Raw genomic sequence first — 55,929 nt, 5'->3', positions numbered from 1 at the left:
GGGGAGCCGCTGCACAACTTCCTGGGCGCCCTGCGGTGGGACGACCTGCTTCCGCACTACGAGGCCGCCGCCGCCCAGCCGCAGAAAGTCGGACGGGTAATCGCCGAGGGCCTGCGGGAACTGCGGGAGACCGACCGGCTGGTGCTGCTGCGGGTCGACGACTACAACGCCTCGGGCCTGACCGGTCCCGACTACGGGGACGGACGCTTCGCCGCCGTGGTCAGACGTCAACTGGACAGCCACAAGTCCAGCGGCTTCGCGGGCGGCTCCTACGGTTTGGGCAAGGCCACCCTGTGGGCGACGAGCCGGCTGGGCCTCGTCCTGATCAACAGCACGCTCTCCGCACCCCACGAAGGCCGGACCGAACGGCGGCTGATCGGCCGGCTGGACCTCCCCTGGCGGGAGGTCGGCGGCCACCACTTCGCCGGGCCCGCATGGCTGGGTGAGGAGGACAGCGAACCTGAGTACAAGGGTGTTTCGCGGTCCTGGTGGGCGGATACGGCGACCACGGACCAGTTGCATCTCACCCGTGCCAACTCCGAGCCCGGCACCTCGTTCCTGATCGTCGGAGCGCACGACGCCGCCGGGGACGCCGAGAGCGTCCAGGACATGCACGACAAACTGGTCGAGTCCCTCGCCGAGAGTTTCTGGGCGGCCATGACCCGCGGCCGGGACCGCACGGCCCTGCTGGAGGCATCGGTCACCACCCTGCGCAATGGTCAGATCGTCAAGCCGGAGGAGCCTGTCGATCCCCACACCCGCCGGCCGGCCCGGACCCGAGCCCTGCGGGCGTATCTGAACGGCGAGACCGTGGCCTCGCTGAACGAGCTGGGACAGGTGGCCATGACCCGGGTTCCGCTGCGGATTCCGGTCCTGCGCGGCCGGAAGGGACCGGACGTCGAGCACCGGGCGGTCCTGCTGATCACCTCCGCCGAGGACAACGACCCGTCGAGGCCGAATCACCTGGTGTGCATGCGCGGCAATCGCATGTCGGTCAGCGAACGGCGGGTACCGGACCTCCCGCTGGGCACGGATCCTTTCCAGGCCGTGCTGCTGGCGGGACACGCCACGGGGGAGGACTCGGAGGACGCCCGGCTGGCCGAGCTGTTCCTACGGGCCTCCGAACCCCCCGAGCACGACGACTGGACCCGTACCGACGAGTTGACCTCCCGCTACGCGCGCGGCGCCCGCCAGCGCATTCTGGACTTCCGACGCGACATGTACGCCGCCGTCCGGGACCTGGTCGGTCGGCGTGAACAGCGGACCGACGGCGGTCCCGGCGTGCTCCGCGAACTCCTACGACTCGATGCGGGCGGTGGCCCGGCGACGACCGGACGCCGAGCCGCAGGACACCCGACCGTCCACCACATGGACGGCAAACTGGACGATGGCGGGGCATGGCGGGTCAGGGTGGAGGTGAAACTGCCCCGGCGTGAGGACGCCTGGCTCATGACCCCCGTGGCGAAGTTCGACGTCCGATCGGGCAAGCGTCCGACGGTCGGCTGGGCCGAACTGATCGCCGGTGAGAACTGCCGCGTGGAGCAGGGCATGCTTCGCTTCGAGCCCGGAGCCCGGACGGCATCGTTCAGCGGGACCACCGATGTGGCGTCGCACCCGGTGCCGGCGGCCGTGTCCCGTCTCGTGGTCGAACTGCAGAAGGCGGGAGGAGCGGGCCGATGAAAACCGCGATGCCGTACCCGACGCCGGCCGGCGAGGTCACCCTCCAAGTAGTCGGGGCGAAGGTGGACGGGCGGGCACTGCCTCTCCACATGATCTCCCGAACCCACCAGGTGGTCGCTCTGCACGAGGTCGAGCGGCGCGAATGGGACGAGGTCCGGCTGGAGCTGCGGGCCGAGCTTCCCCGTGGGGAGCTGTCCGCCGGTGCCTGGCGGGATGTGGTGTGCGTGGCCGTCCTTACGGAGGGCGCCACCAACGCCCGGACAACCGCGCGACTGTCGGGTACCGCCGAGGACGGAGTCCGGACGGGGAGCATCACCCTGACCCGCGGCTCCCACCGGTCCCGGGCCGAACTCTCCCTGTACGTCGTCGCGACGGTGGAGGGCGTACCCGGGCGCATCATCGGTGGTACCGAAGAGAGCTGGATCGTTGATCTCCAAGCCCGAGAACCGGTGCGGGAGCGGGAACTGGTCATCCACAAGGTGGACTTCCGGAACACCGACGAGGAGTGGCTGCGCCCGTACCGGGACGCCCCCTGGCTGATCGAAACCACCGGCGAGATGCCCACCGTCCATCTCAACACCGGATTCGAGGGGATCGAGGACCTGCTGGAGGGCTCTGGCAACCCGGTGGAGAAAGCTGTGCGGGGCATGCTGGCCGCCCAGATCGCCACCGAGGCATGGACTGCCATGTTCCAGGCCGCGGTCGACGGCCTTGACGTGGAGGACGGCGTGCCGCAGTGGCCCACGGGATGGCGGGACCGGGTGCTGCGCGGCCTGGTCGGTGACGTATTCCCCGACCTCTCGCCCGCGGACGCGCTGCGCGAGCTCCACGCACGGCGCAGCGAGGGCGGCCGTTGGGCAGAGTTGCAGCCGCGCATACACTACGCCGCCGCCCGCCGCGCCCGGCTGGCCCGAAACCTCGGCACCACCGTGCGAACGCTGGAGCGTTCCGGAGAGGACAACCGACGATGACCCGCCACATCGACGACCTTCCCGAGCGGATCGGGCTGCTGCGCGACGCTGCGGCGGCGAGACTTGTCGCCCGGGGCGTGCTGACCGGGCAGGAGGAACCGCCCCTGGTGGCGGCTATCCGTGCCGCCGAGCCGATCGAGGACGACCGGAGCCGGTGGGACGTCCGCCCGATCAGGGAACTGCTCGACGAAGCCATGCGCCGGCACCCCCGGGAGGAACGGGCCCAGGCCGACGCCTGGCTCGCGCCTCGGCTGCACGCCACTCTGCGAATCACCCGGGCAGAAGCGGCCGACACCGGGGTGTGGAACTTCCTCGCCCTGGTGGTCGGGCCCGACTACCTCGTCTGGCGGCACCTCCCCACCCGCACGAAGGACGGCGAGACGCCGGCGGTCACCGCCGACCGTTTTCGCGGCCTGCACTACAAGCAGGGGTTTGCCCGTCTGTGGTGGGCCGCCGAGCTCTTCCGGGACGCGGACGACTACCGGCCGGCCGTCGTGGCGTGTCGCAACCAGGACGTGCTCAACACGGTGCTGCGCCTGGACATCATCGACCACCGCCCCACGGCGCGAGCCGTGACGCGCCTGCTGGAGCAGGGAACGGTGACGATCGGCAGGGAGGTCAACGCCCTCGCGACCGCAATCAACACGGCCGCCTCCACGCTGATGTACGACGTGATGGCCCCGGACGACGGCCCGGATGCCGACGGGCTGCGCCAGTGGATCGACGACTGCGACCTGGCGCCGCCGGCCTCGCTCGACACCCTTCCGGACGGACCGGACGACGGCCCGATCCCGTCGGGGTCGGTGGACACCCTGGTCAAGCAGTTCGAGAAGCTCTTCGCCGAGGCGCCGGTGCGCGGCCGGGAGGCCGCCGGAACAACGCCGTGAAACACCGACGGTTCATCCCCGGAGCGCCCGGTAGATCGCTCGTGCGATCTGCTGACCGAGCTCGACAGGAACGGCATTGCCGATCTGGCGAGCGATTTCCGTCTTCGAACCGCACCACTTGAATGTCTCGGGAAAACCCTGGAGGCGTGCCGCCTCGAAATGCGTGATGGGTCGAGGTTCCGACGGATGGAGATACCGCCCCTTCTCGGGCTTGAAGAACTCCGTCCGGATCGTGACCGCCGGCTCATTCATCCGGAGCCTGCCCATGACGTCCCCGGAACCGTTGTTGTGGTTGTCCCAACTCTCCGTCGACAGGTACCGTTCTGTACCCTTGATACTCGCGTAACCCGGCTCTCCCGACAGACGGATCACACCGAACCGGTCGACTTTGTAGGAGCGACCCACGAGGTGTTTTCTGTTGCCGCCCTCCGGGATGGCCGCATAACGGGCCAGGGACAGCTCTTCCGGATGCCGCCGTATGTGCAGTTCGGTGGTGAGGCAGCAGCCGTCCGGACCCATCTCCAAGTCGTCCTTCAACTGCATGTGCGCCGACTGCTTGAATACGTCGTCGACAGTGCGCCACGGCAGAATCCGATTCGAAGCGAAGAGGGTGTCCTCGGGCTCGGAGGCGAGCTTACGAGGATCGGCATGCGTGGGCTCCGGATATTGGAGGTCGGCGACCTCGGGAATATCCTTGTGCACACCGATCACAATTGCTCGCCTTCGCTTCTGGCGAACACCGTAGTTCGCGGCGTTCAGCAGATATCGCCGATAACGCTTCTCCCGGGGCATTTTCTCGTCCACCGAGCCTCCGGGAGGATCGATCAGTCGATACTTCTCCAACATCCCGCCCGGCTTGGTCTCCTCCACCAACTGATGGAATTCCAGGGACCGCAGAAAGCGATCGACGTTCTCGATGACAAAGACCTTGGGCTCGATGATCTTGGAGACGATTTCGACGTAGTGCCGCCACAGCTTGTTGCGGGGATCGTCGGGTTTCCCGGGCCCCAGGCCGGAGAATCCCTGACACGGCGGCCCTCCGAGCACGACATCGGCCTCGATCTCGTCGTGGGCGGGCTCCCACTTCTCGATGTCCTCGTTGTGCACGTGCGCACCGGCACCCGGTTCCGACGCGAAGTTCGCGGCGTAGGTGGCCGCCGCGCTGTGGTTGTTCTCGATGGCCAGTACCGACCTGAAGAACGGCTCCGGCCGGTCCTCCTGCCCCTCCGGACGGAACGAGTAGAAGCCCTGCGTGAAGCCCCCGCAGCCGGCGAACAGATCGGCGATCTTGATGGGTTCGCTCTGCGGCGCGGGAGTCATGTGGTCGTTCCGTGGCTGGTGATCGGGGTGAGACGGGCGGGACATCGTAACTCACCGCCCCGGGTCCGACACGAAGGAGGCCGCGATCCGGTCGCCGAGCGCCCGAGCAACCGGCGGCGGTGAGGCATGTCCCAGTTGACGGCACCGTTCTGTCTTTCGGCCGGCCAACATCCACTCCGGGGGAAAGCCCTGAAGCACCGCGATCTGCTCCACGGTGAGCTTCGGCAGCTTCTTGACGTCTCCGTCCGGCTCCCAGCAGTAACCCGCGTCGGGCACCTCGTCCCCGACGCCGCCGCCGTTGATCCCCATCCGCGCCCATGCCTGCTTGGTGCCGCTCGGCCCGAGGTCCGCGCCGCCCCGTTTCTTCGAGCCGCCCACGATCGCGGGGGCGAGCCTGTTCGCCCTGGCGGCCCACGCTTCGGCATCGCACCATCCTCGCGCGGCCATCGAGGGCCCCAGTGCCTCCCCCACCGTGGGTGGCGGCCCGGGCACCGGCTCGGGCCACCGGAAGCGACCGGCCGCATCCGCCCGCATCGCAACCAACAGACCCATCCGCCGGTTCTGTGCCAGGCCGAAGTCACTGGCGTTGAGCGTGTTCCAACTCAGCACGTAACCGAGGTGCTCAAGTTCTCGATGGGCAAACTCCCGCAGCTCGGTGAACGCCGAATCCCGGACCAGCCCCGGCACGTTCTCGATCAGCAGCGAACGGGGTCGAACCTCGGTGGTCAACCAGACCGCGGCCTCCAGCAGTTCCCTCGCGTAGCCATCCTCGGCGCGCCTGACCGCAGCCGGCGATTTGACCCGGGGGAGGCCGGCGGCCAACAGATCGACGTCGTACACATAGGGATGGTCCCGGGCGGTGAACTCCCACACATCCATCTCCAGCACCCGCCAACCGGGACGGTTGGCACGGAGAGTGGCACACGCGTGCGGGTCGCTCTCCACCAGCGCGACCGGGTCGAAGCCGGCGGCTTCCAGGCCCATGGCAAGGCCACCCGCCCCGGCGCAGATCTCCAACGAAGAATGGTGCGCTGACGTCAAGTGACAGTCTCCCCCGGCCTGTGGATGACGTGACTCAATGGTGGGGACCGGCGGGATCCCCGACAAGCACGGGCTCATCACGGCCGGGTCGATCGGCCGGAACGCTTGTCCGCGACCGCCTTCGCCACCAGCTCGGCCACCGTCCCCGGTGCCTCGTGCTCCCAGAAGCGCAGCACCGTCCAGCCCTCCGAGGCGAGACGCTCAGTCGTCTCCCGGTCACGGCTCATGTTCTTGTCGAGCTTCTGTCGCCACCACTCGCTGTTGGCCTTGGGTTGGGTGGCGTGCTCAGGGCAGCCGTGCCAGAAGCAGCCGTCCAGGAAGACCGCAACCTTGGGACCGGGGAACGCGATGTCGATCGTCCGACGGCGCATACCCGGCACCGGCCGGTGCAATCGGTAGCGAAAACCGGCCGCGTACAGCAGACGACGCACCGCGACCTCGGGAGACGTGTTGCGGTTCGCCTGGCGGCTCATCCGGGCGGAAACGCCGGGGGACGAAGGGACGGGCATGATCCCATCCTGCCCGAGAAGGAAGGACCACGAGGCCAAGATCCGGATCCCGGCCCTCTGGACGCGCGTCTGCCGTCAGGCACGCATACGCCTGGTACTTCCGCACTCACACACCGTGCGCCGGGCCGGGCACCGGCGCCTGCTCCAATCGGGCCTGGGCGGCGTCGAGGGTGGTGTCGGGGTCGTAGCCATGGGTGATGAGCCAGTGGCAGATGTCGGCGATGAGCGTGACGGCCGCGGCATGGGCGAGGGGGCCCTGCAGTGACGGGGTGCCCGGCTCGCCGGTGTAGGAGGCGAGCAAGGTCTCGGTGCGGGTGACGCGCGGGCCGCCGAGGTGGCCGGTGGGGGTGGGCAGGCCGGTGGCGAGTTCGCACCAGGTGCGCTTGCCGGTGGGGGTGAGGGTGACGCCCCAGTCCTCGGTGAAGGCCGACAGGAGCATCAGGCCGCGGCCGGACTCGGCGTCGGGGTCCGGTGCACGGGGGGCGGGGAGGGCCTCGGTGCCCTCGTCCTCCATCTCGATGCGGAGGCGGGTGCCGTTCATGGAGACGGCGAGCAGGGCCTGGGTCCCGGTGCCGACATGGGTGATGACGTTGGCGGCGAGTTCGCTGACGCAGAGCTGGGCAGCGGGGATCAGGTCGTGCAGGCCCCAGAGCGCCAGGTTGAGGTGGACGACCCGGCGCAGACCGGCGACCTCGCCCGGGTCGGCGACGAACGGCAGCTCCCACGCTTTTCGGCGGACCGGGCATTGGCAGTGATCAGGCGACACATCATCCTCCGGTGACAACGGTGCGGAAGGTGAAGCAAGCCAGGGTCCTCGGCCTCGCGGTTGTGGTCGGTGCGACCCTGACCCGAATCGGTCGCCATGGGGGGCCTTCCGGCAGGCCCGGTTGCGAAGCCGTGACTCCGGCTACTGGGGAGGCCGGCCAGAGGCCGGGGTGAAGTCCAGGGCCGTGTGGATCTCGTGGACGCGAGCGAGACGCAGCCCCATCAGGCCGGCGTTCCACTCGTCCGCACCGGAAAGGGACCGGAGACGTACCCGGCCGCGCTCGTGCGCCAGGACCTCCCCGACCCGGCTGTTGTTCCACACCGCCACCCCGACGGGCGGCACTCCACGCAATCCCATGCATCCCCTGGCCAGGGTGTGAGCGAGGGTGCAGGCGGTGGAAGGGCTGACGGGGTCGAGACGGATGAGCCGTGTGGCGGGCTGCCGCAAGTCGACTTGGACGGCGGACCGGGGGATACCGAGCAACTCCAGCATGTCGGCCAGCCGTTCCCGCGCAGCGCGAGCGTGCTCGTCAGGCTGCTCGCTCGCCCCGAGGGCATTCATCATCGCCGCTCCCTTCCATCCTCGGCGGATCAGCCGCCTTCGCTACGCAGAGGTTGTTGTCGAGAGCTTGGAGTCACATGAAGAAGGATGGCAAGTCGATTCACTCCTTCGGGGAAATTTGCCAACAGACACGTGGGCTGGCCGTTACTTCCGTGCGAGCATCAGCGCCGTCATCTCGCTCTGCGCACGGCAATTCACGGAGGGAACACGAGACATGGCCGAGCCAACCGTCCGCCGTCGTCGCCTCGGCGCCGCTCTGCGGCGGCTGAGGGAAGAAGCAGGGCTGACGCTTGAGGAAGTGGAAGCACGTGCTGGGCACAGCCCGTCAAAGCTCTCCCGCATCGAGAGCGCCATCAGGGGCATCAAGGCTGCGGACCTGGAGGAGCTGCTCGACCTGTACGGCGCCAAGGAGGCACAGCTCAGGGCGTTTCTGTCCATGCTGGCCCGGGACGGCAACAAGCGGGGCTGGTGGCAGACCTACGACCTCGACCCCGTCTATGCCGATCTGATCAGCCTGGAGACGGACGCCTGCGCCATGTCCACCTACGAGGTACTGGTCATCCCTGGCCTGCTGCAGACCGCGGCCTATGCCCGCGCCGCGATCATGGCCAACAACATGACATCGACGCCGGAGGAGGTCTCGTCGCTGGTGGACGTCCGGATGGCGCGGCAATCAGCCCTGACGCGAGCCAAGCCGCTGAAGCTCCGCGCCATCGTTCACGAGGCCGCTCTGTGGGCCGGAGTCCCCGAGCCGGGCGTCATGCGGGACCAGTTGCAGCGGCTCATCGATGTCACCCACAATCCGCACGTCACAGTCCAGATCATGCCGAAGACAGCCGAGCTGCACCCGGGACTGATCGGCGGTTTCACCATGCTGAGCTTCATCCAGCCGGGCCTGGATGTCGTGCTGCTGGAGCATATGGACAGCAGCCTGTACATCGAGGAAGCTGCTGATGTCGCACGCTACGCCGAGGCGTTCGAGCGGCTGTCCGCCTCGGCGCTTCCGTTCGGCAAGTCCATGGCACTGATCCGCGAGATCAAGGATGCGTTGTGATCCCAAAGAGGGCCGAAGCAGTGGACGGTGACGGCATACGCTGGACGAGGTCCAGCCACAGCGGCGGAAACAGCAACTGCGTCGAGGTCGCGCGGCGCGGCGATGCGGTCGCCGCCCGGGACAGCAAGGCTCCCGGTGCCGGCCGCCTCACCGTCCCGGCGGACGGATGGCGATCGTTCGTCGGCGCCATACGGAGCGGTGAGCTCTCCGCTTGAGCTGCGCGGCAGCCGCCCGTTCAGCGGCGGCGGCAAGGCCGACGGCCGGCCGAAACCTCTGGGCTTCAGCGGGTGGCGGCCGGTGCCTGGCAGGTGCACCCGCCTTCTTGAGCGCCCGATGAGGCGTCGCCGCACGAGCATGACCGGCGGCGGTGGGAGAGCCACCAGGCCCCGGCGGCGAGGACGCCGAGTGTGAGGGCGAGGGCGGGAAGCCAGTCCAGCAGGGCGGAGGCGCCCGTGCCGATGACGCCCGCGGCGATCAGGACGGGGAGCGCGCAGCAGGCGATGCAGGCGAGGGCGGCCAGGCCCGCGAGTGCCTTCGGGGTGTGCGGGGTCCGCGGGGTGGGCGGGTCAGCGGCGGGGGCCGGCATGGCGGTACTCCTCGGCGAGGCCGGTGAAGGGGATCGGGCAGCAGGCGCTGGACGCACAAGCGGCCAGGTCGTCGCAGCCTGCCTCGACGGCCGCGAGCAGCGTTGTGCGGATCGTCGTCAGATCCGCGATCTTCGCCTCCACCTCGGCGAGCTTCTCGGCCGCGCGCTGCCGCAGCCCGGGAACCGGGCGGCCGTGCCGGTGACGGCGGCCGGCCTCCAGAAGTTCGGCGACCTCGTCCAGGGTGAAGCCCAGGCGCTGGGCGGCCTTGATCACGCGGAGCGTAGTGACCGCCTCGTCCCCGTACAGGCGGTGACCGCCCAGGCTGCGTTCCGGCTCGGGAAGCAGGCCGCGCCGCTCGTAGTAGCGGAGAGTCTGGACGTTGACCCCGGCCGCCTCGGCCACCTGGCCGGTGCGCAGGGTACCGGCGTTCGTGGCGTTCACGAGGTGCTCCGTACGGCCTCGGCCCGGTCGGCCATGGCTTCGACCACGGCCGCGTGCTCGTCCGGCACGGTCACCTCCATCACCACGGTGTCCTCGCCCTCGCGGGCGGAGGTGAAGGCGAAGGTGAAGAACGAGCAGCAGCGGGTCTCCCGCTCGGCCAGTTCCCGTGCCCGCTCCTCCGCCGCGCCGTCCAGCACCAGCCGCAGCCGCCCGTCCCCGGGCCGCTCCACACGCTGTACGGCATCCGCGAACAACGCGTCGAACTCCGCCACCCGCAGCGGCTGCTCCGCCGTGGGCAACGTGCACGCGTCCGGTGTCCATGAGGTCATCGCGCATCCCTCGCTTTCCCTGATCACCGCCCCGTGCGCTGAAGCGGCCCTGCCCCCGACGGTAAGCCTGTACCCGGGTACCGGATGCAACCTCCTCCATCGGGCGGGCGCCGCGACGGAAGGAGGCCCGGGGCTGCCCCTTCTGTCACGGCCTCTCGGCGGGGTCAGCGGGTACCGCGGCCGACGAGGGGTGCCGAAGTGTCCGGCTCGGGAGCCCTGAACCCCCCGACGTCGGTGCCCTGGGTCTCTGCCGTCGTCACCAGAGTCTGTGACAGCCCTGAGCGAATACTTGCTGCTCACCACGCTCAGGCGTTGCCGCCGGGACGGAACGCTCAGAGGTCAGGCGTTTGCGCGGGGTCCGACAGCGCGCCGAAGCGTTGTTCCATATCCGTGACGCGCTCGGCTCGGCGGCCCATGAGGTAGACCGCGGTGCGCGTGCGCTGCACTTCGTGCACCAGCTTGAACCCTTGGGCCTCGTAGTACCTCACCAGTCCGGGGAAGTGGCAGCCACGGCGAACCCAGGTGTGACCTCGCTGCGCTGCCCGGTCCACCGCCCACAGCGCCATCACGGTTCCCGGCTTCATGTCGCGGTAGGCGGGGTCGGTGACTGTCGAGTACAGGTAGTGAGCGGGCTCATTCAGTTCCTCCTCCGTCCAGCCCCACGGGGGCGTCTGCTCCTGAACGGTGGTGCACCCGATGATGCGCCCGTCATCCTCGGCCAGGACCCACACGTCACCATCGGGATTCTCCGCCTGCCGCGCAAGTTCGGCCGCGTTCTCCCGCCAACTCGGGAGCCCGCGCTTCTCCAGCCAACCGGAGCGGGCGAGGATCACCTTCTCAACGGCGGGGATGTCATCGGCTGTGGCCGGGCGCATGGCGAACACGCTGCCTCCTCAGAGGTGGAAGGGGCTATAGGAACGATCGGGCGGCGAAGTGTAGGTCCAGGACTTCGAGCAACTGCGCGTCTCCGTCCTCACGGTACGGCCCTTCGGCCAGCCGGCGGACGGCCGCCCGGAGGCGGTCAGGGTCCACCAGCTCCTCGTCGAAGAGCGGCGAACCCTCGTGAAGCATCTCGGCGAACAGGGGGCGCGCAATCGTGGTGAGCGTGTGTTCAACAACTTCCGCGAACGACTCCCGCTCACGAGATTCGGTGACGTCCGTGCTCAGCCCGAGGGCGGCAAGCCTGCGTCGCTGGAGCTGCTTGAGTTCACGCCAGTGCATGGGCAGCCATTCACCGAGTTGGACCATGCCCGGATCGGCGAAGGGATGCACGGGCCAGATACCCGCGCGCAGGAGTACCGGGGCGGTGGTTTCCAGCGACAGCAAGGTCATCGAGTTGACGGCGGCGGGCGGGGCGATGCCTTCGTCGGCGAACTCCAGCGCGGCGCGTGCTCGGTCTCCGATCCAGGGCAGGCCGTCGCCGATCTCGCCCATGGACTTGTGCGGGTACTCGGCCTGCGACAGAGCGACCATCTCGTCTCCGCCGAGCCCGGTCACCACCACGCGGGCACCATGGTGCACCAGGGCTTCGGTCAGCACGGTGAACGGCCGGTGCAGAGGTTCTTCGTAGGGGCTGATCTTCTCGCCCCTGACCCGGGCGCACTCCCGCGACAGCGGCGCGTGTTCCAGGGCGTCGATCAGGTGATCCGGCTCCGCGAACGGCAGCGTATTGAGAATCTGCGAGCGTCGGCGGATCTGGTGGGCCCGCCCCGGGCCGGCAATCAAGAGAGCGGCGGTGGCGAAGCGGTCCGGGTAGGCGTCCCCTGACGTGTACCGAGCTCATTCTGCGCGCCCGGATTCCGCAGGTGGTCTTCGCCTGGCGGGAGCCGCTGCTGTTCGTGGATTGCGAGGGGGCCGAGAGGCTTCGGGCCGCTGGTGTGTCCGTGACGGAACTCGACAAGCTGGCGCACGAGGCGCGCGCTGTCAACGCGCATCTGCTCGGTTCGGCGGCGAGCGACAGCAGCGGGGAGTGAGAGGGAGGCAGCGCCGGGGGCCGGGCCGGGGAGCGAGTCGCGGATCCCATGGCGGGAAGCCATGGCCATAGCACTGTTGAGTGGTCAACTGCAAGAGGCAGCCGATTACTTACCACTGTTGTGGGACAGAAGGATCGGTAGCGGCCCTTCACGGGGCAGACTGCCTCCCGAGTACCTCGGGAGGTCCGCCATGCCCGCAGAACAAGGATCATCCGGCCGGCGCTACCGCCTCGGAGCAGAGTTGCGGAAGCTGCGCGAGCAGGCCGGCCTGAGCGCCGACCAGGTCGGGGAGCATCTGCTCTGCGCCGCCTGGCAGGTCAGACGCTTCGAGAGCGGCTACCCCGGATTGCGGCCGATGGACCTGGAGGCGCTGCTCGACCTGTACGGGGTGAGCGATGTCTTCATCCGGGCCAGCCTGCTGGAGCTTGCCGAAGGCCAGTTCGGCTGGGGCGATGTCGACGGTGACGGCGGCGTCGGGGTGGGCGGGGACGGGGGCGGGGACGACGACGATTACGGGGGCGGCGATGACGTGGCGGGCGGCGGGCTGGAGCCGGAGTTCGTGAGCGTGGAGGCACACGCGAGCGAGATCCGTGAGTTCCAGCCCTTGATCATTCCCGGACAGTTGCAGACCGAGGCGTATGCCAAGGCCCTGGTGGAAGGCCGCTGCACGGACGCCACCCCGGAGGACGTGGCTCGAGGGCTGGACGCATATCTCGAACGCCTCGGCATCTTCGCCCGGGACGAACCGCCCAAGGTCTGGGCCGTGATCGGCGAGGCGGCGCTCCGGCAGGAGATCGGGGGGCGGGAGGTGATGGCGGAGCAGATGGCACACCTGCTCGACGTCTCGGAGGACAGCCAGGTGGTCTTGCAGGTGCTGCCGTACTCGGCGGGCGCCCACCCGGGCGTGGACGGGGCCTTCTCCATCCTGTCCTTCCCGAACCCGGAGGAGAAGGACGTCATCCTCGCCAACTCCATCGCCAGCCAGTTCTGCCTGGAGACCGAGCCGGAGGTGGGCAACTACATCCTGGCCTTCGTGCACATCCGCGCCACGGCGATGGGGATCCCGGAGTCCCGCGAGTTTCTGCGCCGGATGATGGACGAGTACCAGGGTGGCGACGTTACCGAAGCGTGAGAGTGACGGTTCTGCATCACCCTCCACGGTGACAATATGTCTGCGACTAGTAACGGGGCGCATCCGGAGGGAAGTTGGCGCGTTCCCAGGGCGTAGTTGATCACTCGTCCTGGAGGTAACTCCCATGCCATTCAAGCTCCGCAGCCTGCTGACGGCTGCCGCGGCCTGCGCGCTCGTCATCGGCACGACGACGTCGGCGGAAGCGAGCGCTGTCGGATACGAGAAGGTGTCGGGCTTCTGCTTCACCATGAGCGGGCAGACCGTGTGCGCGCCGACTGCAACTCTTGGCCACTACATCAAGGGCGACGGGCGCAAGATCGAACGGCAGGAGGCCTCGATCCAGGACGTTTTTGGCGCAGACACCGCCGGCCGGGAGTGGTGCAACTGGCGCTTTGATTGGCGTTACGCCGACACCAACGGCAAGACGTACCTGATCAGGAAGGGCAAGACGCACAACGGCTGTTCCTTTTGGAGCTCCATTGGCCGTGTCGACAACACCACCCACACGTTGAAGCACTACGGCAAGGCATGCGCTGCCTTCTACGCGTCGGGCAAGGAACGAGCCGTGCAGTGCCACAACATCACTAAGTAACGAGGTCACGCGTGCCTGGAGAGCTTCTCAACGCAAAACAGTCCCATGTACTTCGGTGGCTGCTACTCATCCCGCTGAGCGTCATCGCCGCTTCCTGGGTGGTCACGGCATTGCTCACGATCGTCCTTCCCGACGACCTGCGCCAGCGGCTGCCCGAGAACGCTCTCTTCCTCATCGTGATCGCTGTCGCCGGCGTGGGGTGTGGGGTTGTGGAGTGGGTGGGGAGGAGGGGGCGTCGGGGGGGCGCCCCCTCCGGGGGGTCGTCAGGGGGTTGAGGCTTCGGTGAGAGCGGCGAGGTCGGCCGGGGTCAGGTCGAGGGTGAGGGAGGCCAGGAGCGGCTGGAGCTGCTCCGTGGTGCGGGCGCTGGCGATGGGTGCGGCGACGGTCGGCTGCGCTGCGAGCCAGGCGAGGGCGACGGTGGCCACCTCGGCCGAGCGGGCTTCGGCGACCTCGTCGAGGGCGGCGAGCACTCGCAGGCCCTGCGGGGTGTCGAGGTAGGACGAGGCCGAGGCCGCGCGCGGGCTGTCGACGGCCGGGCCGTCCGGGCGGTACTTGCCGGTGAGGAAGCCCCGGGCCAGCGCGAAGTAGGGGACGCAGGCCAGGTTGTGCCGGGCGGCGACCTCGGCGAGGGGGCCCTCGTAGGTGTTGCGCGAGACCAGGTTGTAGTGCGGCTGGAGGGCCACGTAGCGGGCCTTGTGCTCGGCGGCGGAGAAGGTGAGGGACGCTTCCAGGCGCTCGGGCGAGATATTGGAGGCGGCGATCTCGCGGACCTTGCCCTCGCGGACGAGCGCGTCCAGTTCGGTGATGATGTCGGAGACCGGCACCGACTCGTCGTCGAAGTGGGTGTAGAGCAGGTCGATGCGGTCGGTGCCGAGGCGGCGCAGGGAGGCTTCGGCGGCGGCGCGGATGGTGGCCGGGGCCAGTCCCTTGTACTGCGGGTGGGCGCCGAGTTTGGTGGCAACCACGACGTCGTCGCGCCGGCCGCGTTTGGCGAGCCAGCGGCCGATCAGGGTTTCCGACTCGCCGCCCGAGTGCCCCGCCACCCACGCGCTGTACGAGTCGGCGGTGTCGATGAAGTTTCCGCCGCCCGCGGTGAAGGCGTCCAGGATGTCGAAGGTGGTGGTCTCGTCGGCGGTCCAGCCGAAGACGTTGCCGCCCAGGCAGACAGGGGCGACGGTCAGGCTGCCGAAGGTACGGGTACCGGTACGGGTTTCCATGGCAGGGACGGTAACCCGGGGTGGGTGGCGGGGCCACGTGGTATTCCGCGTGGCCCCGTCGTCAGCCGGTCGTCAGCCGGGTCGTCAGCGGTCGTCTGGGCGGTGGGGCGGTGGGGTCAGATGGCGACGCCGTTTTCGCGGAGCCAGGGGAGCGGGTCGATGGTGTCGCCGCCGCCGGGGCGGACTTCCAGGTGGAGGTGCGGGCCGGTGGAGTTGCCGGTGGAGCCCACGTTGCCGATCACATCGCCCGTGATGACCTCCTGCCCCGCGACCACGGCCATCGAGGACAGGTGGCTGTAGGAGATCTCGGTGCCGTCGGCGAGTTCGATGACGACCTGGTAGCCGTAGCTGCCGTTCCAGGCGGCCTCCAGGACGACGCCGGTGTGCACGTTCTTCACGGGGGTGCCCGCCGGGGCGGAGAAGTCGGTGCCGGTGTGGTAGCCGGAGGCCCACATCGAGCCGGCCTGCCCGTACTGGGCGGAGATGGTGTAGCTGCTGAGCGGGGCGGTGTAGCTCTCCCGGAGCCGGCGGAGGCGTTCCTCCTCCTCCCGCCTGAGCCGCTCTTCCTCCTCCTTGCGGCGGCGCTCCTCCTCCAGGCGCTGCCGCTCCTCTTCCTCAAGGCGGCGCTGCTCCGCCAGGGCGGCGGCCTCTGCCTCGGCCTCGGTGAGCGCGGCGTCGGCCGCCGCGTCCCGCTCCTCGGCCTCGGCCGCGGCCTCCTGCTGCTCGGCCTGCTGGAGCAGGCGGGCCCGGAGCGCTTCGCCGGTGCCCGAGGAGGCGGCGGAGGCGGTGTCGGCGCTGGTCTGCAGGGCCGTTCCCTCGGCGGTCAGCGGCGCGGCGGTGATCACCGGGAAGCCGGCGTCCGCGCCGCCCGGGCCGCGGTCGTCGTTGCCGAACAGCGCGCCGAGGCCGGGTATGTTGCCGGGTATCTGCTTGACCTTCTCGGCGGCGGCGCCCATGCCGGGCGCGCCGTCCTCCTGGGCGGAGGCCATGCCGCCGGCGCCGACCGCGGCGATCACGCCGACGCCGAGCACGGCGCGGCTGCGGGCGATGGTGCCGCCGCGCTGGCGGGCCACGCGGTGCCGGCCGCGGTTGGCGGCGGCCAGGGTCTCGGCGTTGGGGTTCCACTCCTCGCGGGTCTCCTGCCCGTCGGGCGCGGGGCCGTAGTAGTCGGGGAGCGGGGACGACGAGGGCTCGGGGGCGGCCGGCTCCGGCAGCACGGGCTCGTGGGCGACGGGCGGCTCGGGCGCGTGGTGCTCGGGGTGGTGCGGGAAGTCCTGGGCCGGGCCGGGGTACGGGGCGGCCTGCTGGAGGTGGCCGGGGTAGTCGCCGAAACCGCCGCCGGAGCCCGGGTGGCAGATGCTCTCGTCGTAGCCGGTGCCGGTGCCGGTGCTGTAGCCGGTGCCGTAGGCGTAGCCGGGGGCGGTGGCGACGGCGGTGTCGGTCTGGTGGCCGGGGGCGGCTGCGTAGGCGGCCTGCGCGGCGTAGTACGGGGGATACGGGGTGGAGCCGGCCTCTTGGGAGGCGAACCGCTGTGACGCCACGGGTGGCGTTCTCCTTTCCTTCCCTCGCCTACCGGGTTAGCTGACGGGTTCGGAGCGGAAGGTCTCCTACGGTCGGCCGGCGGGGGCCGGCTGTCCGATTCACCCCGGGTGGTGGTTCCCCGGTTCCTGGGTGCAGTTGTGGGTGACCGCACGACGGGATTCGGCGGCAGGGCGCGGCGCCGTCTCTTGTGACGGTCGTGACGACCGCGCTGCGTTATCGAACGTTAATAGAGATCGCCGCCGGATTCCAAGCCGCATCGAGTAAAAAGACAGAGCTTTGACCAGGACTTAAACCACCGAAGTCCGTCAAATCGGGCAAAAAATACGCACCTTTGGCCACTGCTTCATTCCTGACGGTGTATCAAATGTTATGCAGAGTGCAGGCTGTTGCTCACCGTGCGTCATACCGGGCCCGGGTCATGGCGTACGGCGAGCAGCGCCATGTCGTCCGGCGCCCCGCCCCCCGCGTACCTGCGGGTATCGGCCAGCAGCCAGTCCAGCAGCTCCTCCGGCCCCGGGAACGCCTTGCCGCGAAGGGCCTCGGCCGGGTCGTAGAACCGCCCTTCGGCGTTGCGGGTCTCGCTGAGTCCGTCGGTGTAGAGCAGGAGGGTGGCGTCCGGCGGGAAGTCCACCGGGTCGGCGCGCGCCGGTGCCACGGCCAGGTCCCCCAGTCCGAACGGCGGGGTCTCGGCCGAGGGACGCAGCACCCGCACCTCGCCCCCGGGCGTGAGCAGCAGCGGCGGCGGATGGCCGCGGTTGAGCACCCGCAGCGGCCCGTCCCCGGCGGTGGGCAGTTCGGCGAGCACCCCGGTGACAAAGCCCTCCAGGCCGTCCAGCGTGGGACGCCGGCCGTGTTCCCGCGACAGCGTGCTCTCCAGCCGCTGCTCCAGCTCCGGCAGGTCGGCCGCCTCGTCCGCCGCCTCGTGGAACGTGCCCAGGAGCACCGCGACCGTCTCGGTGGCGCCCAGGCCCTTGCCCCGTACGTCGCCGACCATCAGCCGGACCCCGTGCCGGTTTCGCACCACCGCGTAGAGGTCGCCGCCGATCAGGGCATCGTTCTCGGCGGCCCGGTAGCGGGCGGCGATGGCCAGCGGGCCGGCCCGGGCCGGCGGATCGGGAACCACGGCGTGCTGCACGGCCTCGGCCACGGCCCGGGCGGAGGCGGCCTGCCGGGTGCGCTCGGTGACCAGGAGGTTGGTGAAGAGGGCGAGGACGGAGACGGTGCCCACGGTCGCGGTGGCCAGCATCTCCTGCTCGGCGGGCAGACGGTCCCAGACGATCAGCAGCACGGCCATGGCCAGCGTGGAGACGATGCCCACGAACAGGGTGCCGCGGAAGGAGCGGACGGCCGCGGCGGTCATCGGGGCGGCGGCGAAGAAGGGGGTGAAGGTGAGGTGGTCCGGGGTGGCGATGTCCAGCGCGGCGCCGGCCACGATCAGGACCTCCGGCAGCCAGCGCCCGGGCAGGGCGGGGGGCGCGGCGGGTCCTGGTGAGAACGGCACGATTCCACGATGCGGCAGGCGGCGGGCGGCGGCGACCCGGCGGCGGCTCTACGGGCGAGGGACGGGAGGGGGGCCGGCGGGGGGTGCGGACTCCCCGGTGGCCGCGGCGGGGTCCTCGGAGGCGGCGGGAGCGGCGGGGGCGGCGGAGCGGGAACGGGCGCGCGGGCGGGAGCGGGAGCGGGAGACGGCGACCCCGGCCAGGCACAGCGCCCCGCCCAGCAGGGTCAGCCGGCCGGGCACCTCCGCCAGTACCGCCCAGGACATCAGCACCACCAGCGCGGGCACCGCATAGGTGGTCGCGCCCATCCGCCCCGCAGTGGTCCGGGAGAGGGCATAGGCCCAGGTCACGAAGGCCAGCGCGGTGGGGAACACCCCCAGATAGACCACCCAGGCGGTGGCCGTCGGCGGCGCGTCGGCCACCTCCCGGACCAGCTGCCCGGTGAACGGCAGGCAGGCCGCCGTGCCCGTGAAGCAGCCATAGGCGGTGACCTGGAGGGCGGAGGTGTGCCGCAGCGCGGGTTTCTGGCCGACCACCCCGGCGGCGTAGGCGAAGGCGGCCACCAGGCAGAGCGCCACACCCAGCAGCGGTGCACCGGAGGCATCGGAGAGCCCGCTGCCGGCGCCGCTGCCGCCGCTGCCGCCGTTGCCGCCGTTGCCTTCGCCGCCCGTACCGCCGGACATGGACAGCCCGACCACGGCCGCACCGGCGAAGGAGACCGCCAGCCCGGCCAGCAGCCGCGGCGGCATGCCCTCGCCGAGCAGCTTGGCGGCCAGCAGGGCGATGGCGATCGGACCGATGTTGACCAGCAGCGCGGCGGTGCCCGCGTCCACGCTCTCCTCGCCCCAGTTGAGCGCCACCATGTAGAGGCCGAACCAGAGCAGACCGGAGATCAGGACGCCGGGCCAGGCCGCGCGCGGCGGCGGGCCGAGGCGCCGGACAAGCAGCAGCAGGGCGAGGACGGCCGAGCCGGTCAGCAGCCGGCCGAGGGCGAGGGCGCCGGGCGAGAAGTGTTCGGCGGCGGCGCGGATGGCGACGAAGGCGGAGGCCCAGAAGCAGACGGTGACGGTGACGGCGGCCAGGGCCCGCCCGTCCGGGCGGCTGCGGCCGGCCGCGCCGCCGCCGGCCGGTGCAGCGGTGACGGCGGCTGCGGCGGCGGCTGCCGTGGCGCTCGAACTGTCCTTCGATATCCCCATGGGGGTCACGGTAGGGGGCGGGGGGTGGCGTACGGCCGCGCGGGAGCCGCGGTGTCCGAATACCGCTGGTGCCGCCGGGTCCCGTCCGGCCCCGCCGGCCCGCGTGCGGCACGTCCGGTACCGGGCCGGAAGGCCTCCGGCGGCGCCGGAGTGTACGACCGCCGCCGCGTGGTACCCAGTGCCCGTCGGCGGTGCCCCGGGTGCGCGCGGGCGGACGGGAGGCGAGCGGGTGCTTGAGACACTGACCGGGAGCTGGCCGCTGGGCTGGTCGGTCGCCGTGTTCCTGCTGGCCGGCGCGGTGACCGTGGTGTGCGCGGTGCGGCTCTCCGCGCTCGGCGACACCCTGGCGGACCGTACCGGCTGGGGCGAGGCGCTGTTCGGCGCGGTCTTCTTCGGTCTGGCCACCTCCCTCTCCGGCATTGTGATGACCGCGGTCAGCGCCGCCGCCGACCGTCCGACCCTGGCCTACAGCAACGCGGTCGGCGGCATCGCCGCGCAGACCCTGGCGGTGGCGGTGGCCGACGCGTTCCACCGCGGCGTCAATCTGGAGCACGCCGCCGCCTCGCTGCCCAATGTGCTGTTCGGCTGCCTGCTGATCGGGCTGCTGGGGCTGGCGCTGATGGCCGCGTTCTCGCCGGAGGTCACGGTGCCGGTGCTCGGGGTGCATCCGGCCGCGGTGGTGATGGTCGCCTTCTACTGGGGCGGAGTGCGGCTCATCCAGGCCCATCCGCGGCCGATGTGGCTGGCGGTGCGGACGGCGGAGACGGTGCCGGACGTCCCGCACGACGACCCGGTGCTGGGACGGCGCGGCACCGGACGGCTGTGGGGGGAGTTCACGGCGGTGGCGCTGCTGGTGGTGATCGGCGGCTGGGCGGTGGCCCGTGCGGCGGAAGGGCTGGTGGCCGGCTCCGGGCTGCGCGCGGGCTTCGTCGGGGCGGCGTTCATGGGGGTGGTGAACGCGCTGCCGGAGATCGTGACCTCGGTGGCGGCGGTCCGGCGCGGCGCGGTCACCCTGGCCATCGCCGCGGTCATCGGCGGCAACTGCCTGGACGCGCTCAATCTGGTGATCGGCGACGCGGCGTACCGGCAGGGCTCCCTCTTCCATGCCGCCGCGCCGGACGAACTCTTTCTGACCAGCGCGGCGCTGGTGATGACGAGTGTGCTGCTGGGCGGGCTGCTGCTGCGGCAGAAGCGGGGCTGGTGGCGGCTCGGCTTCGACGGCATCATGCTCATCGCCCTCTACACCGCCACCATCGTGCTGCTCGCCTTCTGAGGAACGGGAACGGGAACGGGAACGGCAACGGCAACGGCGACGGGAACGGGGGCCCGGGGCCGGGACGCTATCGGAGTGCCACGGCCCGGCCCGATACCCGCACCCGGGGGTCGGCCGGGTCCACGGTGACGGTGAGCAGGCTGGGGCGGCCCATGTCCTCGCCCTGCCGCACGGTGATGACGGCCGCCGGTCCGTTGCCGCCCGGGGCCGGGGGCGGCAGTTCGCCGAGGGTGCGCAGATAGCCGCCGAGGGCCGCGGCGGCGGCGCCGGTCGCCGGGTCCTCCACCACGCCGCCGACCGGGAACGGGTCGCGGGCGTGGAACAGATCGGCCGCCTCCCGCCGGATGAGCTGCACGGTCGTCCAGTCGTGACGCCGCATCAGCTCGGCCAGGGCCGGGAAGTCGTAGTCGAGCGCGGCCAGGCGTTCCCGGGTGGCCGCGGCGAGCACCGGGTGCTGGACGCCTCCGAAGGCGATGTGCGGCGGCAGCGCGGGATCCAGGTCTTCCGGCCGCCAGTCCAGGGCCGCCAGCAGGGCGGTCAGTTCGTCCTGAGTGGCCGGGCGGGAGCGGGTGGGCACGCTGGTCAGGGTCGCGGTCAGGGCGGTGTCCCCGGTGTCCCCGGTGTCCCCGGTGTCCCCGGTGTCGCCGGCGTCCCCCGTCTCCCCCGTCTCCCCCGGGTCTCCCGTCTCCGGCGTGCTCGCCGTGTCCACCGGGATCTCCCCGGCGGGGGTGTCGAAGAGGAGCGGGCCGGGGCCGATCCGTTCGGCCAGCGCCACGGCGGTCGCCACGGTGGCGTGCCCGCAGAAGGCGACCTCGGCGCGCGGGCTGAAGTAGCGCAGCGTGAAGCGGCGGCGCAGGTCGTCGCGGGCGGTGACAAAGGCGGTCTCCGAGTAGCCGACCTCGGCGGCGACGGCGAGCATGGCCGGTTCGTCCATACCGGCCGCGTCCAGCACGATCCCGGCGGGGTTGCCGCCGGCCGGGTCGGTGGTGAAGGCGGTGTAGCGCAGCACGGCGGCGGTGGTGTCTGTCATGACCTCCATGCTGCCCCGGCCGACCCATCAAAAGAAACGATGATTCCGCATCGTCAGGATCGGAGAAGTCGATGGCAGGCCGGCCGCCCTTCGGCTACGGTCCGCGGCATGGACACCAGGCTGCTGCGCACCTTTCTCACGCTGGCCCGCACCGAGAACTTCACCGGCGCGGCGGCCGAGCTTCATCTCGCCCAGTCCACGGTCACCGTCCAGCTCCGGGCGCTGGAGCGGGAGCTGGGCGTCCGGCTGGTGGACCGGCTGCCGCGCGGCGCCCGGCTGACCTCGGCCGGGCGGCGGCTGCTGGCCGAGGCCGAGGGGGTGCTGGAGGCGGAGGCGCGGCTGCGCGCGGTGGCGGCGGAGGCGGCCGGGGAGGGCGGGCAGGGCGGGGCGGTGGCCGGGCGGGTGGTGCTGGCCGCCGGCGAGACGCTGTGCTCGGCCCGGCTGCCCGGGGTGGTCGCGGCGCTGCGCCGCACGCATCCCGGGGTCGAGCTGCATCTGTATCCGGCGGGCACGGCGGCGGCGGTGGAGGGGCTGCGCGCCGGGCGGCTGGATCTGGCGCTGCTGCTGGAGGAGACCGCGGACCTGCCGGGGGCACCGGCCGGCGGCGCGCCGGGGGCGGGGCTGGCCGCCGAGCTCATCGGGCATGAGCCGCTGGCCCTGGTCGGCGCCCCGGATCACCCGCTGGCCGCCGCCGGGCGCGGCAGGAAGGCCGGCGCGGACGAGGCGGGCGGAGCGGGCGGGGCCGGCTGGGCGGAGCTGGCGGCCGAGGATTTCTTCCTGCATGAGCAGGGCTGTTCCTACAGCGACCGGCTGGCCCGGGAGCTGCTGGCGGTGCCCGGCGCCCGCCCCCGGCTGACCCGGTTCGGCTCCATCGAGGCGGCCCGCTCCTGCGTGGCGGCGGGGCTGGGGCTGACCGTGCTGCCGCGGGTCTGCGTGGCCGGGGCGCTGCGCGCGGGCACGCTGGCGGAGATCGCCGGGCCGCCGCTGCCGGATGTGCCGGTGCAGTTGGTACGGCACGCCCGCCGCTGGGCCTCCCCGGCCGTGCGCACCGTGACCGCACGGCTCATCCGCCACTTCTCCCCCACCGGTTCCCCGGCCGGGCACCCGGACTGAGCCGCCGCGCTCAGGCGGCGAGAGTGGCGGGGGCCGGCGTGCCGCCGCTCGTCCGGCGGCCGAGGGCGCCGCGGGCGGCGGCCCGCTCGGCGGGCGGGAGGGTGTCCCAGTAGGGGTGGCCGTGCACCCGCTCGGCCAGCTCCAGCACCCGGGCCCGGATGCGGCGTTCCTGTTCGGCCTGGTCGCGTATTCCTTCGGCGGGCACTCCGCCCGCCGCGGCGCGGCGCCGGGCGGCCGCCGTCCGGGCCCGCGAGGGCAGGGCCCGGCAGAGCGCGACATGCTCCGCCTCGGCGGCGCTGAGCCGCCGCTGCGCCGCGAGCAGGTCGCCCGGGAAGGAGAAGTCGTCGTCGTCCACCACATCCAGAATCATACATTCGTTCGATTACCTGGCCATGGCTTTGACACGCCCGGCGGCCACGCGTCCGCCGCGGGAGGACCGGGTACGGGAGAAGCGAACCGGAGAGCGGAGCGGAGCGGAGCGGAGAGGGGACGGGATGGGAACGGGGACGGCCGGGCACGGCGGGCGGCGCGAGGTCTGGAATCCGGCGCGCGGCGGTGCGGCACCCAGCTCCGAACTGGCGGAGCTGGCCCGCGCGCACCCCTTCTCCTCGGTGCTGGACGCGGGCTGCGGCTGGGGACGCAATCTGGTCCCGTTCGCCACCGCCGGCGCCACCGTCCTGCACGGCTTCGACACCGACCGGGAAGGCGTCCGCGCCACCCGGGAGCTGCTCGCCCCGCTGGCCCGCGAGGCCGACGTCCGGATCTGGAACGGCGATCTGCGCGCCACCGACCCCGGCCGGAGCACCGGCTACGACCTGGTCATCTGCTACGGCGTGACCCACTTCCTGGACCGCGCCGCACGGCTGGCCGTCTACCGCAGCCTGACCTCCTGGGTCCGCCCGGACGGCGGCATGCTGGCGCTGGCCTCGTTCAACGCCGCCGTGCCCATCCCCGGGGACCTGCGCCCGCTGATGCCCGATCCGCCGCCCGACAGCGGCGAGGTGCGCGAGCACTTCGCCGACGGCTGGGAAACCGTCCGCGCCCGCAGCTACATCTACGACGACGAGCACGAGAACGGCGTGCGCCACACGCACTCCATCGACCGCCTGATCGTCCGCCGGACCACGGCCGCCCCGCGCCGCTGACCCGCTCCTCCCCCGCGGCCGGCAAGCAGTGGCGGGGCGAGCTGTTCCGGCATGCCATCGGCCGCCGGCCAGGAGGACCGCCGCCCGCCGACTCCCACGGGCCTGCTCAGCCGCTGCCCGGCGCCGTCGCGCCCTGCGGTGCGGCGGTGCCGGGCAGCGGCTGCTCGGTCCAGATGGACTTGCCGGACGGGTTGTGGCGGGTGCCCCAGCGCTGGGAGAGCGCGGCGACGAGCTGGAGGCCGCGCCCGCCCTCGTCGGTCGCCGAGGCGTGCCGGATGTGCGGGGTGGTCAGGCTGGCGTCGGAGACCTCGCAGATCAGCGTGCGGCTGCGCAGCATCCGCAGCCGGATGGGGCCGCGGGCATGCCGGATCACATTGCCGACCAGTTCGCTGACCACCAGCTCGGTCGTCATGATCAGTTCCTCCCGGCCCAGCCCCCAGGCGGTGAGCTGTTCGCGCACCAGCTCCCGGGCCCGGCCGGCCGCCATCGGATGCTCCGGCAGCGGCCACTCGGCGATGCTCTCCGCGGGCAGCGGGTGGGTGCGGGCCAGCAGCAGGGCGGCGTCGTCCAGCAGCTCGCCGTGGGCGGGCAGCAGGGCGGAGGTGACCGTGGCGCACAGCTCTTCCAGCTTCCCCGCCGAGCCCGCCGGGGCCGCCGGGCCCGGGGAGCCGGCCCGGCCCGCGGCGACCGCCGCGGACAGCGTGCCGGCCAGCAGCTCCATGCCCCGGTCGATGTCCCGGCCCGGGGACTCCACCAGACCGTCGGTGTACAGGGCGAGCAGGCTGTCGGCGGGCAGCTCGGTGACCACGGTCTCGAACGGCGGGGCGGCCACCCCCAGCGGCGGATCGGGAATCCCGGAGGGGAAGGTGACCGCGGAGTCCGGGCCCGCTACGGCCGGCGGCGGATGACCGGCGCTGGCGTACTCCAGCCGCCGCGTCACCGGGTCGTAGACCCCGTACAGGCAGGTCGCGAGGGCGTCCTCGCCGAGCTCGCCGACGATCTCGTTGAGATGGCCCAGCACCTCGTCGGGCGGCAGCTCCAGCTCCGACAGGGTGCGCACCGCCGTCCGCAGCCGCCCCATGGTGGCGGCCTCGGCCATGCCGTGGCCCATGACATCGCCGATCACCAGCGCCACCCGGTCGGCGGAGAGCGGGATCAGGTCGTACCAGTCCCCGCCGACGTCCTCCCCCTGCGCGGCGGGCTGGTAGCGGGCAGCCGCGGTGACCGCGGGCAGTTCCGGCAGCACCCGCGGCAGCAGGCTGCGCTGGAGGGTACGGGCCCGGGTGGTGGTCTCGTCGTACAGCCTGGCCCGGTCCAGGGCCTGCGCGCTCAGGCCGCTCAGCGCGATCAGCAGGGTGCGCTCGTCCTCCTCCAGCACCCGCGGGCGGTCGAAGGAGATCACCGCCGTGCCGATCTCCCGGCCGGAGACCGCCAGCGGCAGAAACGCCCAGCTCTGCTTGCCGCCCTTGTGGATCAGTTCGGCGGCCTTCGGCCAGCGGGCCCGGAACTCCTCCGGGGAGGAGACGAAGAACGCGGTGCGGGTGCGCAGCGCCTCCCCGGCCGGGGCGCTGGTGTGCTCGGACACCCGCTGGCCGTTCAGCAGCTCGGTGAAGCTCTCCGGATAACCGCGCGAGCCGACCACGGCCAGCCGGTCGCCGACCACCACCATCACCACCAGGCCGGTGGCCCCGAACGGGGCCAGCATGCCGTCCGCCACCGCCCTGACCACGTCCTGGGCGGTGACCGCCTCGGCCAGCCCCCGGGTCACCCGCTGCACCAGGGCGGACCGCTCGGAGGCGGCCCGCTCCGCCGCGGCCCGCTCGGACTCGCGGAGCCGCCGCTCGGTGATGTCGGTGATGTACAGGGTCAGGCCCCCGGGCACCGGGACCAGGCGCAGGTGGTACCAGGAGGCGCCGTCCGGCCAGGGCACGTCGAAGCCGGCCGGACGGCCCTCGGCGGCGGCGGCCCGGCACCGCTTCTCCAGGCCGGGCACGGCGCGCACCGCGGGAACGTCCCACAGCAGCGCCCCGCCCAGCTCGCCGGAGGAGCCCAGCAGCCGCTCCGCGGCGTGATTGAGGAAGCCGATCCGCCAGTCGGAGTCCAGGGCGAGGAAACCGTCACTCATGTGCCGCAGCGCCCGGCCGACGGACTCGGCGGCGGCATGCACCTCGGTGCTGTCCCACAGCGTGCCGACCACCCCGACCGGCTCGCCGGCGGCGTCGGTGACCGTCCGGGCGTGGCTCTCCACCCACAGGTAGCCGCCGTCGTGGCGGCGCATCCGGTACTCGGTCTGGAAGCCGCCGCGCTGGCGCAGGCCCTCGTCGAAGCCGGTCAGCACCCGGGGCAGATCGTCCGGGTGGATCAGCTCCGTCCATGCCTCGATGCCGCCGCGCTGCACATCGGGGTCGATGCCGGTCAGCACCTCGGCGATGGGCCGGTCGGAGGTGATCGCGCCGGTGCGCAGATCCCAGGTGTAGCCGGTGGAGGGCACATCCGCCGGCCCGGCGGTGAGCCCCTCGGGCGGCCCGTCCTCGGTGCCGCCGTGCTCCAGGGCGCGCAGCAGCGCGGGGGACGGACCGACGGCCCGGGACGGCCGCAGCCGGTCCGCCATCCAGGCGACGACGTCCGTGAGCAGGGCACGGCCGGCCGGCCCCGGCTCGTCGTCCGCGGCGCAGAGCACGGACAGCGCGCCGCGCCGACGGGGGGCGACCGGGACGGGCACGGCGAGATGGCCGACGCCGGCGGTCAGCGCGACGGGCCAGCGGGCGGCCTGCTCCCGGCCGGGGAACGGGTCCGGCGGGCCGAACTCCGGCCGCCAGACGGCGGTGTTCCTGCGGGCGGCGCGGCCGGGCGGGTTGGCGCCGCGCACCGGGATGACCAGCCACGGCCGGGTCAGCGGCTCCGGCAGGCCGCTGGCGACGACCATGTAGAGGGCGCCGGCCATGCCGCCGCCCGGCAGATGCACCATGCCGCCCAGGCCGTTCAGCCCGGCCACGGCCTGCTGGAGGGCGGTGAGCACCACCTCGGCGTCCCGGCGGTCCTCGTCCACCGCCGCGAGCAGGTTCAGCCGCATCCGGTGCCCGCCCCGGGCGTCCCGCGGCTGCGGCTCCCCGTGGCGGGCGGATGGGTGCAGGGAGGGAACGGGGGGCGGGGTGCGGGCCGCGCCGCCCGGTTCGCCCGTTCCGCCCGCACTGCCGCCTCTGGCGTCCGGCACGGCCGTCTGCCACCTCCGCTCGCACTCGCGGTCACGCTCCCCCGCGGGTCGCCGGCCCGGTGACCGGACGGCCGGACGGTCCCGGCGCATCCGGTCCCATCTCGTCCGTTCCCGGCCGTTCCCGGTCCGTTCCCGTCCGATCCGGACAACCTAGGCGACCTCCCACCGTCCCGGGGAGTCTTTCGCGTCAGATCAACCGTATGTCGCGTTCACCTATCCCGCCGTCCCACCACCGCCGGAGGCGGCAGACATCGCCGGCCGGCCGGGGAGGCGACAGCAGCCCGGCCGGGCGCCGGGTCCCCGGCGGATTCAGTCGGGGACCGGGGCCGGCTCGGTCGCCTCCTCGGCGGCGGGCCGGCCGTGGGCCGGGTCCCCCGGCGTGCGGGCGCGGCGCCGTTCGGCCAGGCGCCGGGCCAGGGGCTCCGTCCAGCGGGCGGTGAGCGGGCCGGCGATCACCAGGATGAGGACATAGGCGGTGGCCAGCGGCCCGAGCGCGGGCTCGATCCCGGCGGTCACGGCCAGGCCGGCGATGACGATGGAGAACTCGCCGCGGGCCACCAGCGCGCCACCGGCCCGCCAGCGTCCCCGGGCGGAGACGCGGGCCCGCCGGGCGGCCCAGTAACCGGTGGCGACCTTCGTGCCTGCGGTGAGCACGGCCAGGGCCAGAGCGGGCAGCAGCACCGGCGGAATACTGGCCGGATCGGTGTGCAGGCCGAAGAAGACGAAGAACACCGCGGCGAACAGATCCCGCAGCGGGGAGAGCAGGGTGTGCGCCCCCTCGGCCACCTCACCGGACAGCGCGATGCCGACCAGGAAGGCACCGACCGCGGCGGACACCTGAAGCTGCTGGGCGATCCCGGCCACCAGCAGCGTCAGCCCGAGCACCACCAGCAGCAGCTTCTCCGGGTCGTCGCTGGAGACGAAGCGGGAGATGACCCGGCCGTAGCGGACCGCGGCGAACAGCACCAGACCGGCCACGCTCAGCGCGACGGCCAGCGTCAGCCCGCCGGCCACCCAGCCGGTCCCGGCCAGCAGGGCCGTCAGGATCGGCAGATACACGGCCATGGCCAGGTCCTCCATCACCAGGATGGACAGGATCACCGGCGTCTCCCGGTTGCCCAGCCGGCCCAGATCCGCCAGCACCTTGGCGATGACCCCGGAGGACGAGATCCAGGTCACCCCGGCCAGCACCACGGCGGCCACCGGCCCCCAGCCCAGCAGCAGCGCCATCGCCGCCCCGGGAAGGGCGTTCAGCGCCATGTCCACCAGACCGGCCGGGTACTGGGCCTTGAGGTTGCCCACCAGATCCGCGGCCGTGTACTCCAGGCCCAGCATCAGCAGCAGCAGGATCACGCCGATCTCGGCGCCGATGGCGACAAACTCCTCGCTCGCGCCCAGCGGCAGCAGACCTCCCTCGCCGAAGGCCAGCCCGGCCAGCAGATACAGCGGTATGGGAGAAAGCCCGAGCCGGCCGGCGAACCGGCCCAGCAGACCCAGGCCGAGGATGATGGCACCGAACTCGATGAGAATGACCGTGGAGTGCACCCGCTCACTCCCGGCCCAGGATCGCGGCGGCGGCGTCCACACCCTCACGGGTACCGATGACGATCAGCACATCCCCGCCCGCCAGCCGGAAATCCGGGGCCGGGGAAGGGACCGCCCCGGACCGGCGCAGCACCGCCACGACCGAGGCACCGGTCTCGGTGCGCATCCTGGTGTCGCCCAGCAGCCGGCCGTTCCAGCGCGAAGCGGAGCCGAGCTCGATCCGCTCGGCCACCAGGCCCAGATCGATGGTGGACAGCAGGCCCGGATTGTGATGCTCCGGCATCAGCGCGTCGATCAGCGAGGCCGTCTCGGTCTCGCTCAGATGCAGGGCCAGGGCGCAGGCGTCCGGATCGTCCGCCCGATAGGCATTCAGCGTGCGCGAGCCGTCCCGGTGCGCTATCACCGAAAGGTGGCGGTGCTCCCTGGTGCTGAAGTCGTAGCGCACACCGATACCCGGCAGGGGCGTGGTGCTCATCCGCGGAGCCGACACAGCCCGCCTCCTCGTTCCATTTTCCCGGCTGGTCCCGGCCCCATCCTCCGTCACCCCCGGCTGCCGGGACAATGCCCCAGGTCACGCCGTGGCGTCAGGCGTCGCCGCCACGGGACGGCTCCGGCCCTGCTTCTGCCTCTGCCTCTGCCTCTGCCTCTGCCTCTGCCTCTGCCCCGACCGTGAACGGCCGCCGTCATGGAACTGCACGACTTCCCGCTCCTTGCCGCCGTTCTGGCGCTGACCGCCCTGGCCGGACTGGTGGCCACCCGGCTGCGGCAGCCGCTGATCGTGGCCTTCATCGCCGTGGGCATCCTGGCCGGACCGGCCGGGGCCGACTGGGTGGAGCCGGCCGGCACCATCGAACTCCTCGCCCAGCTCGGCATCGCCATCCTGCTGTTCCTGGTCGGGCTGCGGCTGGACCTGCATCTGATCCGCACCACCGGGCCCATCGCCGTGGCCACCGGCCTGGGCCAGGTGGTGTTCACCTCGGTGATCGGTTACCTGATCGGCCTCGGCCTGGGCATGGACACCGTCACCGCCCTGTATGTCGCCGTCGCGCTGACCTTCTCCTCCACGATCATCATCGTCAAACTGCTGTCCGACAAGCGTGAGCTGGAGCAACTGCACGGCCGTATCGCGGTGGGCTTCCTCATCGTGCAGGACATCGTCGTGGTGCTGGTGATGATCGCCCTGACCGCCTTCGGACGGCAGACCGGCGACAGCGTCGCCCAGGACATCGCCCTGGTGTTCGCCAAAGGGCTGGGACTGCTGGCCGGCATCGCCGTGCTGATGCGCTGGGTGCTGCCCTGGCTGCTGCACCACATCGCCCGCTCCCAGGAACTCCTCGTCCTCTTCGGCGTGGCCTACGCCGTGGCGGTGGCCGCGCTCAGCGACTGGCTCGGCTTCAGCACCGAGGTCGGCGCCTTCCTGGCCGGGGTCTCCCTGGCCACCACCCCCTACCGGGACGCCCTGGGCGCCCGGCTGGTCAGCCTGCGCGACTTCCTGCTGCTGTTCTTCTTCCTGGAGCTGGGCGCCCGCCTGGAGTTCACCGACGCCGCCGGCCAGCTCGCCGAGGCCGCGGTCTTCTCGCTGTTCGTCCTGATCGGCAACCCCCTGATCGTGGTGGTGATCATGACGGCGATGCGCTACCCGGTGCGGGTGGGCTTCCTCGCCGGGCTCACCGTCGCCCAGATCTCGGAGTTCTCCCTCATCCTGGCCGCCCTCGGCCTCTCCCTGGGCCACATCGACGCCGCCACCGTCAGCCTGATCACCGTCGTGGGCCTGATCACCATCGGCGGCTCCACCTACCTGATCCTCTACTCCCACCCCCTCTACCGCCGGCTGGAACCCTGGCTCACCCGCATCGAGCGCACTGGCAGCCGCCGGCCCGACCTCACCGGCCGCCAACGCGAAGCCGACGTCATCCTCTACGGCCTGGGCCGCTTCGGCGGACAACTCGCCGACCACCTCGCCGCCGCCGGCCACCGCATCCTGGCCGTGGACTTCGACCCCCACCGTGTGGCCCGCACCGACCGCCCCGGCATCACCGCCGTCTTCGGCAGCGCCGAGGATCTCCACTTCCTCGAAACCCTCCCCCTGGCCCGGGCCCGCTGCGTCATCAGCACCATCCCCCTGCCGGAGACCAACCTCGCCCTGCTGCACGCGCTGCGCCACCACGCCTACCGCGGCCGGATCGCCCTCACCGCCCACAACGCCCACGACGCCCACCGCCTGGCCGCCGCCGGAACCGACCTCGTCCTCCAGCCCTTCACCGACGCCGCCACCCACGCCGCCCGCTCCCTCGGCCGCCTCCTCGCCCCGGAGCGGGACGACGACAACCCCGGCACCCCTCCCTGAACCGCCCGGCAGCCGCCCCCACCACCCGGGAAGAAACACGCAGATGGCCCTCCGCCCGATCGACGGAGGGCCATCTCTTGCATAAATCCGCAGGTCAGCGGGGTGGCGTCAGTAAATTACCAACGAGTCCAGGCGTAGGCCGTGTGGGACTCGAACCCACAACCAACGGATTAAAAGTTCAGATTCAAGCATGCCGCCCGGTGATGCCGGGTGACGCTCTCCATCATTCACACAGGTCAGCAGGCTAGGGCCCCGCCGGAGCGTGCCGCTCTCTACCGCCCCGATCCGGGGTGTCCGTGACCACTGGGTGACCACCCCCGTGACCACAGAGCGGCGCCGCCCGGTGTCCCACCACCGAACGGCGCCTTGATCCAGAACCCCTCTGCATCAAGGGAGCCAGACCCGATGAATGAACCTACCCGCCCGTGCTGCGCGCTGTGCGAAGCGCCGGGCGACTTCGGCCCCACCGACCCGCGCAAGCCCACCGCCGGCCTGTGCCCGTTCTGCGCCGCAGGTGCCCGGAACGCCGTCCTCACCCTGGCCCGCCGACGACTGGCCGCCGCCTCCATCCTCAGCCCCGAGAGGGCGACGCCCAGCCACTGCGCCGAGCACTTCACCTTGCTGGGCAAGTCCCTGCGGCAGTTGATCGGCTTCCTCGAAGCTGAGTGTGCCGCGGAGGAGCCGCCCGCCGAGGAGGCCCGACGCTGCCCGGCCGCCCATGCCGAGGACCCGACGCCATGCGGCGACTCGGCGCCGGATGCGGTGACCGTGCGAGACATGCACGGCGGGGAGGTGACCGGGTGCGTGCACCACACGGCCCGCATGTTCGCCTCGATCACTGGGGCGCGCGTCCTGCCCGGCCCCGGCGGCCGGGATGGCGACGCCACCGCGGCCCTGCGCGCCTCACTGGAGCTGTCCCCGTTCTGCTGGCTGCGCGGCGGTGAGAGCCGGTGAAGCGGGACGTGCTGGGCTGGGCGGCCCTGGGCGCGGCGATCGTGGTCACGGCGTCGGCTGAGTACCAGCTCGCCCGTGCGTGCGGGTTCGGCACCGTCGTGGCGGCCGGGGTGCCGGCGGCGCTGGACATCTACGCCATCCGGGCGCTGCGCGCGCACCGGGACGTGTTCGCGGTGGTGCTGGCAATGATCGCGGTGAACGCGGCGGCGCACCTGGTAGCGGCCGGGCTGCTTCCGGTGACCTGGCATCTGGTCACCGCGGTATCGGCTATCGCGCCGCTGGTGCTGTGGCGGGTCCACGCCCTACGGGAGGTTCCGGCCGGAACCGCCGATCATCCGGTACCGGAACTGCTGGAACCGGCCCCGGTTCCACTGGTTCCGCCCGGGGCGCGGCTGCTGCCCATCGTGGCCCCGGCCGAGGCGCCGGCGGTGACGCTGGAGCGTGAGCGGGTGCCCGTCCTGGGCGAGTTCACGCCCCTGCCGGAACTCCTCCAGGGCTTCGGCGGAACCATCCCCGACCAGGCCGTTTCCCCCTCCGCGGTTCCGGCCGGAACCGCCCCGGAACCGGTCGGAGTTCCGGCAGAACCGCTGGGCGGAAACACCGGAACCAGCAGCGGCCCCGGGGCCGCCGATATCGAGTCCGAGCCGAGCGAGAACACCCGCCTCCGCGCGCATGTCGAACGCGCCCGGAACTGGCTGGAGCGGGAGCCGGAACTGACCGGAACCGCGATCGGCGCGCGGCTCGGCGCTTCGGACTCCTACGGCCGGCGCATCAAGCGCGCGGCCCTCGCCGGGCGGTAGCCGAGCGGCACCGCCACGGCTGACGGCAACCGTGGACACAGCGAACGGCCCCGGCGGGTGATCCTGCCGGGGCCGTTCGCTGTCCCCCGGCCGTACTCCGGGGGTACCGTCCAGAGTGCGACCACCAGACGGCAAGACGGGAGCCATTACACCATGGCTGAACGCACTTTCGGCGAGCGTCTGCGGAACGCTCGCGTCATCGCTGGACTGACTCAGACCGAACTCGCCCGGGCCGCCGGCATCTCGGTGTCCACCGTGCGCAAGCTGGAGCAAGGCGCACACGCCGAGGCCCGGTTGGAGACCGCGCACGCCCTGGCCCGCGTCCTGGGCGTGCCGACCACGGCGCTGCTGGCCGCGGAGGAGACCGCGCCGCCGAGCATCCCGCCGGGGCCGTGGGAGCAGCTTCGCGCCGCGATTCTGCGCCCCGGGGCGGACCGGGTGCCCGAGCCTGCCACCGCGGCCGGTGTCGCCGCGGTGCTCGACTCCGTGGTGAGCAACCTTGTGCACGAGGATTTGGCCGGTGTCGCCGCGGTGCTGCCCGGGCTGCTGCGGGATGCCGAGGCCGCCGCCGAGGCCGATCCGGGCGCCGCCGCGGTGTACTCCCGGGCGCTGATGACCGCCGGGCGGGTCATGATCCAGACCCGGCACTACGACGCCGCCGCCGCGGCGTTCGACCGCGCCGAGGCCGGAGTCGACGGGGTGCTGCACCGCGCCGACATGGTGGAATCCCGCTGCTGGCTGCTGCTGCGCTCCGGCCGACTGGCCCAGGCGCGGGAGCTGGCGCTGCGGTGGGCCGCCGAGCTGGAGCCGCGCCTGTCCGCCGCCCGGCCCGATGACCTGATCGCCTGGGGTGTAGTGCTGGGCCGCGTCGCGGCGGCGGCCTCCCGGGACGGCCGGCCGGATGAGTCCGAGGCCGCCCTGAGGATGGCGCAGGCCGCCGCGGTGATGCTCGCGAAGGAGCGGCCCCGGTCGGCCGACGGCTCCCGCCGTACCCGGTCCTGGGGCCCGCTGACGGTCGCCATGCAGCGCACCGAACAGGCGGTCGTCGAGGACCGCCCGGACGTTGCCCTACGCCTGGCCCGCGGCATCGGCGGCCGGCGCCTGGCCCCGACCGTTGGCCACCGCAACCGGCACCTGCTCGACGTCGCCGACGCCCAGGTGAAGACCCGCCGCTACGGCGAAGCCGTCGAGACCCTTCTCGACGTCGCCGAGGCCGCCCCGCAGTGGCTCCCGCACCAGCGGTACGCGAAGGAGATCGTCGGCAAGATCGTGGAACGCCGACGCAAGCTCTCCCCGGAGATGCAGACCCTCGCCCGGGCGGTACGCCTGCCGATGTGACCGGCGGTGGCACTTCCGGCAGCAGGCCGCCGAGAGTGCCACCACCAGCCCATTGAGGCCCGCGTCACAGCGCTTCTACGGTCGGTGAGACGTTCCGTACACGTCTCACTACCGGAGTCCACCCATGCCTGATGCACCTGCCCACACTCCACCCGCCGCGGCACCGGCCCGCCGGATGTGCGTGGACTGCAAAGAGATGACCGACCGGCCGGTCATCGTCGGCGGGGTGGAGCAGAACAGCGGACCGGGCTGGATCGCCTACGCCTGCCCGGCCTGCGCCCACCACTACCGCACCGCGGACGACCTCGGCGCCGCCCTGGTCACGCACACCGTCAACTGCACGGCGTGCGCCGCCGCGGGAGCGGACTGCGCCACCGCCGAGGCCCTGCGCGAAGCCCACCAGGCCGCCGAGGCGGAGGCCGACCGGTGACCGCGCCGGCCATGACGCTCGGCATCCCCGCCGAGCCCGGACAGCCGGTCACCGGCATGTGCTGGCTGTGGTGCGGCGGCACCGCCGTGCCGGTCTGGTGGGCCGGGCACGTCCGCATCGGCGCCGCCGCGGCCGGACTGTGGGCCTGCCAGGGCTGCCTTCAACACCTTGCCCGCATGGTCCGTGCCGCGGACGACGCCGCCGAGCGCGCCCGCCGCCTCGCCACCTGAAGACCGGGCCGCCCGCCGCCGTCTGGGGAGGCTCAGGCGGGCGGCCCACCAGTCAGTCCCCGTGCCGGGCCTTTCCGGCCTCCCATGGTCCGGCACGGGGCAGGAGCCGGCTTCCGGGGCGCGCATCGGCCAGCCCAGCCCGCTGCCGGTGTCGTCACCGGAGTGAGGGCCATCAGTTCACCAACAGACGGCAGTCACAACCTGCCCTTAGCGGCCCGTTCGCGGCGCTGTTGTGCGCGTTCCTGAACCGCCTTGAAGTGGCGCTGCCGTCCCGCGTTGACGGCGTTGTCGGCCAGGTTCTTGCCACCCGGACGGCGGTACATCTTGCCGTCCAGTTCGATCCACGCCTTCACGCCGTCGAAGTCCCCCCTGATCGGCAGCGTGGTCTGTCGGCCGCCGGAGGCCAGGCCGTTGGCGTGTTTGAGTACCACCTGGTCGTAGGCTTCGCAGAGTTCCAGCAGTTCGGCTAGCGCATCGGTGATCTGTCGTTGCAGTTCTGGAACCCTGGTGATGTCGTGGGGGGCAATCTCGGCGAGGAAGGCGTCACGCCGCTCTGCGGCCAGGTTGTCGATCTGCTGCTGCTTCAGCTTCTCTGCTCGCCGGGCGGCGACCTCGCGGCGGAGCTGGGCGAAGCGGCGCAGTCCGCGAGCCTTTTCGATCTGCTCGGGCTGTACGGTCTCGTCGCCGTCGCGCACCCGGTCCTCAAGGGCATGGAGGAGTTCGGCAGCCTCTTTCTCTTCGGCCTCGGCGGCTGCGATGACGCCTTCTGGGGTGGGCTGTTCGGCCTCGGCCGCACCTTGTCCGCTCACGCCGCGCCCCCGAGGCCGTGACGGTTCCGGTAGGCGATGCGCTGTTCATCTATGGGGTGGTTCGTGGTGGGCGGGGCTGCCGGCGCGTGGCGGTTGCGGAAGGCGACACGTCGTTCGTCGATACTGGGTCGGGCGGTGTCGTCGGGCTGTCTCTCAACCGGCCCGGCCGGCGTGGTGGTGTCGTCCATGGCTGTTCTCCCTACCAAAGCGGTAGTCGTCCAGTGTGCCGGGGTCGATGAGCCAGTCCCGGCCGAGGCGGAAGGCCCGGAGGCGGCCAGCGGCGGCCAGGCGGCGGACCAAGCGCCGGGAGCACCCGAGGATGTCCGCGGCCTGCCCGGTGGTGAGCGGTGCCGGTGCTGCTTCCTCCCCGGTGTCCACGGTGCCGGGAGCGGCGGGAGTGGTTCCGCGTGCGGAACCGTCCAGGGTTTCGGCGGCGCGGTGCAGGGCGATCAGCAACCGTTCGGCGTCCGGGGACAGCCGGCCGCCGTCGGCCCGCACCCGGGCGGCAAGGCCGAGGACCAGCGGCGGAGCAGTTCCCGCGCGACAGTCGGCGGCACGATCACCGCGCCGTCGGGCAGGTGCTGCGGTCCGCGGTACGGCCAGCGGTGAACCGGCGGATTTGGTATCCACTACCGGCGCTGTTCTCGCTGCTCACGGCGGGGGTGCTCACGGGGTGGTCACTCGGCGCGCTGGTCATCGGGCCTCCCTGCGGCAGGCGACGGGGCGGTGTCGGCCGGGTTGCGGGCAGCGCCCCTGTAGCGGGCAGCCGCGAGTATCGCACGGTGCCGGACGGCGGCGGTCCGTCGGGCAGCGAGAGCCCGGATACGGGCCGTTGTCACGTCGTCCACGTTCATGGCCGCGCACCGCTTCCGGGGGGCGGTTCCGGCCGGCCGCCGGTGCCGTCGACGGGTAGCCCGCGGCGTGCCGCGCGTCGCAGCAGCCGGTCAAGCCGCGCCTCTTCCTCAGCGAGCAGGCGCCGGTTGCGGGCTGACTCGTTCTCGGCTTTCTCCGCCCGCTCGGCGAGCCGCAGCAACACGGCCTCGGCCTCGGCCACGATCGGGCCGAGCTTGGCCGCGGTCTGCGGGTCGCTGCGCTGCCCTTCCCGGTGCAGCCGGGCCACGGCCCGGCGAAACCGCATCGAGGCGGCGTCGAGCCGATCCCGGCCGGGATAGCCGCGGGAGCGGCGTACGAAGCTGCCGGAGTTGCCGGTGGGGGTGTCAGGCATGGGGATTGCACCTTCCGTACATGTGCGCGCGGCTACGCGCGACCGGGGCTGCGACCGGTCGCCGGTCGCCGGTCGTGGTGACGTTCCGTTGTGTGCGGGTGGTGTGCTGGTGTGCTCGCCCCTATAGGGGCGAGCACACGCACACACACCCCTGTGTCCGGTGTGCGCAAACTGGTTGAGCACACGGGGCACGGCATTTGACGTGCGGATTTTCTGCGCTGGGCGGGTGGTGTGTCCGGGTGTGCTCGTCCCATGTGGGCACACCCGGTGTGCTCGGCTACGGTGCGTGGTCTCATGGGGTGGCTTCTGTCTTCGGCGCCCAGCGGACGGTGGCGTACGGGCCTTCCGGATCGAGGCGTTCGACCAGTCCGAGACGGCGCAAGTTGTTGAGCTCCCGGCTCACAGTGGTCCGGGTCAGACCGTGGCCGTGCTTGGCCTGGACCCTGTCCACCAGCTCACTGTTTGTGGCCGGTTCGCTGCTGGCCCGGACGGCTTCGAGGAGCTTTCGCGCGGCCGGTGCAAGGCCCTGTTCCTGGCCGCTGTCGTCTTCGTCTTCGAGGCCGGGCGCATGCTCGATGCTGTAGTGCATCGGTGAGGACAGGTCGGCCGGATCGGCGGCGCGGACTCGGCGGATCAAGGTGGTTTCCGTCTCGGGGATCTCGTCGCCCTTGAAGGCCCACTTGAGCCGGACCGTGGTTTCCTGCGTCTCCGGGGCTGTGGAGGAGCTGAGTACGGCAACGGAGATGAGGAAGCGGCCCCATGCGCCGGGGCCGACGCCGGATGAGCGGCTGTGTCCGCGGCCCTCGCCGGTCTTGTTCCAGTGGTGGGAGATGAGCAGGCTCGCGCCCGCTTCCTGCACGATGTGCTGAATGCTGCCGAGCAGGGCGCCCATGGAGTAGAGGTCTGCGCCGTTGGCCCCGCCGGCGGCCAGGTAGAGCGGGTCAATGATGACCAGTACTGGCCGGAAGCGCTCGATGGCCCGCCGGATCAGGTGCCGGTGCTGGGCGTCGCCGAGCTGCGGCGCGCGGAAGCACGCCACGATTTCCAGCGCGTCGGCGGTGGCCTGGTCCAAGTCCTTGGCGGCGGCTATGGCGCGGATGCGGCGCAGCAGCTTGGCGTCTGAGCCTTCGCCGAGGAAGACGAGCACGGGGCCGGGAGCGCGGGCGGGGAACTGGCCGAGCCAGGGCAGGCCAGCGGCGCAGGACACCGCAGCGTCGAGGATGGCCCACGTCTTACCTGCCTTGTCCTCGGCGGACATGACGCCGTAGTCGCCGGCCACGATCACGGGCTCGAACAGCCAAGGGCGAGGCGGGCGGCTGTCCACGTCGGCCGCAACTTCGGCCAGGGTGCGGAAGACGAGATCCGGCTGAGGGGGCGGTTCGTCGGTGTCGGCCGGGGAGTCGAGCAGGCGCAGCGGGGGCGTATGCGGTTCGGGCGCCGGTTCGGGCTCGGTGCGCTGTGGCTGCTGCTGCCCGGCCGACAGCGCGGGTGCGTCGGGCGCTGGGGCAGGGGGAAGGGGCCGCAGGCTGATGCCAGCGGGCCAGGCGCCCGGTCGGGGGATTTCGATGGTCACGAGTGGCGTGCTCCGTGCGGGGGCGGCGAAATGGCGCGTGTGCCGCGAGCGGCGCCCCGGGCATGCCCCCGGCTGCGCCGCTCGCGGGTGGTGCGGGTTGGGATCACGCGGCGTCCGCCGCCTGGAGGTCGAATCGAGCGCTGATCTCCCACTGCTGCCAGCCAGCGGCCCGGCAACGGGCGGCCTCGGCCGCCAAAGCCGCCGAGGACAGACCGTAAGTGGAGCGGCCGAACGGGGCGGCGAGGCAGAGCAGGGAGTCGCGGTGATCGGCGCCGCACGCGCATTCCAGCGGAGGGCAGCGCAGGGCGGCGTCGTGTCGGCGGGAGCGCTGGGCTCCGAGGATGCCGGAGAGTTGGGCGGCGTTCATCGGCCGTCACCGTTCCCGATGTGGCGGGCAACGCCCTGCACCATTGCCACGGCGAACAGGCCGGCGGCCTCGGCATTCACCCACGCGGTTGCCGGGTCCTCGGCGGCCTCTGCGGCGTCGCGTCGGGAATGCGTGATGTAGGCGCTCGCGTGGTGGATCATCCGGCCGAGGTGGACATCCGCGCGTCTTGCGGCATCGGTGCCGGGCATGTCGTTCACGCGGGCCAGGGCGGCAGCCAGAGCGTTGCCGATGAGATCGGCGCGGCGGCCGATGCGCACGCCGGGAGCGGGACCATCGGCACTGCGGCCGCCGGCCCGGCGCAGCAGCACCACGAAGAAGGCGCAGAGCACCTTGAAGAGGAACCCGGCCCCGCCGGGGCTACTCGCCGGATCGGTCGTGGTGGTGATCCTCGGTGTGGTCGTGGCATTCTTGGTCAAGAGAACTCCAATCGGCGGCCGGGGCGGCTACCCCGGCCGTTCGTGTGTTCAGTGGTTGGAATGGGTGTTCTCGATGGACGGCGCTGGGGCGGCTACCCCAGCGCCGTCGCTGTGCTGCTCGATACCGAGCAGGGTCAGCAGGTCGGCGCGGCGGACGCGGTAGGTGTTGCCGAGGCGCAGCAGCGGAACGGGGAACTCCCCGCGCTGGGCAAGCTCATAGGTCTTCGTCCTGCCCAACCCGAGGGCACGGCCTGCCGTCACTAGATCGCAGGCGACGGGAAGGGCAAGTAGGTCCGGGACCTGCATCCCGAAGGATGTCTGTGTCATTTGGTGACAACTCCGAGAGGGATTGGTGTTCGTGTCGCACACTATCGCGCTGTGCTGGACAGGCGCAACTAATCCCGACTACTGTGCTCCTCCATGACAGACGAGACGTGGCCGGCTCGCGTAGCCCACGCGGTAGCGGGCGCGGTCCGGCGACACCGTGAAGCCAGGGGCATGAGCGCCCAGCAACTCGCTGACCGCTGTGCCGAACTCGGGAACCCGATCGGACGATCAGTCATCGCCAACTTCGAAAGCGGCCGACGGCCCTCCGTATCTGTTCCCGACCTGCTAGTACTCGCCAAGGCCCTAGGCGTGCCACCGATCGCGCTGCTGTTCCCGGTAGGCGTTCAGCCGCTAAATGATCACAAGGGCCGCGCCTACCCCGCGTGGAACGAGTACGCCGAACCGCTCCCCGGGCGCACAGTGCCCGTGTGGGAGGCTCTCGGCTGGTTCACCGGAGAGGTCCCTTTGCCCACTCTGAGTGACCCGGCGGGGGGGACTTGGCACGTGGAGCGTGCTGATTTCGATGAGTGGCAGGAGGACCGGGCCGGACTCGTTGATTACAACTGGCACGACAAGTACATCGAGCAGTGGCGTGAACACCGCAAGCACGCCATGACCTTCCAAGATGCCAAGCAGCGGGAAGCGCTTCTACGCCAAGCGACCGAACACTACGAGGTGCCACTGTGGGACACCCGCCGCCGCTTGCGAGAGCTGGGTATGCGGCTGCCGGAACTCCCAGACGAGTTGACCCATATCGACAGTGACGACTTCAAACCCGACTTTCGGAGGTTCCTCGGTTCGTGAAGGGCTCGACGTACAAGAGATGCAAGTGCCCGGCGGTGTATGACGCGCGGGGGCGGCGGCGGAATTGCCGGAAGGATCACGGGGCGTGGTACTACGTCGCCGACGTCGGCACCGGGCCGGACGGGAAGCGGAAACAGGTCCGCAAGGGCGGTTTCCGGACCGCGGACGACGCGGAGAAGGCGCTCGCCGAGCTGCTAGCCCGCGTCGGGGAGGGCACCTACACCCACGACGAGGGGGTGACCGTCGCGCAGTGGCTCGCGCGCTGGTTGGACATGAAGGAGCGGGCCGGTCTGCGCCCGGCGACCCTGCGCGCCTACCGATCGCACATCACCCTGTACCTCGAACCGCGCCTCGGCCGGCTGCGGCTCAGGGACCTGCGCCCCTCGCACGTTGACCGGCTGCTAGCCGATCTGGCCAACGGCACGCGGAAGGCCGCCACCGTCCGCCGGGTTCACGCGACGCTGCGATCTGCGCTGTCGTCCGCCGTGAAGCAGCGACTTGTGACGTTCAACGCGGCGAAGGACATCGAGTTGCCCAAGGCCGAGCGGCCCAAGGCCCGGCCGTGGGAGCCCGCGGAGCTGGGGGCGTTCCTGGATTCGGTCGGCACGCACCGGCTCGGCGCCCTGTTCGAGGTCATCGCCGGGACCGGTATGCGCCGGGGTGAGGCGGTCGGGCTGCGCTGGGAGGATGTTGACCTTGCCCGCCGGATCATCGTGGTACGGCAGCAGGTCGTACAGGAGTCTGGGCGGAAGAAGAACAAGCAGCCGCCGGCACCGTGCCCCTACTGTGATGCTGGTCACCTCGGCGTCTCGTTCGGCAAGCCGAAGACAGCCAGCGGAGAAAACCGGGTCATTGACCTTGATGAGGGCACGGTGGGCGCGCTCATTGCTCACCGGCTGCGGCAGGACGAGGAACGCAAGCAGTGGGGCGACGCGTACGCCGATCACGGGTTGGTGTTCGCCCGGGAGGACGGCAACCCGCTGCGGCCGGATGAGGTCACCAAGCTGTTCGTGGCGCTCGTTGACGCGGCCGGGCTGCGCCGGGTGCGGCTGCACGACCTGCGGCACGGTCAGGCGTCACTCATGCTGGCGGCTGGTGTCGAACTGGCCATCGTGTCGAAGCGGCTGGGGCACTCGTCCATCGCGATCACGTCCGACACGTACTCGCATCTGCTCGGCGGTGTTGGGCGGGACGCTGCCGACCGCGCATCGGCCCTGATTCCGCGGGCGCGCCGGACCGCGCCGGACGCGGCAACGCTGGGCGAGCGTGACCACTTGGTGACCACCCCGGCCGCGGATGGCGCCTCCAAGCCGGGTGCAGACCCGAACGAACCCCCGTTGATGCAGGTCAACGAGGGTCCGGAGGTGGACGGGTCAGGTAGGCCGTGTGGGACTCGAACCCACAACCAACGGATTAAAAGCCCCGAAAAGTCCATGCCACCCACGCCCGGACGGTGCTTCCTTCCGCCGTTGCGCCTGGTCAGCATGGCCCGCGCTGACGCACGGTCCACCCTTCCACCCGCCGGTGCCAGCCCGTCCGCTCACGCATCGCTCACGCAACAGCCGCGTCGGCCGGACTTCCGGCCGACGGCTTACGGAGTGCCGCTCTACACCGACGAACTTCTGCCCCGGACCGATCCGGCCCTTTCGCGCCGGCTCTCACCACCGCCAGTACGCATCAGCACAGCATCAGCAGAGAGTCCCAGGGAGCGGTTGGGCGGGCGGTTATGAGGGCGGCGTGGGACGCGGTAGCGAGTGCGGCTCCAGCGGCCCCGGTGAGAAAGCCAGGGTTGTCGTAGCTGGTTCTGGCTTCGATGTGAGGAAAGCCGAAGGGGCATTGGGGATCGTGGAAGTCGGCAGTGGCGTGGGCGGCTCTTTCAGCGACAGATCGGCTTTGCGCCCGCTCTGCGGCCTGGAGGACTCCAGCGGTGCCGTGGCAGAGCGTAGGGCCTTCGGTGTCCCACCGAAGGGGAGAGCGGTCGGCCATAGCGGTGATGGCAGTCTGGCCTGCGCGAATGACCGCAGCGTCCGTCAAGGCCTGACCGCCCAGGCAGAGGGCACGGCCGATGCCCGGAGTCCCGTAGCACCAGGCGTCCCGTCGTTGTGGAGGGCGTGGCCGGTGGGGTGGGAGCGGGCTGTCGAGGTCGTTGCCGCTGATGAAGGGAGGCCAGGTGCCGGTGGGTTCTTGCCAGGTGGTCAGCCAGGTGGCGGCGGTGCGGATGGCGTGGGTCTGGCCGGGGACGGTGTAGCCGTGGCTGTGGGCGATGGAGAGGACGGCCAGGGGGCCGGCGATGCCGTGGGCGAGGCCGGTGGTGGCGGCTCCGGAGTGGTGGACGGTGACGCCGGGTGGGTGGTCGGCCGCCGGTAGCCACCAGCCGGGGCGGGTGCCGGGGCTGGTGGTGATCAACGTGGTGAGGGTGGTGAGGGCTGCGGTCAGGCCGGGTTCGGCTTCGGTGTGGTGGCCGGTGGTGTGGGCGGCGAGAAGAACGCGGCCGATACCGGCCAGGCCCTTGATCGTGTCGTAGACCGCCCACGGGGCTCCGGGCCGGTTGTTGCTGAAGCGTTGGTGTTGGTGGCTGGCGAGCCCCTGGGCACGGGCGGAGAGCCAGGTCGTGGCCTTGCGGACTGTGGTCTGGTAGGGCTCGGGGTCGGGGAGGTAGCCGGTGCCGATGATCAAGGAGGCGGCCAGAGCGCCGGGGCCGGTGTAGATGCCGTCGGGTGGGGCTCCGCGGAGGTGGTGTCTGGTGGCTTGCCAGTGCGCGGCGGCGGCAGTGGCGAACTGCGGGTCGTGCCGGGCGAGACAGGCGTGGAGGAGGGCCGTGCCTGCCAGGCCGTCGGAGAGGGTGTGTGCGGCGGAGGGCGGGAGGGCAGCGGTGACCGTATGGGGGTCGAGCAGGGCGCGGGCGGTGGAGAGGGCCTGTTCGGCGAGGAGGTCAGTGCCGGCCGGCATGGGTGTGGAAGAGGTCGGTGGCCAGGGAGCGGGCGAGGCTTTCGGCTGCTGGGTCGGGGCCGAGGAGCCGGTTGCAGTGCATGTGAATCAGGTCGGAGGCGCACAAGGTGGAAAGTGCGGGGTTGGTGAGGGTGGCGCGGTAGGTGGTGAGTGCCTCGTGCCGGATGGTCCAGGCGCCGGTGAGGGGCGGGGGAAGGAGTAGGTGGGGGTCTGCGGCTGTGGGGCGTAGCCGGGGGCGGAGTTTGTCACGGGTACGGCGGTCGGTGGTGGTGAGAGGGCGTCCCCGGCGAAGGGCCTGGTGAGGACGGGCGGCCACGGTGCGGGCAATGTCGGCCGCGCTCAAGGCGGCGATGGCCAGGCGGTCGTTGCCGGGGCCGGCAAGGGTCAGGCAGTGGGCGGTGAAGGCGCTGTCGGCGGTGAAGAGGTCTTCGGCAGCAGTGATGGCATCGGGGCCGCCGTAGCGTTCGGTTTCGGGTAGGTAGGGCTCGATGACCATGCCGCCGGCCAGGCGTTGCCGGTGCAGGGTTTCGGACCAGGTGGTGAGGAGGGGTAATACCTCGCCGGTGAGGGCTTCGGGGTCGCCGTGGGTGCGGATGCGCAGGTGGTCGCCGAGGGCGGGGGTGTGGTAGCGCAGCCAGAACCAGCGGTCGACACGGTCCGTGGCCTGGTTGAGGACGGCGGGGAGTTGGCGGATGACGGTGTCTTGGTAGGCGGCGGGGACGGGCAGGGCGAGGGAGAGCCAGCCGCTGCATGGCAGGTGCGCATGAAGGCCGGGTGAGTGGGGTGTGGCGCGGGGGTCCGGCCGCGGTGGGGTGGGCTCGGTGGTGCGGGTGAGGTTGACGACCAGTTCCACGGCGTGCCGACCATGGGCGCCCTGGACGATGTCGTCTTGGACGTCGGGGTGGTGCAGGGGTTCGGTGAGGGTTCGGGCGCCTCGGCGGATGCTGCGGCGCAGCAGCTCGCGGTCTTCGTCCTGGGTGAGATCAAGGGGAAGTTGGCGGTCGCCTTCGTGGATGACGACCACGTCGGGTGGTGCGGGGTTGGTGTCGGTGCGCCATGTCGTGAGGGCTTTATCCCAGGTGGTGCGGTGAGTGGCGGTGGTGGTCAGTTCTTCGGGGAGCCGCCAGCGGGCGGGGGCCAGGAGGATGGAGCGGTATCGGACGCGGGGTGTCCAGGGTGCGTAGCCGGCCGGTCCCCAGGACCAGGTGTGCCAGGGCCGGGAGGTGGCCTGGCCGATCAGGTGCAGGGCGCGGGCGGCCGGGGGCAGCAGGTCGGGTGCGATGCGGCTGAAGAGCGCGGGCAGAACGGGCCGGTCGTGGCGGGCGGACCACAGCAGCAGGTGGCCGCGTGCGCTGGTGACCAGCAGGTCGTCCGGGGTGAGGTCACCGTCGCGTTCGGGCACGCCGAGTGGGATGCGATGGGGCGCGAACCGCGTTTCGGTTGCGAGGGCGGCGGTCGGGTCGATGCGGGAACGGCAGACGATCTCGGCGAGAAGGGGTTCTGCGCTGGTGGAGGACGGTGTCGGCTCGGGGGCCAGCTGGGGGAGCCAGGGGGCGAAACGTCCGGCGGCTGATCCGGCGGTCTGGGAACCGGAGTCAGGGCAGACCGCGACCCGCAGTTCGCCATCGTGGTGACGCAGCAGCCGGAGGTGGATCTCCGCCGTGCGCGGCGGCGGGGTGTCAGCGCCGCGGGACAGGAGTCCGACCAGGTCGTCGTCCAGTACGACTTCATGTCGTCCTTGAGCGGTGGCCTCGGACAGCAGACGGGCGAGGACTGCCGCGCGACGGGGGTCGAGGCCGCTCTGACTGGGGGTGAGTTCGCTGTCGGCAGGCGGGCCGATGCCGGTGACCGGGTCGATGACCTCCAGCAAGGGCACCATGCGGTAGAGACCAAAGGCGCGGACGAAACGCTGGTGATAATCGTCGTCGGGGCCGGTGAGCTGGCCGATGTGCCAGAGGACGGTGGCGGCCTGGGCCGCCTGTTCGCCGATCGAGCGAGGCAGTGCGATCTCGGCGTCGGCGACGGTGTCCACGGCCAGAGGCCGTTCGACGTGGTGGATGCTGTCGGCGGTGTCCCTTGCCGCTCGTAGGAGCGCCAGTCGTTCGGCTGTCCCGGGCGGGTGGGTATCCGCGTGTGCGAGCTGGTTGCGCAGCCGGGCAAGGGGCGGCTGGAGGGCCGCTGAGGCGGGGACGCGAGTGAGCAGATGCCCGAGTGGGTCGTCTCGCAGGCCGGCCGACAGCAGGTCGGTGAGCAGGAATCCCGTGCGGATCATCTGCCGAATGGCGGATGTGGTGGTGGACCGTGCTGCGGTGGGATGGCGTACTGCGAGGTCCGCCAGCAGATCGGACGCGTGTGCGCCTTTCCGGCAGGCGTCGAGCAGCCATACCGAGACCTGAGTCGCGCGGATCGAGCTCCGCTGCACGGTGGTTCCTCCGCCGGGGGCGGGGTGTTCGGCCTCCAGACGGTCAGCGCGTCGCACCACCAGGTTGTTCGTGGTCACGGTGAGGCGTTCCAGCACCTCGTCGGCGTCCAGGAGCCGGTCCGCCACGGCGGTCAGCCATGCCGGACTGGGTGTGGTCACTGCCCTGTGCCGTAACCCCAGCCGAAGTGTGGTGTGCGTGCCGGAGAGCGCGGCCGGGGCCACCGCGGCGAACACGCCGTGCGGTGTGGTCCGGGTTCGGGACCGGATGTCGTAGGCCCGGCGGGTAGCCGCCGGCCGGGCGGAAGCGTTCCCGGCATGGCCGGCGGCGTTGTCGGCGGAGCGGCTGGCCAGGAACATGCCTTCGGCCAGCAGTCCCGCGTCGGCCGCTTCCGGTCCCGAGTGGACCGGGCGCAGAGCGATGCGGGCGGTTGCCACCGGCTGGTGGGTGAACACTCTCCTGACCACAGCGTTCCTCCTGACGAAACGCTTCGGTGGGGTGCGGCGCAGAGGTCTGTGCCGCACCCCTTGGGCGTCTCGGTGCTGCCGAGGGGGGCGCCTATACGGCGTCGCAGCCGCGCAGAGGGACGACCGGGCCGTCCGGGGCGACGCAGCCGGTGGTCGGTCCGGTGGTGGGGGACTGTCCGCAGTTGTCTCCGGTGCACGGCTCAGAGTCCGCGAGGCCGGGGTAGAGGGTGGTCAGGTCGGTGGTCTGGGGATCGAGGTCGAAGATGTCGCCCAAGGCGGGGGCGGCGCTCTGCGAAGTCATGGCGATGTGGCTCCTTGGTGGGAGTGGGTGGCGTGGTGGCCCGGTGGTCGGGTTCCGGGTGTGCGCGGCCGGGCCGGTGCGGTGGGTCAGGGCAGGGAGATGACCAGGCGGGTGTGCCGGTTGTCGATGATCTGGCCCATGGCGAGCTGGTCGACCGGGGTGCCGGCCGGGTAGGCGCGGAGGGTCGGCTCGACGGAGCCGCGGTGGCCGCCGCTGTCCCAGGCGCGGATGCGTTCGGCGAGGCGGTCGGCGAGCTGTTCGCGGTTGGGGCCGTAGGCGTGGACACCGAGTTCGAAGCCGCCGGTGGCCGGGCGGATGGTGGTGTAGGCGAGGGTGCCGCCTTCCCAGGTGGCCGCGGCGGCAATGGTCCAGCCGGACAGGCCGCGCTCCACGCCCCGGGAGCTGGCGTAGATCCGGGCACAGGGCGACAGGGTGGCCACCAGCCACAGGTCGAGCGAGGGGAGTACGCCTTCGTCGTTGCGCAGCACGACACCGGTCCACGTGGTGGTGCGGGTGGCGGAGGCGAGGGCGGCGCGCAGGGCGTCGGCGTCGGCGTGCTGATCGTCGTTGAGGCCGAGCCGCAGGTCGCCGTCGCTGAGGTCGATGGTGTGGCCGGTGTGGCGGTTATCGCCCTGCATGCCGACGAAGCCGCACCGGGTCTGCCCCCGGCTGCGCAGGTGCCCGTCTTCGCATCCGAAGGCGAAGACCTGGTGGATTCCTCGGAAGCTGAGCGGCACCACCAGCCGCCCGTGTGGGGCCAGTTGATCGGACCAGGCGGGCGGCAGGTCGGGGGCCTGGGCGGTGACCACGATGGCGTCGAAGCCTTCCGCGGGTGCCGCGGCGCCGGCGCCGTAGGTGCCGTCCGCGCATTGCACCCGCACCACCCGGTCGTAGCCGGTCTCGGCGAGAAGCCGCTGGGCGCGGTCGGTGACCTCGGGGTCGATGTCGACGCTGACCACCTCGCCGTTCTCGCCAACCAGTTCGGCCATCAGCGCGGCGTTGTAGCCGCCCGAGCCGATCTCCAGCGCGCGCATCCCGCGCCCCAGCCCGGACAGTTCCAGCATCCGGGCCTGCACCCAGGGCGCGGACACCGAGCTGACGGGGTGGCCCCGGTCGTTCAGCTTGGTGATCACCGCATCGTCGGCATAGGCCTCGTCCAGGGACGTATCCGGGAGAAAGCGGTGACGCGGCACCGCCGCGAACGCCGCGGCGACGTGGTCGTTGACGACATTTCCTTGTCCGCGCAGGTGGCGGAGCAGTTCCTGGCGCAGTGCTTCGGCGCGGGTCTCATCGACGGTGTCAGTGGTCACATCCCGGAGTGTAGTCACGCGGATACTCCTGATGAGGGCTGTGTAAACAAAGTTGAGGTCCAGATGCGGAGTTGGTCAGGCGCATGGAACGCAGACCTTCGCCCGCCGGGCAGCACGCCGAGATTGGCGGTGTAGTCGGGCTCCTCGCCCTCCCGGGCGGTGATGCAGGGGATGACGCTCGCCGGCGCCGCGGTGGTCACGCCGTGGCCCCGATGGCGGTGGTGAGCGTGATGGGCAGGTGGTCGGAGGCCGCCCGTGCTTCGGGGGTGTCGTGGGTGACGTAGGAAAGGGGTCGGAAGTCTCCGGCGGTCAGGGCGTGGTCCAGGTGCAGGGGGGTGGGCTCGTTCTTGTACCAGTAGCCCACCGTTGCCTTCCGCGGTTCGCGTACGACGGTCTGCGGGTCGGTCCAGCCGCTGTTGAGCAGTACCCGCAGGGCGCGGCGGTCGGCCGGGCCGAAGGAGCCGTCGGCGTGGACGGTGCGGTAGCGGGGGTGCATGTTGCGCGGGACGTTGGTCCAGTCGGGTTCGGGGTCCTGCTGGGCCAGGCAGTTCAGGTCTCCCAGCAGCACCGCGCGCGGCGGCTGGCCCGGGAAGGTGCCGGCGTTGTCGGTCATCCAGCGCGCTTCGCGCAGCCGGGTGTCGCCGTCGGTCCACGCCAGGTGGGTGGCCAGCACGGTGAACTCGTGGCCTTCGACGGCGAGGTGGGCGCGGGCCAGCCCGTGGTGGAAGGCGCCCCGGCCGACGTCCTGGTGCCGCAGCACCTGCACCCGTCCGGGCCGGCAGAGGATCGCCAGATGGTTGCGGCCGTCCCCGACATGGGAGGTGACAGGGGGCAGAGCCGTCATGCCCAGGGAGTCGGCCAGCTCGTGCAGCCGCCACCAGCCGCGCTCGTCCCAGTGCGTCAGCTCCTGCACGGCGAGCACGTCCAACTCGCCGCCGTTGCCGCTGCTGTCCTTGGCCTGGGCGCCGAGTCCGGCGGCGATGGTGATCTGGTTCTTGCGGCGGGTCTCCTCCCCGTCCGGGTCGATTCCGCCGTTGCCGAGGTTCCAGGAGCCGAAGCGGAGCACGGTGGTCATGCAGCCCTCGTCTTTCGTACAGGGGTTAATGGCTTGCTGGGTTGATGGGTTGGTGGTGCCGTCTCCCCCGGGCCGGGGGTGGTGGTCACCGGCCCGGGGGAGACGGGGGTGGCCCGCGTCACGGGATGCGCGGGCCGGGTGGCCGCCCCGTGCTCCCGGCGGGGCTTCGGGAACCGGGAGGGCCTGGCCTTGGCCGGGCGGGTGCCCGGTGCCGGCGGCGGGGTCAGGGCGGCGGGTCGTCCGGCGCGGACACCTGGGCGGCCTCATCCGGCGTGACCGGCGGCCCGTCCGGGGCGGACAGGGAGGCGCCCGGGGTGCCGGTGATGCCGGCGATGACTACACCGGCCCCGGCCAGGTTCGCGGCCAGCAGCGCGATCCCGGCGAACAGCCCGTCGGACTCCGGCAGCCGCGGCCGGCGGTGCCGCCCGCTCACCGCCCTGCCTCCTTCGCCTCGGTGACGTTCTCCGGCGCGGTCGTCCACTCCGTCCCGCCGGCGACCGGTGCCAGCCACGCCAGCAATGCACCCCTGCCGGACCGGACGGGCTCCGGGCAGACCGCCCGCAGGACGCCCCGGCGGCCGGTGGCGGCATCCACCACCACCCGGCCCAGCAGCGGATGCTCCCGGTGTCCCAGGCTCGTCTCCCGCCCCGGGTTCACTGCTCGCCCCCAGCGGTCGGCTCCAGACCAGCCGCGTCAGCCCACCACGCCGCCCCCTGGCCCGCCGGCCGCAGCAGCACCCGGGCCGGGGACGGTATGTCGCCGGTGCGTACACCCCCGCTGCCGTCCCGCACCAGCAGGACGGTGCCGGCGCGGTCCGCTTCGTTGTCGTGTGCCTGGACGCCGACGGACAGCCAGGACGGGGCACCGCAGGATGCGGGCTGATGCAGGGTCATGGTCGTTGGTCACCCCTCGTGGCCATAGGCGACTTGGTAACCAGGCGTGAACGGCGATGAACTGAGGGTCATTCAGCCTCGCGAGGAAGAAGAATGCATCAGCGACACCCCGACTGACAATGTTGGAGCCTCGAATTACCAAAAGAAGAACCTGCGTTCTATCGACTTGCGCACCTTCGAGGTGCCAAGCTGCACCACGGCCTTTATTCGTGCACCTTGGAGGTGTGAAATAGCACCATGCCGAACGTTCGAGCTGTGCCCACTCTGCGTAGGCGCCGCCTTGGTGAGGCGTTGCGCACGTACCGCGCCCAGGCCGGACTGAGCCTGGGGCGTGCAGCAGAGTTCATGGGCTGGGATGAGAGCAAGCTGTCCCGGATCGAGAACGCCAAGGCACGCATGCCACCGCCCGGTGTGACCAAGCTGCTCCGGCTCTACGGGGTGAACGACCCGGAGGTCGCCGCGGCGCTGGAGAACCTGGCCCGGGATGCCGGGAAACAGGGCTGGTGGCAGACCTACGGCGACGCCGTCGCACTCAGCTACAAGGACTACCTGACGCTGGAGACCGACGCCGAGAGCATCCAGATCAACGCACCGCTGATCCCCGGCCTGCTCCAGACAGGCGCCTACGCACGGGAGATCATCGGAGCGATGGCCCTCACCCGCACTCCCGAGGAGGTCATCGCTCTCGCCGAAGTCCGCAAGACCCGCCAGGCCATCCTCACCACCAGGGCCGGAGGCCCGCTGAAGTTCTGGGCCGTCATCCACGAGACCGCCCTGCACCAGCGCTTCGCCGCACAGCCGACCCTCATGCGCGAACAGCTCCGGCACTTGCTGGACATGTCCGACCTGCCGAACATCACCATCCAGGTGATGCCGCTCGCCGCCGGCGCGCATCCCGGAATGCTGGGCCTGTTCGAGGTCGTGCGCTTCCCCCACCCCTGGCCCACCGTGGTGCAGTTGGAGAACCTGCGCGGCGGCTACCTGGTGGAGGGCACCGAGGACGTGAAGGTCTTCGAGACCGCCTTCGAACGCGTGGTCGCCGCTGCGCTTCCCGTGGACGAATCCCGGGAGACCATCAAGAAGATCATGGAAGGGAACGGGATGTGAACGCCAAGGACGACCTGTACGCCATCGACCTGACCGGGGTCGAGTGGCACAAGTCCCCGTTCAGCAACGGAGGTGAGAACTGCGTGGAAGTGGCGCAGCTGCCCGGCGGAGCTGTGGCCCTGCGCGATTCCAAGAACCCCCACCGGGAGGCCCTGCGCTACACCGCCGAGGAATGGGCAGCCTTCCGTAAGGGCATCATCGACGGCGCACTGTAGCGAGCCCGCCGGCGGAGCGGGCAGAAACCGAGGCCGCCCTCCCCCGATCCAGCCGGGGGAGGGCGGCCTCACCCGTGCACACCTACCCGAAGCACCCCACGGATATCCGCAGCGACGCTCCACCGGCCGCGCGGCGTTCTCTCGTGGCGCCGGATCGCCACCATGAGGGGCCCGGTGACGAGCCGGGCGCTCACCTGCCACGGCCGAGCGGCGGCTCGACCGAGGCCGGTTGCACGGTCCCGCTGGGCAGGGACGGTGCTGTCATCCGGGACGCGCTTGAAAGAGAGCTGCGGGTGACGGCTGCCAGTGCGCGTCCACCGGGCTGGTGGGTGAGGCGCCACAGCAGAACCTGGGCAGGCGCGTGGGCGGTTTCGAGTTCCCGTCCCGCAGCCAGGGTGGCCAGCAACTGCTGGACGTGGTGCCCGTCGGCTTGGGCGCAGGCGAGTGCGGCGGACAGGGCGGGCCAGGCGGGGTCGGTGAGGATGCGGTCGGCCTGTGCGGGCAGCGCTCGGTGCACGGCCGGGGCGTGATGGCTGGTGGCCTCTGCAGCGGGTGCCTGGCCGGCGAGCGCGGCGAGGACCGGTCCGGTGGTGTGCTGGTAGGCGGCTTTCAGATGGTGCAGGGTCTGCCTGGCGGCAGCGGCTTGTTGCTGGTGGCGGCGGGTGCGGTGCCAGTGAACGGCGGCCGTGGCGATCAGCAGTGCGGTGGACAGCAGCAGTTCCAGTCCGGCTCCGTCACGACTGGAGCCCATCGCGGACAGGACGTCCTTGGCCGCCGCGCGGAGGGCGGCGGCTTTGTGGTGTTCGGCACGGATGGCGGAGCGGGTGGCGCGGTTGAAGGCGGATGCTGCGACGGCCAGTTCGGCGCGGGTGGGGCCGGTGGCGACCAGTGTGGCGGTGTGCAGCAGCTCGCCGAAGGCGGCCAGGTGGGCCTGGGCCGCTGGCTCGTCTTCGCCGTGCAGGACGGTGAAGGTGGTGCGCAGGGTGTGCTCGGCGCGGACCATGGGCGCGGCCCGGCGGACGGGCACGGTGCTGGTGCCCGTCGCGGTGAGGCGTTCGCGGATGCGGTGGATGGACAGGTCGGGGGCGAGCTTGGAGCCGCCGTACCAGATCGGCTCGCCCCGGGCGTTGGTGTCGCCGGGGGCGGCGAGGCTGTAGCCGATGACTTCGCCGCTGTCGGGGCCGGTGCGGGTACGCACGGCGATGCCCAGGGCGGTGAGGGTGGAGAAGAACTCCGCCTCGGTGCGGGAGGCGGCCAGCACCGTGTAGGCGTTCTCGCGCAGCCACTGCCGCGAGGTGACGCTCTTGCCCCTTCGGGCGGCCTTGGCCTGCTCGGCACTGGTCGGTGTCCTCGGCGCGGTACCGTCCCCCGGGCGCAGCCTGCGCAGGCCGAAGTCCTTCTCGATCTGCCGGCAGGCGGCCTGGGCGCGGCGTCCGTCGCCATGGTTACGCGGGCGCCGCCCGTCCAGCCGGACCGTGGTGGCCACGAGGTGGATGTGGTCCTGCGCGTGCCGCACCGCGATCCACCGGCACGCCTTCTCATCCCCCTCCGGCGCGATGCCGGTGGCATGCACGATCCGCCGCGCCACCTCCGCCCACTCCTCGTCCGACAGATGCCGGTCGCCGGGCGCGGTGCGCACGGGACAGTGCCACACGTGCCGGCGGGCCTTGGAGCGGGTGCCTTCGCGGGCGCGCAGGGTGACGTAGGCGTCCAGTCGCTCGGCCAGGTGGGCCAGGGTGGCCTCCGGGTCGCGGCCGGGATCGGGTGCGCCGTCGATGTCCCAGGCGGCGACGATGTGCGGGTCGATGTGCTCGTCGCGCCGGCCGGGACCGTAGAGGTAGCGCAGAAGCCCGGCGGTATGGGCGCCGGTGGAGATGTCAGGAACCACGCCGCACCGCCTTCGCGAGCAGGCCGTCCATCACCGCGTGGTTCCTGCGTATCGCCTCACGCAGCTCGCGCAGCACCTCATCGGCGAGCGCGGCGGTGGCTCCGGAGTTGACCGCGCGGGCGATCTGGTTGACGTTGTTGCCGATCCGCCGAAGCTGCGCGGACTGCGCCTCCACCGCCTCCACCACCGGACGCTGCGGATCATCCTCGGGACCTGCCACGGTGAGGGAGTTGCCCAGCGCCCAGGCCACGCCGAGGTTGCCCAGGCAGCCGGCCACCGACAGCCCCGCCTCCGCAGCTCGCCGGGCGATGAGGTCGTCCTCGGCCGGAGTGAAGCGCACCGTGCGGTACCTGGTACGCGGCTCGGCGGCACGCCGGCGGTTCATCTGCATCGGCAGACGCAGGTCACCCGCCCTGCGAGGCCAGGCCGGCTGTGCTGGTGAGCCGCAGGCCGGGCCGGTGGCGCCCGCGGTGCCGGAAGCGGAGGCTTCGGCACCGACGGCCCCCTGCCCCTGCTGGTCCTGCGCCCCCTGGCGCCGGCCTTCCCCCGCCACCCCTGGGGCGGGGGCAAGCGCGGACGAACCCCCCAAGGAGTGTCGACCGCCCCAGCTTGCTGCGCGCCCGGTGGACGGGACGGGCTGGTGGTCCGGCGGGGTCGGGTTGGGGGGCGTGCTGGGCATGAAGTCTCGCATTTCCGTGAGTTGTGGGCGCGGGAGTTGGGGTCCGGATCGTGTCGGCGGTGATGCGGTCTTCTCAGGGGTCCGCACATGGTCTGCGGCTGGGCCTGGAGCACGGTGTGGTCCGCTTGTGGTCCGCTGCCGGAACCGGGCGCGCTGCGTGCATTCCGTCCGGCCGTGGCCGGTGGTCCGGCGTCGGGGGTGTTGTCGGGGACCGACCGCCCGGTGTGGTCCGCGATCGGTTTCTGGTTCAGGCAGCGGGCGGACCGGTTTCCGAGTGATGAGCGGACGGGGCAGGTTGGGCCGGTCGTGGTCTGGCCGGCGGTACTGGTCCGGGGCGGTGACCTGGAGGGATTTCCGGTCAGCCGTCCCGGACCGGTGGGTGGTCAGGTGGTGGGGGTGGTCCGCAGTGCGGTCATGACCTGGGTGAGGCGGTCTTCGCTGATGCGGTGTCCGGCGGTGCGGATGGCTTGGCGGACCGTGGCGCGGGTGGGGGTTTCGTGCGCTGTGGTCAGCGGGCGGACCAGGCGGACCAGTTCGTCCAGGCTGGCGGTGGGTGGCCGGCCCACGCGTCGCCGCACCTTCTGGTGGTCCGGCCGAGCCGGTCCCTCGCTTTGCCGTTCCGGGTGGTGGTCCGCGGTCTGGTCCGCATGGTCCGCTTCCTCGTCCGGGTGGTCCGGGGCTGGGCCGGAGGCCACTGCGGTGTTGGGAGCGAGGAGCGTGTGGACGGTGCGCCGGTGCGGCCCGGCCTGGGGTTGGTGGCCGTGGCGGGTGATGAGGATGTGGAGGTGGACTGCGCCGGCGAGGGCGAGTGGGGCGAGGGTGGACAGGGTGCCGACGGTGAGGTCGTCGAGGTGGAGTCTTGTGGGTGGGGTGTGCTGGTTGAGGCGGACGGCGTGCAGGGCGTTGGACCAGATGCTGGCGGCCGTTGCCGTGCCGAAGAGGGTCCAGACGTAGAGGCGGGCGCGGAAGGCGGCGGTGCGCATCACGAGCAGGGCGCGTACGCCGTAGGCGATGAAGCCGTCGATGACCAGGGGGAAGAGGTAGGTCAGCGGGCCGCGGATGTGGATGGCGACAGCCATCTGCTGGAGGGCGTCGTAGGACAGGGCGCATCCGGCGGCGCCGAGCGCGGTGATGGCAGCGCGGTCCCAGCCGGTGGCCCGGTGCCCGGCCGGAGGTATCGCGGGCCCGGTGGTGGGGTGCACGGTGGTGGCTCCATGTGCGTGTGTTCCGGGTGCGGGGGTGGCCCGGGGGTGGTGTGGTCTCGTCCCACTCGTCCCGCCGCTGTTCAGGGCAGGTACGGGTGGGGCGGTGATGTCGGGTCGACTCGTCCCGGTCCGGTGACCCGTCCCCGCGCTGACCTGCGCGGGGACGGGTGGGACGGGTGGAGGACGGTCAGGCCCCGGCCGCGTCCGCGACGGGAGCGGGTTCCGCTGCGGCGGGTGGTGGGCAGTAGCGGGTCCAGGCGTCGAGGAACTGGGTGCGGGCGAAGCCTTTGGCCTGGGTGCCGCCGGGGAAGCGGCGGTTGGCGGAGGAGATGCCGTAGTCGCGCAGCAGCAGTTGCAGCGCTCGGGAGGTCAGGCCGTGGGGGCCGTATTCGGTCCAGGGGGCTTCGGGGTCGGCCTTGAGGAGTTCCAGCAGGCGGGTGGTGCGGATCAGGGCGGGGTCGCCCTCGGCGGTGAAGGCGCGGCGGATGTCGGCCAGGATGCGGACCTTGGTTCCGGCGTCTTCGTCCTTGTCGGCTTCCTGGGCGGTCATCACCCGGCAGGCGGTGCGGGCGCGCTGCGGCCAGGTCCCGCCGGCGAGGTCGGCCACCGCGATGAGCGGCTCCCAGGTGTCGGCGGCGCGGTCCTCCACCGGCATCTGCGGCCGCAGCCTCATGGCGCGCCGGTGCAGGGGGCGCAGCCAGGCGGTGAGGTGTTTGCGTGCGGTGTGCAGCAGGGGGGCGTCGGTGGCGAAGCGGAAGGACTCCACACTCTCGCCCTGGGCACGGCGGCGCATGCGGATGACGATGGAGCGGTCCATGATCGTGTCGGGCAGGTCGCCGATCCCGGCCAGTGCCGCCATGGCGAAGGTGGCGAACTTCACCGGGGTGTGCTCGTTGCCGACGACCCGCAGGGCGGGCCGGTTGCGCTGGTGTCCGGCGTTGAGCAGGCCGCGCAGTTCCTCGTTGCGCTCGGCCGCGCGGGGGGAGCCGAAGAGGGTGTCGACTTCATCCACCAGGAGGGTGGGCGGGTTCTTGGCGTCGATGGAGCGGAAGATGGCCGCGGGGCTGGCGTTGACGGTGATCAGCGGGTCGTGCACCGTCTCGATCAGCACTTCCAGCAGGCGGGACTTCCCGCACCGCTTGAGCGGGCCGACCACCGCCAG

At 71.7% G+C, this 55,929-nt stretch carries 59 protein-coding genes and 1 riboswitch (1 of these 60 only partly in view); of the genes, 20 read left to right on the top strand and 39 right to left on the bottom strand.

All coding sequences use genetic code 11. From position 1 onward, the window contains the following. The 3 genes in view from BM242_RS25570 to BM242_RS25560 are tightly spaced (each overlapping or abutting the next) and all read left to right on the top strand, a layout consistent with a single transcriptional unit that may run on beyond the window. Positions 1-1,680, top strand: partial view of a helix-turn-helix transcriptional regulator gene (locus tag BM242_RS25570; RefSeq protein WP_093841321.1) — the 3' portion only. It extends 354 nt beyond the left edge of the window; 1,680 of the gene's 2,034 nt are visible here — the last part of the coding sequence; its start codon lies beyond the left edge, outside the window; the stop codon is at positions 1,678-1,680. After that, positions 1,677-2,651 carry a hypothetical protein gene (locus tag BM242_RS25565; protein WP_093841301.1) on the top strand — a complete coding sequence of 325 codons (975 nt, stop codon included), beginning with the start codon at positions 1,677-1,679 and terminating at the stop codon, positions 2,649-2,651. The genes BM242_RS25570 and BM242_RS25565 overlap by 4 nt, the downstream gene beginning before the upstream one ends. Continuing rightward, positions 2,648-3,538 (top strand): DUF6339 family protein, encoded by an 891-nt coding sequence (locus BM242_RS25560; RefSeq protein ID WP_093841300.1) that lies wholly within the window; start codon positions 2,648-2,650, stop codon positions 3,536-3,538. The genes BM242_RS25565 and BM242_RS25560 overlap by 4 nt, the downstream gene beginning before the upstream one ends. A gap of 12 nt (positions 3,539-3,550) precedes the next feature. Here the strand turns inward: BM242_RS25560 and BM242_RS25555 are convergent, their stop codons facing one another. The 5 genes from BM242_RS25555 to BM242_RS25535 all read right to left on the bottom strand — a co-directional run bounded on the left by BM242_RS25555 (position 3,551) and on the right by BM242_RS25535 (position 7,738). Beyond that, entirely contained in the window at positions 3,551-4,858 is a 1,308-nt protein-coding gene (locus BM242_RS25555; protein WP_093841299.1) for a DNA cytosine methyltransferase, read from the bottom strand. 51 nt (positions 4,859-4,909) lie between these two features. Continuing rightward, positions 4,910-5,875, bottom strand: coding sequence for a DNA cytosine methyltransferase (locus tag BM242_RS25550; protein ID WP_281254720.1), 966 nt, complete (start codon positions 5,873-5,875; stop codon positions 4,910-4,912). A gap of 101 nt (positions 5,876-5,976) precedes the next feature. Next, complete coding sequence (locus BM242_RS25545; RefSeq protein ID WP_245834518.1) at positions 5,977-6,408, bottom strand: very short patch repair endonuclease; 432 nt, start codon at positions 6,406-6,408, stop codon at positions 5,977-5,979. A 106-nt stretch (positions 6,409-6,514) separates the two neighbouring features. Further along, the gene (locus BM242_RS25540; protein ID WP_093841297.1) at positions 6,515-7,174 is read right to left on the bottom strand and encodes an ATP-binding protein; all 660 of its coding nucleotides are present in this window, start codon (positions 7,172-7,174) and stop codon (positions 6,515-6,517) included. A 141-nt stretch (positions 7,175-7,315) separates the two neighbouring features. Next, positions 7,316-7,738, bottom strand: coding sequence for a hypothetical protein (locus tag BM242_RS25535; protein ID WP_093841296.1), 423 nt, complete (start codon positions 7,736-7,738; stop codon positions 7,316-7,318). A gap of 211 nt (positions 7,739-7,949) precedes the next feature. Here BM242_RS25535 and BM242_RS25530 point away from each other — a divergent pair, with 211 nt between their 5' ends. Both BM242_RS25530 and BM242_RS25525 read left to right on the top strand, forming a co-directional pair. Next, positions 7,950-8,789: a helix-turn-helix domain-containing protein gene (locus tag BM242_RS25530; protein WP_093841295.1), complete on the top strand. Its 840-nt coding sequence runs from the start codon at positions 7,950-7,952 to the stop codon at positions 8,787-8,789. Further along, positions 8,786-9,004: a DUF397 domain-containing protein gene (locus BM242_RS25525; RefSeq protein WP_342747008.1), complete on the top strand. Its 219-nt coding sequence runs from the start codon at positions 8,786-8,788 to the stop codon at positions 9,002-9,004. The genes BM242_RS25530 and BM242_RS25525 overlap by 4 nt, the downstream gene beginning before the upstream one ends. A 65-nt stretch (positions 9,005-9,069) precedes the next feature. Here the strand turns inward: BM242_RS25525 and BM242_RS25520 are convergent, their stop codons facing one another. The 5 genes from BM242_RS25520 to BM242_RS25500 all read right to left on the bottom strand — a co-directional run bounded on the left by BM242_RS25520 (position 9,070) and on the right by BM242_RS25500 (position 11,871). Beyond that, on the bottom strand, positions 9,070-9,375 hold the full coding sequence (locus BM242_RS25520) for a hypothetical protein (protein WP_093841294.1): 306 nt from the start codon (positions 9,373-9,375) through the stop codon (positions 9,070-9,072). Beyond that, on the bottom strand, positions 9,356-9,817 hold the full coding sequence (locus BM242_RS25515; protein WP_093841293.1) for a MerR family transcriptional regulator: 462 nt from the start codon (positions 9,815-9,817) through the stop codon (positions 9,356-9,358). The genes BM242_RS25520 and BM242_RS25515 overlap by 20 nt, the downstream gene beginning before the upstream one ends. After that, a complete protein-coding gene (locus BM242_RS25510) occupies positions 9,814-10,146 on the bottom strand; it encodes a hypothetical protein (protein WP_093841292.1) in 333 nt (110 codons plus the stop codon). The genes BM242_RS25515 and BM242_RS25510 overlap by 4 nt, the downstream gene beginning before the upstream one ends. A 332-nt stretch (positions 10,147-10,478) precedes the next feature. Next, on the bottom strand, positions 10,479-11,021 hold the full coding sequence (locus BM242_RS25505; protein ID WP_217652589.1) for a GNAT family N-acetyltransferase: 543 nt from the start codon (positions 11,019-11,021) through the stop codon (positions 10,479-10,481). Between the two features lie 34 nt (positions 11,022-11,055). Continuing rightward, a complete protein-coding gene (locus BM242_RS25500; RefSeq protein ID WP_245834516.1) occupies positions 11,056-11,871 on the bottom strand; it encodes a hypothetical protein in 816 nt (271 codons plus the stop codon). 438 nt (positions 11,872-12,309) lie between these two features. Between BM242_RS25500 and BM242_RS25490 the strand changes: the two genes are divergently transcribed. Both BM242_RS25490 and BM242_RS25485 read left to right on the top strand, forming a co-directional pair. Beyond that, a complete protein-coding gene (locus BM242_RS25490) occupies positions 12,310-13,251 on the top strand; it encodes a helix-turn-helix domain-containing protein (protein WP_175541581.1) in 942 nt (313 codons plus the stop codon). 124 nt (positions 13,252-13,375) lie between these two features. Next, positions 13,376-13,843, top strand: a complete 468-nt coding sequence (locus tag BM242_RS25485) for a hypothetical protein (protein WP_093841289.1) — start codon at positions 13,376-13,378, stop codon at positions 13,841-13,843. A gap of 263 nt (positions 13,844-14,106) precedes the next feature. Here BM242_RS25485 and BM242_RS25480 read toward each other — a convergent pair whose 3' ends face one another. The 4 genes from BM242_RS25480 to BM242_RS25465 form a co-directional block, all read right to left on the bottom strand. Next, complete coding sequence (locus tag BM242_RS25480) at positions 14,107-15,060, bottom strand: aldo/keto reductase (RefSeq protein WP_093841288.1); 954 nt, start codon at positions 15,058-15,060, stop codon at positions 14,107-14,109. Between the two features lie 116 nt (positions 15,061-15,176). Beyond that, positions 15,177-16,601, bottom strand: a complete 1,425-nt coding sequence (locus BM242_RS25475; RefSeq protein ID WP_245834515.1) for a M23 family metallopeptidase — start codon at positions 16,599-16,601, stop codon at positions 15,177-15,179. An 8-nt stretch (positions 16,602-16,609) separates the two neighbouring features. Beyond that, a riboswitch (cyclic di-AMP (ydaO/yuaA leader) is annotated at positions 16,610-16,777 on the bottom strand. 225 nt (positions 16,778-17,002) lie between these two features. Beyond that, positions 17,003-18,103: a PP2C family protein-serine/threonine phosphatase gene (locus BM242_RS25470; RefSeq protein WP_093841287.1), complete on the bottom strand. Its 1,101-nt coding sequence runs from the start codon at positions 18,101-18,103 to the stop codon at positions 17,003-17,005. Between the two features lie 48 nt (positions 18,104-18,151). Further along, complete coding sequence (locus BM242_RS25465; RefSeq protein WP_093841286.1) at positions 18,152-19,297, bottom strand: DMT family transporter; 1,146 nt, start codon at positions 19,295-19,297, stop codon at positions 18,152-18,154. 229 nt (positions 19,298-19,526) lie between these two features. Here BM242_RS25465 and BM242_RS25460 point away from each other — a divergent pair, with 229 nt between their 5' ends. After that, entirely contained in the window at positions 19,527-20,570 is a 1,044-nt protein-coding gene (locus tag BM242_RS25460; protein WP_245834514.1) for a sodium:calcium antiporter, read from the top strand. A 67-nt stretch (positions 20,571-20,637) separates the two neighbouring features. Here BM242_RS25460 and BM242_RS25455 read toward each other — a convergent pair whose 3' ends face one another. Beyond that, the gene (locus tag BM242_RS25455) at positions 20,638-21,609 is read right to left on the bottom strand and encodes a PhzF family phenazine biosynthesis isomerase (RefSeq protein ID WP_217652587.1); all 972 of its coding nucleotides are present in this window, start codon (positions 21,607-21,609) and stop codon (positions 20,638-20,640) included. Positions 21,610-21,708: 99 nt separating this feature from the next. Between BM242_RS25455 and BM242_RS25450 the strand changes: the two genes are divergently transcribed. Further along, positions 21,709-22,713, top strand: coding sequence for a LysR family transcriptional regulator (locus BM242_RS25450; protein ID WP_093841285.1), 1,005 nt, complete (start codon positions 21,709-21,711; stop codon positions 22,711-22,713). A gap of 10 nt (positions 22,714-22,723) precedes the next feature. Here BM242_RS25450 and BM242_RS29695 read toward each other — a convergent pair whose 3' ends face one another. Beyond that, positions 22,724-23,071, bottom strand: coding sequence for a hypothetical protein (locus BM242_RS29695; RefSeq protein ID WP_175541580.1), 348 nt, complete (start codon positions 23,069-23,071; stop codon positions 22,724-22,726). A gap of 136 nt (positions 23,072-23,207) precedes the next feature. Here BM242_RS29695 and BM242_RS25445 point away from each other — a divergent pair, with 136 nt between their 5' ends. After that, positions 23,208-23,858 carry an SAM-dependent methyltransferase gene (locus BM242_RS25445; RefSeq protein ID WP_175541579.1) on the top strand — a complete coding sequence of 217 codons (651 nt, stop codon included), beginning with the start codon at positions 23,208-23,210 and terminating at the stop codon, positions 23,856-23,858. A gap of 106 nt (positions 23,859-23,964) precedes the next feature. Here the strand turns inward: BM242_RS25445 and BM242_RS30975 are convergent, their stop codons facing one another. The 3 genes from BM242_RS30975 to BM242_RS25430 form a co-directional block, all read right to left on the bottom strand. Beyond that, a complete protein-coding gene (locus BM242_RS30975) occupies positions 23,965-27,072 on the bottom strand; it encodes a SpoIIE family protein phosphatase (protein WP_281254719.1) in 3,108 nt (1,035 codons plus the stop codon). 309 nt (positions 27,073-27,381) lie between these two features. Next, a complete protein-coding gene (locus BM242_RS25435) occupies positions 27,382-28,617 on the bottom strand; it encodes a cation:proton antiporter (protein ID WP_093841283.1) in 1,236 nt (411 codons plus the stop codon). Positions 28,618-28,621: 4 nt separating this feature from the next. Then, positions 28,622-29,092 (bottom strand): cation:proton antiporter regulatory subunit, encoded by a 471-nt coding sequence (locus BM242_RS25430; protein ID WP_093841282.1) that lies wholly within the window; start codon positions 29,090-29,092, stop codon positions 28,622-28,624. Positions 29,093-29,302: 210 nt separating this feature from the next. On the opposite strand from BM242_RS25430, the gene BM242_RS25425 reads away from it, so the two are divergent. From BM242_RS25425 to BM242_RS25400, 6 genes are all read left to right on the top strand, one after another. Beyond that, entirely contained in the window at positions 29,303-30,964 is a 1,662-nt protein-coding gene (locus tag BM242_RS25425) for a cation:proton antiporter (protein WP_093841281.1), read from the top strand. Between the two features lie 405 nt (positions 30,965-31,369). Beyond that, positions 31,370-31,918, top strand: a complete 549-nt coding sequence (locus BM242_RS29690; RefSeq protein ID WP_175541578.1) for a hypothetical protein — start codon at positions 31,370-31,372, stop codon at positions 31,916-31,918. Further along, positions 31,915-32,718 carry a hypothetical protein gene (locus BM242_RS25415; RefSeq protein WP_093841280.1) on the top strand — a complete coding sequence of 268 codons (804 nt, stop codon included), beginning with the start codon at positions 31,915-31,917 and terminating at the stop codon, positions 32,716-32,718. Before BM242_RS29690 ends, BM242_RS25415 begins: the two co-directional genes overlap by 4 nt. Before the next feature lie 153 nt (positions 32,719-32,871). Further along, positions 32,872-34,056 (top strand): helix-turn-helix domain-containing protein, encoded by a 1,185-nt coding sequence (locus BM242_RS25410; protein ID WP_093841279.1) that lies wholly within the window; start codon positions 32,872-32,874, stop codon positions 34,054-34,056. Between the two features lie 124 nt (positions 34,057-34,180). Beyond that, positions 34,181-34,486, top strand: a complete 306-nt coding sequence (locus tag BM242_RS25405) for a hypothetical protein (RefSeq protein WP_093841278.1) — start codon at positions 34,181-34,183, stop codon at positions 34,484-34,486. Then, entirely contained in the window at positions 34,483-34,716 is a 234-nt protein-coding gene (locus tag BM242_RS25400) for a hypothetical protein (protein ID WP_093841277.1), read from the top strand. Before BM242_RS25405 ends, BM242_RS25400 begins: the two co-directional genes overlap by 4 nt. Positions 34,717-34,910: 194 nt before the next feature. Here BM242_RS25400 and BM242_RS25395 read toward each other — a convergent pair whose 3' ends face one another. The 8 genes from BM242_RS25395 to BM242_RS25370 form a co-directional block, all read right to left on the bottom strand. Continuing rightward, positions 34,911-35,525, bottom strand: coding sequence for a hypothetical protein (locus BM242_RS25395; protein ID WP_139238449.1), 615 nt, complete (start codon positions 35,523-35,525; stop codon positions 34,911-34,913). Beyond that, positions 35,522-35,713 carry a hypothetical protein gene (locus tag BM242_RS29040; RefSeq protein WP_139238448.1) on the bottom strand — a complete coding sequence of 64 codons (192 nt, stop codon included), beginning with the start codon at positions 35,711-35,713 and terminating at the stop codon, positions 35,522-35,524. Before BM242_RS29040 ends, BM242_RS25395 begins: the two co-directional genes overlap by 4 nt. Then, on the bottom strand, positions 35,679-36,023 hold the full coding sequence (locus tag BM242_RS28720; protein WP_217652586.1) for a helix-turn-helix domain-containing protein: 345 nt from the start codon (positions 36,021-36,023) through the stop codon (positions 35,679-35,681). Before BM242_RS28720 ends, BM242_RS29040 begins: the two co-directional genes overlap by 35 nt. A 352-nt stretch (positions 36,024-36,375) precedes the next feature. Further along, positions 36,376-36,750, bottom strand: a complete 375-nt coding sequence (locus BM242_RS25385; RefSeq protein WP_093841274.1) for a hypothetical protein — start codon at positions 36,748-36,750, stop codon at positions 36,376-36,378. Positions 36,751-37,042: 292 nt separating this feature from the next. After that, positions 37,043-38,323, bottom strand: coding sequence for an AAA family ATPase (locus BM242_RS25380; RefSeq protein WP_175541577.1), 1,281 nt, complete (start codon positions 38,321-38,323; stop codon positions 37,043-37,045). A gap of 103 nt (positions 38,324-38,426) precedes the next feature. After that, a complete protein-coding gene (locus BM242_RS29685; protein ID WP_175541576.1) occupies positions 38,427-38,690 on the bottom strand; it encodes a hypothetical protein in 264 nt (87 codons plus the stop codon). Beyond that, the gene (locus BM242_RS25375; RefSeq protein ID WP_093841272.1) at positions 38,687-39,127 is read right to left on the bottom strand and encodes a hypothetical protein; all 441 of its coding nucleotides are present in this window, start codon (positions 39,125-39,127) and stop codon (positions 38,687-38,689) included. The genes BM242_RS29685 and BM242_RS25375 overlap by 4 nt, the downstream gene beginning before the upstream one ends. Before the next feature lie 48 nt (positions 39,128-39,175). Beyond that, positions 39,176-39,364, bottom strand: a complete 189-nt coding sequence (locus tag BM242_RS25370) for a hypothetical protein (RefSeq protein ID WP_425443933.1) — start codon at positions 39,362-39,364, stop codon at positions 39,176-39,178. Positions 39,365-39,547: 183 nt separating this feature from the next. On the opposite strand from BM242_RS25370, the gene BM242_RS25365 reads away from it, so the two are divergent. Both BM242_RS25365 and BM242_RS25360 read left to right on the top strand, forming a co-directional pair. Then, positions 39,548-40,258 (top strand): helix-turn-helix domain-containing protein, encoded by a 711-nt coding sequence (locus BM242_RS25365; RefSeq protein WP_093841271.1) that lies wholly within the window; start codon positions 39,548-39,550, stop codon positions 40,256-40,258. A gap of 35 nt (positions 40,259-40,293) precedes the next feature. Beyond that, a complete protein-coding gene (locus tag BM242_RS25360) occupies positions 40,294-41,988 on the top strand; it encodes a site-specific integrase (protein ID WP_175541574.1) in 1,695 nt (564 codons plus the stop codon). Here BM242_RS25360 and BM242_RS25355 read toward each other — a convergent pair. The 8 genes from BM242_RS25355 to BM242_RS25320 all read right to left on the bottom strand — a co-directional run bounded on the left by BM242_RS25355 (position 41,936) and on the right by BM242_RS25320 (position 49,673). After that, complete coding sequence (locus BM242_RS25355) at positions 41,936-43,207, bottom strand: lanthionine synthetase C family protein (RefSeq protein ID WP_093841269.1); 1,272 nt, start codon at positions 43,205-43,207, stop codon at positions 41,936-41,938. The genes BM242_RS25360 and BM242_RS25355 overlap by 53 nt on opposite strands. Beyond that, on the bottom strand, positions 43,191-46,094 hold the full coding sequence (locus tag BM242_RS25350) for a lantibiotic dehydratase (protein ID WP_139238447.1): 2,904 nt from the start codon (positions 46,092-46,094) through the stop codon (positions 43,191-43,193). Before BM242_RS25350 ends, BM242_RS25355 begins: the two co-directional genes overlap by 17 nt. A gap of 91 nt (positions 46,095-46,185) precedes the next feature. Next, complete coding sequence (locus tag BM242_RS25345) at positions 46,186-46,395, bottom strand: hypothetical protein (protein ID WP_093841267.1); 210 nt, start codon at positions 46,393-46,395, stop codon at positions 46,186-46,188. An 86-nt stretch (positions 46,396-46,481) separates the two neighbouring features. Then, positions 46,482-47,705: a methyltransferase, FxLD system gene (gene fxlM / locus BM242_RS25340; protein ID WP_175541573.1), complete on the bottom strand. Its 1,224-nt coding sequence runs from the start codon at positions 47,703-47,705 to the stop codon at positions 46,482-46,484. Positions 47,706-47,901: 196 nt separating this feature from the next. Next, positions 47,902-48,780, bottom strand: coding sequence for an endonuclease/exonuclease/phosphatase family protein (locus tag BM242_RS25335; RefSeq protein WP_093841265.1), 879 nt, complete (start codon positions 48,778-48,780; stop codon positions 47,902-47,904). A 223-nt stretch (positions 48,781-49,003) separates the two neighbouring features. Continuing rightward, entirely contained in the window at positions 49,004-49,213 is a 210-nt protein-coding gene (locus BM242_RS25330; protein ID WP_093841264.1) for a hypothetical protein, read from the bottom strand. Next, on the bottom strand, positions 49,210-49,437 hold the full coding sequence (locus BM242_RS25325) for a hypothetical protein (protein WP_093841263.1): 228 nt from the start codon (positions 49,435-49,437) through the stop codon (positions 49,210-49,212). Before BM242_RS25325 ends, BM242_RS25330 begins: the two co-directional genes overlap by 4 nt. Next, entirely contained in the window at positions 49,434-49,673 is a 240-nt protein-coding gene (locus BM242_RS25320) for a hypothetical protein (protein ID WP_093841262.1), read from the bottom strand. The genes BM242_RS25325 and BM242_RS25320 overlap by 4 nt, the downstream gene beginning before the upstream one ends. 237 nt (positions 49,674-49,910) lie before the next feature. On the opposite strand from BM242_RS25320, the gene BM242_RS25315 reads away from it, so the two are divergent. Both BM242_RS25315 and BM242_RS25310 read left to right on the top strand, forming a co-directional pair. Further along, a complete protein-coding gene (locus BM242_RS25315) occupies positions 49,911-50,780 on the top strand; it encodes a helix-turn-helix domain-containing protein (protein ID WP_093841261.1) in 870 nt (289 codons plus the stop codon). Beyond that, complete coding sequence (locus BM242_RS25310; RefSeq protein ID WP_093841260.1) at positions 50,777-50,995, top strand: DUF397 domain-containing protein; 219 nt, start codon at positions 50,777-50,779, stop codon at positions 50,993-50,995. Before BM242_RS25315 ends, BM242_RS25310 begins: the two co-directional genes overlap by 4 nt. A gap of 190 nt (positions 50,996-51,185) precedes the next feature. Here the strand turns inward: BM242_RS25310 and BM242_RS25305 are convergent, their stop codons facing one another. The 4 genes from BM242_RS25305 to BM242_RS25290 form a co-directional block, all read right to left on the bottom strand. Beyond that, positions 51,186-52,883: a relaxase/mobilization nuclease domain-containing protein gene (locus BM242_RS25305; RefSeq protein WP_093841259.1), complete on the bottom strand. Its 1,698-nt coding sequence runs from the start codon at positions 52,881-52,883 to the stop codon at positions 51,186-51,188. Next, positions 52,873-53,268: a MobC family plasmid mobilization relaxosome protein gene (locus BM242_RS29680; RefSeq protein ID WP_175541572.1), complete on the bottom strand. Its 396-nt coding sequence runs from the start codon at positions 53,266-53,268 to the stop codon at positions 52,873-52,875. The genes BM242_RS25305 and BM242_RS29680 overlap by 11 nt, the downstream gene beginning before the upstream one ends. A gap of 677 nt (positions 53,269-53,945) precedes the next feature. Beyond that, positions 53,946-54,764: a DUF2637 domain-containing protein gene (locus BM242_RS30615; RefSeq protein WP_425443932.1), complete on the bottom strand. Its 819-nt coding sequence runs from the start codon at positions 54,762-54,764 to the stop codon at positions 53,946-53,948. Positions 54,765-54,954: 190 nt separating this feature from the next. Further along, the coding region (locus BM242_RS25290; RefSeq protein ID WP_093841535.1) for a DUF3631 domain-containing protein at positions 54,955-55,929 on the bottom strand (975 nt) is incomplete at its 5' end.

The sequence above is a fragment of the Streptomyces aidingensis genome (genome assembly GCF_900112355.1).
Classification (GTDB): domain Bacteria; phylum Actinomycetota; class Actinomycetes; order Streptomycetales; family Streptomycetaceae; genus Streptomyces; species Streptomyces aidingensis.
The sequence above is the reverse complement of the archived record's forward strand: the minus strand, read 5'-3'. Positions and strand labels throughout refer to the sequence as shown.

Coding starts and splice junctions, on each gene's coding strand:
- BM242_RS25565 (WP_093841301.1), top strand. CDS start 1,677: ATGAAAACCGCGATGCCGTACCCGACGCCGGCCGGCGAGGTCACCCTC.
- BM242_RS25560 (WP_093841300.1), top strand. CDS start 2,648: ATGACCCGCCACATCGACGACCTTCCCGAGCGGATCGGGCTGCTGCGC.
- BM242_RS25555 (WP_093841299.1), bottom strand. CDS start 4,858: ATGACTCCCGCGCCGCAGAGCGAACCCATCAAGATCGCCGATCTGTTC.
- BM242_RS25545 (WP_245834518.1), bottom strand. CDS start 6,408: ATGCCCGTCCCTTCGTCCCCCGGCGTTTCCGCCCGGATGAGCCGCCAG.
- BM242_RS25535 (WP_093841296.1), bottom strand. CDS start 7,738: ATGATGAATGCCCTCGGGGCGAGCGAGCAGCCTGACGAGCACGCTCGC.
- BM242_RS25530 (WP_093841295.1), top strand. CDS start 7,950: ATGGCCGAGCCAACCGTCCGCCGTCGTCGCCTCGGCGCCGCTCTGCGG.
- BM242_RS25520 (WP_093841294.1), bottom strand. CDS start 9,375: ATGCCGGCCCCCGCCGCTGACCCGCCCACCCCGCGGACCCCGCACACC.
- BM242_RS25510 (WP_093841292.1), bottom strand. CDS start 10,146: ATGACCTCATGGACACCGGACGCGTGCACGTTGCCCACGGCGGAGCAG.
- BM242_RS25505 (WP_217652589.1), bottom strand. CDS start 11,021: ATGCGCCCGGCCACAGCCGATGACATCCCCGCCGTTGAGAAGGTGATC.
- BM242_RS25490 (WP_175541581.1), top strand. CDS start 12,310: ATGCCCGCAGAACAAGGATCATCCGGCCGGCGCTACCGCCTCGGAGCA.
- BM242_RS25485 (WP_093841289.1), top strand. CDS start 13,376: ATGCCATTCAAGCTCCGCAGCCTGCTGACGGCTGCCGCGGCCTGCGCG.
- BM242_RS25480 (WP_093841288.1), bottom strand. CDS start 15,060: ATGGAAACCCGTACCGGTACCCGTACCTTCGGCAGCCTGACCGTCGCC.
- BM242_RS25465 (WP_093841286.1), bottom strand. CDS start 19,297: ATGGGGATATCGAAGGACAGTTCGAGCGCCACGGCAGCCGCCGCCGCA.
- BM242_RS25455 (WP_217652587.1), bottom strand. CDS start 21,609: ATGGAGGTCATGACAGACACCACCGCCGCCGTGCTGCGCTACACCGCC.
- BM242_RS25450 (WP_093841285.1), top strand. CDS start 21,709: ATGGACACCAGGCTGCTGCGCACCTTTCTCACGCTGGCCCGCACCGAG.
- BM242_RS25445 (WP_175541579.1), top strand. CDS start 23,208: ATGGGAACGGGGACGGCCGGGCACGGCGGGCGGCGCGAGGTCTGGAAT.
- BM242_RS25430 (WP_093841282.1), bottom strand. CDS start 29,092: ATGAGCACCACGCCCCTGCCGGGTATCGGTGTGCGCTACGACTTCAGC.
- BM242_RS25425 (WP_093841281.1), top strand. CDS start 29,303: ATGGAACTGCACGACTTCCCGCTCCTTGCCGCCGTTCTGGCGCTGACC.
- BM242_RS29690 (WP_175541578.1), top strand. CDS start 31,370: ATGAATGAACCTACCCGCCCGTGCTGCGCGCTGTGCGAAGCGCCGGGC.
- BM242_RS25410 (WP_093841279.1), top strand. CDS start 32,872: ATGGCTGAACGCACTTTCGGCGAGCGTCTGCGGAACGCTCGCGTCATC.
- BM242_RS25405 (WP_093841278.1), top strand. CDS start 34,181: ATGCCTGATGCACCTGCCCACACTCCACCCGCCGCGGCACCGGCCCGC.
- BM242_RS29040 (WP_139238448.1), bottom strand. CDS start 35,713: ATGGACGACACCACCACGCCGGCCGGGCCGGTTGAGAGACAGCCCGAC.
- BM242_RS25385 (WP_093841274.1), bottom strand. CDS start 36,750: ATGCCTGACACCCCCACCGGCAACTCCGGCAGCTTCGTACGCCGCTCC.
- BM242_RS29685 (WP_175541576.1), bottom strand. CDS start 38,690: ATGAACGCCGCCCAACTCTCCGGCATCCTCGGAGCCCAGCGCTCCCGC.
- BM242_RS25365 (WP_093841271.1), top strand. CDS start 39,548: ATGACAGACGAGACGTGGCCGGCTCGCGTAGCCCACGCGGTAGCGGGC.
- BM242_RS25355 (WP_093841269.1), bottom strand. CDS start 43,207: ATGCCGGCCGGCACTGACCTCCTCGCCGAACAGGCCCTCTCCACCGCC.
- BM242_RS25345 (WP_093841267.1), bottom strand. CDS start 46,395: ATGACTTCGCAGAGCGCCGCCCCCGCCTTGGGCGACATCTTCGACCTC.
- BM242_RS25335 (WP_093841265.1), bottom strand. CDS start 48,780: ATGACCACCGTGCTCCGCTTCGGCTCCTGGAACCTCGGCAACGGCGGA.
- BM242_RS25320 (WP_093841262.1), bottom strand. CDS start 49,673: ATGACCCTGCATCAGCCCGCATCCTGCGGTGCCCCGTCCTGGCTGTCC.
- BM242_RS25315 (WP_093841261.1), top strand. CDS start 49,911: ATGCCGAACGTTCGAGCTGTGCCCACTCTGCGTAGGCGCCGCCTTGGT.
- BM242_RS29680 (WP_175541572.1), bottom strand. CDS start 53,268: ATGAACCGCCGGCGTGCCGCCGAGCCGCGTACCAGGTACCGCACGGTG.